This is a genomic window from Burkholderia sp. MSMB0856 (assembly GCF_001524645.2).
GTDB lineage: Bacteria > Pseudomonadota > Gammaproteobacteria > Burkholderiales > Burkholderiaceae > Burkholderia > Burkholderia diffusa.
On sequence record NZ_CP013427.1, the window covers coordinates 3355233 to 3410704 of the forward strand.

Here is a 55472-nt window from a genome sequence, read left to right on the forward strand (position 1 = left end):
CAGCAGGCGCCGGCCGATATACGTATACAGCGCGTCGAGGCGCCCGGCGATCTGGCCGCCCGCGTCGCGGTTCAGCGACGCCTGCAGGCCGCTCTCGACGATCCCGATCGCCTTGCCGATCGCTTCGCCGCGTGCGGGCACGTTGCCCTGCTGCAGGTGCATGCGCGCGAGCGCGATGGCCTGGCGCGCGCCCTGGTACAGCATCGCGATCAGCCGGTGCGGGGAGGCGCCCATCACCCCCGTCTCGACGCCGACACGCGCGTACGCATTGGCTCCAGCGTGTCCTGGGGAAAACATGCGCTTCTCCTTGTGATGCGTTGGCTATGCGGTAGCCGCCGCCGTGCAATGCATGACGCGGCCTTGTTCCAGAGTTATCGGAAGGGAATTGAAAAGCTTTAGGCGCACGGCCCGTCGCCGGTCGGCCGCCCGCGGATGCCCGTCGGCGGCTGGCCGTCCCCGGTTGCCGGTCGCGTCACACGGACATCTGCATGATGTCGTTGTACGCGCTCACGAGCTTGTTGCGGACCTGAAGCCCGAACTGGAAACCGATGTTGGCCTTCTGCATGTCGACCATCACGTCGTTCAGCGACACGTTCGCCGCGCCGACCTCGAACGCCTGCGCCTCGCCGAGCGCGTGCTTCTGGTCGCCGCTGATCTTGTCGAGCGACGCCTTCATCGCGCTCGCGAACGTGCCGGCCGTCGCCGCGCCCGAACCGGCGAGCGCCGCCGTCGGGCTCGCGACGCCGCCGCTCGCCTGCGCGGCCATCGCCTGCATCTGTTGCAACACCGAACCGATTCCGCTGACGTTGGCAGCCATGCTGTCCCCAGACATATGAGAGAAGAGACCCGGAGCACCGGGCGGTCCGGCGGCGCCGCACGATGCGCACCATGCCGGATCGCGAAAAAGGATAGCAGCGCGGCGCGCGCCAAAGCCGCGAAAGTACGGGGGAAACCCCGCTCTTTTCGGTCGATCGGAGTCGGGCCCTGGTCCCGATAATCGCATCGTGTCATTGTCCGTCCGCTCGTCCGAGCGGCTCAGTCGTCCCGCTCCGGAGAAATTCCACGCATGGATTCGCAGGCCAACTCGCTGATCAACCCCGACGCCCGCACGGGCCTCGCCAGCCCGGTGCCAGGCGCCACCGCGGCCGCCGCGTTGCCGGGAGCAGGCGGCGCCGGCGCGGACTTCGGGTTCGGCGGCTTCGCGGAACGCATCCCCGGCATCACGCGGATGAAGGGCAACCCGAAACTGCCGTTCGTGATCGCCGTTGCGCTCGCCATCGCCGCGATCACCGCGCTCGTGCTGTGGAGCCGCACGCCCGACTATCGCGTGCTGTACAGCAACCTGTCGGACCGCGACGGCGGCGCGATCATTACCGCGCTCCAGCAGGCAAACGTTCCCTACAAGTTCGCCGACGCCGGCGGCGCGATCCTCGTGCCGTCGAACCAGGTGCACGAAACGCGCCTGAAGCTCGCCGCGATGGGCCTGCCCAAGGGCGGCTCGGTCGGCTTCGAGCTGATGGACAACCAGAAATTCGGCATCAGCCAGTTCGCCGAGCAGGTGAACTACCAGCGCGCGCTCGAAGGCGAGCTGCAACGCACGATCGAGTCGATCAACGCCGTGAAGACGGCGCGCGTGCATCTCGCGATCCCGAAGCCGTCGGTGTTCGTGCGCGACAAGGAAGCGCCGAGCGCGTCGGTATTCGTCGATCTCTACCCGGGCCGCGTGCTCGACGAGGGCCAGGTGCAGGCGATCACGCGGATGGTGTCGTCCGGCGTGCCCGACATGCCGGCCAAGAATGTCACGATCGTCGACCAGGACGGCAACCTGCTGACCCAGACCGCATCGGCCACTGGCCTCGACGCGAGCCAGCTCAAGTACGTGCAGCAGGTCGAGCACAACACGCAGAAGCGCATCGACGCGATCCTCGCGCCGATCTTCGGCACCGGCAACGCGCGCTCGCAAGTCAGCGCGGACATCGATTTCTCGAAGCTCGAGCAGACCTCGGAAAGCTACGGCCCGAACGGCTCGCCGCAGCAGACCGCGATCCGCAGCCAGCAGACCAGCAGCGCGACCGAACTCGCGCAGGGCGGCGCATCGGGCGTGCCGGGCGCGCTGTCGAACACGCCGCCGCAGCCGGCCTCCGCGCCGATCGTCGCCGGCAACGGCCAGAACGGGCCGCAGTCGACGCCCGTCAGCGACCGCAAGGACCAGACGACCAACTACGAGCTCGACAAGACGATCCGCCACGTCGAGCAGCCGATGGGCAACGTGAAGCGGCTGTCGGTGGCCGTCGTCGTCAACTACCAGCCGGTCGCCGACGCGAAGGGCCACGTGACGATGCAGCCGCTGCCGCCCGCGAAGCTCGCGCAGATCGAGCAGCTCGTGAAGGACGCGATGGGCTACGACGAGAAGCGCGGCGACTCGGTGAACGTCGTGAACAGCGCGTTCTCGACCGTCAACGATCCGTACGCCGACCTGCCGTGGTGGCGCCAGCCGGACATGATCGCGATGGCGAAGGAAGCCGCGAAGTGGCTCGGCATCGCGGCGGCCGCGGCGGCGCTCTATTTCATGTTCGTGCGCCCGGCGATGCGCCGCGCGTTCCCGCCGCCCGAGCCGGCCGCGCCGGCCCTCGCGGCGCCGGAGGATCCGGTCGCGCTCGACGGCCTGCCCGCGCTGGAACAGCCGGACGAGCCCGATCCGCTGCTGCTCGGCTTCGAGAACGAAAAGAACCGCTACGAACGCAACCTCGACTACGCGCGCACGATCGCCCGCCAGGATCCGAAGATCGTCGCCACCGTCGTGAAGAACTGGGTGTCCGATGAACGCTGAAGGCCTGACCAAGAGCGCGCTGCTGCTGATGTCGATCGGCGAGGAAGAGGCCGCTGAAGTATTCAAGTTCCTCGCGCCGCGCGAGGTGCAGAAGATCGGCGCCGCGATGGCCGCGCTGAAGAACGTCACGCGCGAGCAGGTCGAGGACGTGCTGCACGAATTCGCGAAGGAAGCCGAGCAGCACACCGCGCTGTCGCTCGATTCGAGCGAGTACATCCGCTCGGTGCTGACCAAGGCGCTCGGCGAGGACAAGGCCGGCGTGCTGATCGACCGGATCCTGCAGGGCAGCGACACGAGCGGCATCGAGGGCCTGAAGTGGATGGACTCGGCCGCCGTCGCGGAACTGATCAAGAACGAGCATCCGCAAATCATCGCGACGATCCTCGTGCACCTCGATCGCGACCAGGCGTCCGAGATCGCGTCGTGCTTCACCGAGCGCCTGCGCAACGACGTGCTGCTGCGGATCGCGACGCTCGACGGCATCCAGCCGGCCGCGCTGCGCGAGCTCGACGACGTGCTGACGGGCCTGCTGTCCGGCAGCGACAACCTGAAGCGCAGCCCGATGGGCGGCATCCGCACCGCGGCCGAGATCCTGAACTTCATGACGAGCAATCATGAGGAAGGCGTGCTCGAAAGCGTGCGCCAGTACGACGCCGACCTCGCGCAGAAGATCGTCGACCAGATGTTCGTGTTCGAGAACCTGCTCGACCTCGAGGATCGCGCGATCCAGATGGTGCTGAAGGAAGTCGAGTCGGAAACGCTGATCATCGCGCTGAAGGGCGCGCCGCCCGCGCTGCGCCAGAAATTCCTCGCGAACATGTCGCAACGCGCGGCCGAACTGCTCGCCGAGGATCTCGACGCGCGCGGCCCGGTGCGCGTGTCCGAAGTCGAGACGCAGCAGCGCCGCATCCTGCAGATCGTGCGCAACCTCGCCGAAAGCGGTCAGATCGTGATCGGCGGCAAGGCGGAAGACGCCTATGTCTGATTCCGCGCGCGACCGCGCCGGCACCCTCACCGCGTACCAGCGGTGGGAGATGGCGTCGTTCGATCCGCCGCCGCCCCCGCCGCCGCCCGACGACGCGGCTGCGGCCGCCGCCGCGCTCGCCGAGGAATTGCAGCGCGTGCGCGACGCCGCACATGCCGAAGGCCACGCGGCCGGTCACGTCGAAGGCCAGGCACTGGGTTATCAGGCCGGTTTCGAGCAGGGCCGCGAGCAGGGTTTCGAGGCCGGCCAGGCCGAAGCCCGCGAACAGGCCGCGCAGCTCGCGGCGCTCGCCGCGTCGTTCCGCGAAGCCGTGTCGAGCGCCGAGCACGACCTCGCGTCCGACCTCGCGCAACTCGCGCTCGACATCGCGCAGCAGGTCGTGCGCCAGCACGTGAAGCACGATCCCGCCGCGCTCGTCGCGGCCGTGCGCGACGTGCTCGCCGCCGAGCCGGCGTTGTCCGGCGCGCCGCATCTCGCGGTGAACCCGGCCGACCTGCCCGTCGTCGAGGCTTATCTGCAGGACGATCTCGATACGCTGGGCTGGAACGTGCGCACCGACGCGTCGATCGAGCGCGGCGGCTGCCGCGCGCACGCCGCGACGGGCGAAGTCGACGCGACGCTGCCCACCCGCTGGCAGCGCGTCGCCGCCGCGATCGGCAAGGTGAGCGCATGGTGACGCCCACGCCCGAATCGATCCTGTACGACGGAATGACGCCGCTCGAGCGCGAACTCGCGCTCGCGTCGTTCGGCCCCGAGCATACGCACGGCACCGCGCACGGCGCGCCGGCGCACGCAACGGACGCCGCGGCCGACACGCCGCGCGCGCCGCACAATCCGCATCTCGCGCACTGGCGCACGCACCTGAACGGCCTCGCGACCCGCAGCCACCGCGCGCTGCCGCTGCGGCCGTGCGGGCGCCTCACGCGCGCCGCGGGCCTCGTGCTCGAGGCAATCGGCCTGCGCCTGTCGGTCGGTGCCGAATGCACGATCGAATTGCCGCCCGGCAGCACGCTGCCGCATGCGGAAGCGGAAGTCGTCGGGTTCGCCGGCGATCGCCTGTTCCTGATGCCGACCACCGACGTCGCGGGCGTCTTGCCCGGCGCGCGCGTGTGGCCGCGGGAGGCCGCGCCCGTCGCCGATCCGCTCGCGGGCGCGAAACGGCTGCCGGTCGGCTGGGAAATGCTCGGGCGCGTCGTCGACGCGTCGGGCCGCCCGCTCGACGGCCTCGGCCCGCTCGCGTCGAAGGTCGACGCGCCGCTGTCGGCGCCGTCGATCAACCCGCTCGATCGCGAGCCGATCCACCACGTGCTCGATGTCGGCGTGCGCGCGATCAACGCGCTGCTCACCGTCGGCCGCGGGCAGCGGATGGGCCTGTTCGCGGGCTCGGGCGTCGGCAAGTCGGTGCTGCTCGGCACGATGGCGCGCTACACCAGCGCAGAAGTGATCGTGATCGGACTGATCGGCGAACGCGGCCGCGAAGTGAAGGAATTCATCGAACAGATCCTCGGCGAGGACGGCCTCGCGCGCTCCGTCGTCGTCGCGGCGCCGGCCGACGTGTCGCCGCTGCTGCGGATGCAGGGTGCCGCGTACGCAACGTCGCTCGCCGAGTATTTCCGCGATCAGGGCAAGCACGTGCTGCTGCTGATGGATTCGCTGACGCGCTACGCGATGGCGCAGCGCGAGATCGCGCTCGCGATCGGCGAGCCGCCCGCGACCAAGGGCTATCCGCCGTCGGTGTTCGCGAAGCTGCCCGCGCTCGTCGAGCGCACCGGCAACGGGCCCGAAGGCGGCGGCTCGATCACCGCGTTCTACACGGTGCTGACCGAAGGCGACGACCAGCAGGACCCGATCGCCGATTCGGCGCGCGCGATCCTCGACGGCCACATCGTGCTGTCGCGCGCGCTCGCCGAAGCCGGCCACTATCCGGCGATCGACATCGAGGCGTCGATCAGCCGCGCGATGACCGCGCTGATCGACGAAACGCATCTCGACCGCGTGCGGCAGTTCAAGCAGATGCTGTCGCGCTACCAGCGCAATCGCGACCTGATCGCGGTCGGCGCCTATGCGCCCGGCCGCGACGCGCAGCTCGACCGCGCGATTGCGCTCTACCCGCGCATCGAATCGTTCCTGCAGCAGGGCTTTCGCGAATGCGCGCCGTTCGCGTCGAGCCTCGGCGCGCTCGATGCGCTGTTCGACGTACACGGAGGCTGACCCCGATGGCACACGGCTTTCCCCTTCAACTGCTGCTCGACCGCGCGCAGGAAGATCTCGACACGGCCGCGAAGCAGCTCGGCACCGCGCAGCGCGACCGCACCGCGGCCGCCGACCAGCTCGATGCGTTGCTGCGCTATCGCGACGAGTATCACGCGCGCTTCGCGCAGTCCGCGCAACACGGGATGCCGGCCGGCAACTGGCGCAACTTCCAGGCGTTCATCGATACGCTCGACGCGGCAATCGTGCAGCAGCGCAACGTGCTGGCCGCGGCCGAAGTCCGCATCGACGAGGCGCGTCCCAACTGGCAACAGAAGAAACGCACCGTCGGTTCATACGAAATCCTGCAGGCGCGCGGCGTCGCGCAGGAAGCCCAGCGTACGGCGAAGCGCGAACAGCGCGACGCCGACGAACACGCCGCGAAGATCCTGCGCATGCGGGCCGATGCGGCCCGTTCGGCGTAACCGCTCACCGCTTTCGAACGAGAGAATCGTCATGCCTCCCCTGCCCCTGCTCGGCGTGCTGCTCGACACCGCCGGCACCGCACTCAAGGCGATCCGCGACGCGGGTTCGTCCGCCTCCGCCAAGTCCGCCGGCAACGATGCCGCAAGCGGGCCGGCCGCCATGCCGTTCGCGCAGACGCTGAAGCAAAGCGTCGTCACGCGGCACGACGCGGCAACCGCCGACAAGCCGGACGCCTCGACGAAACAGGCGTCGTCGACATCCGCCGCCGGCACGAAGTCCGCCGACCGCGACGACGACCCGTCGACCGAAGACGCCAGCGCGACACTCAATCCCGACGCTGCCGCGCTCGCCGCGGCAGCCGCCGTGCAGGCGCAACTGCAGGCGCGCGCGAACGACGCGGCGCCGGCCAATGCCGATACCGCTGCCACCGCCACCGCCGCCGCCACGACAGCGACGGCCGTGTCCGGCCAGCCCGACGCGACGGCCGCGCTGACGAATCACGCAAGCAAGGATGCGGCCGCCGAGCCTGCCGTGCCGGTGTCGGGTCGCGACACGCTGCAGGCGGCACTCCAGAAGCTGACCGGCGGCGCGGGCGCCATCGCGATGCCCGCGTCGGGCACGGCCGCGACAGCGACAGCGCCCGCGGCGACGACGTCCGCATCGGCCACCGCCGCACAGCCGACGCCGAAAGTCCCGACCTTCGACCGCACGCTCGCCGACGCGAAAGGCGCGCTCGCGACGCAGCAGGCGCCCACGCAGGCCACCGCGCCGGCGCTGCAGGCCGGCGCAACGGCCCAACCCGCTGCGCAGCATGCGTTCGCGGCCGCCGAAGAAACCGCCAGCCCGGCCGTCGACGCGACGGTCGCCGCCGCCGCGACGGCTGCGGCAGCCGTACAGGCGAACCTCCAGGCATCGCCCGCCGCAAGCTCGATCGCCGCGGCCAACGCACACGTGCTGGCGCCGCACGTCGGCACCGCCGACTGGACCGATGCGCTGAGCCAGAAGGTCGTGTTCCTGTCGAATGCGCACCAGCAGAGCGCCGAGCTGACGCTGAACCCGCCGGACCTCGGCCCGCTGCAGGTCGTGCTGCGCGTCGCGGACAACCACGCGCACGCGCTGTTCGTGTCGCAGCACGCGCAGGTGCGCGACGCGGTGGAAGCCGCGCTGCCGAAACTGCGTGAAGCGATGGAAGCGGGCGGGCTCGGCCTGGGCAGCGCGAGCGTCAGCGATGGCGGCTTCGCGTCGCAGCAGCAGAACCCGCAGCAAAGCTTCGCCGGCGGCCGGCCGTCGCCGCGCGCGCGCGCCGGATCGTCAGCCGTCGACGCACCGGTCGACGCCGCGCAATCCGCAGCGGCCGGCGCAACCGTGAGCCGCGCGGGCCTCGTCGATACGTTCGCCTGAGCATCGCGTCGGTCGTGTGCCGGTGCGCGCCGCTCAGCGGCCGTGCGCCGCCGCGGCCGCCTCGTTGCGCGGCACGCCGCCGCCCCGGCGCGTCGCGACGATGAAGTCCGCCGCGCGCTCGCCGATCATCACCGACGGCGCATTCGTGTTGCCGCCGATCAGCGTCGGCATCACCGACGCATCCACCACCCGCAGCCCCTCGACGCCCCGCACGCGCAGTTGCGGATCCACGACCGCGCGCGCATCCGAGCCCATCCGGCAGGTGCCGACCGGGTGATAGATCGTGTCGGCATGCGCGACGATCGTCGCGCGCAACTCGGCTTCGCTTTGATCCGCCCGCGTGTACAGCTCGCGCCCGCCCTGCGACGCGAGCGGCGCCTGCGACAGGATCCGGCGCATCGCCTGCGCGCCGCGCACGAGCAGGTCGAGATCGCGCGTATCGCTGAAGAAGCGCGGATCGATCAGCGGTGCGTCGCGCGCATCGCCGCTCGCCAGCGCGACCGTGCCGCGGCTGAACGGGCGCAGCGCGCACACGTGCAGCGAATAGCCGAAGCCCCAGTGCATCTTGCGGTTGTGATCGTCGACGAGCGCCGTGCAGAAATGCAGCTGCAGGTCCGGACGATCGAGCGACGGGTCGCTCTTGATGAAGCCACCGGCTTCCGCGACGTTGCTCGTCATCATCCCCGTGCGGCTCGAAAAGTAGCGCGCGAGCGCCGGCGTCATCTTCGAGATCCCGCGCAGGCAGACGCCGACCAGCTCCGACGAATTCACGCGCGTGTTGATGATGAAGTCGATATGGTCGATCAGGTTGGTGCCGACGTCCGGCGCGTCCTGCACGACCGCGATCCCGTGCCGGCGCAGCTGTTCCGCCGGACCGATCCCCGAGCACATCAGCAGTTGCGGCGAATTGAACGCGCCGGCCGACAGGATCACTTCCGCGCGTGCACCGAGCGTCTCGACGCGTCCGTCGCGCGACACCACGACCCCGACCGCGCGCTTGCCGTCGAAGCCCACGCGCAGCACCGTCGCATCGGTGATCACGTGCAGGTTCGGCCGGTCGCGGTCGTAGATGTACGCACGCGCGACGCTGCAGCGCGAGCCGTCGCGATGCGTGACCTGATAAAAGCCGACGCCTTCCTGCGTCGCACCGTTGAAGTCGTTGTTGAGCGGATAGCCGGCCGCGTGCGCGGCCTGGATGAATCGTTCGGAGAACGGATTGCGAAAGCGCAGATCGGACACCGTCAGCGGGCCGTCCGCGCCGTGCCATGCATCGGCGCCGCGCGCGTTGCCTTCCGCGCGGCGGAAATACGGCAGCACGTCCTGCCAGCCCCAGCCCGTCGCGCCGAGTTGCGCCCATTCGTCGTAATCGCCCGGGTGGCCGCGCGTGTAGATCATCGCGTTGATCGCGCTCGAGCCGCCCATTCCGCGCCCGCGCGGCTGATAGCCTCGGCGGCCGCCGAGGCCCGGCTGCGGCACCGTCTCGTAACCGTAATTCGTGCCGAGCTTGAACGGCACGAGCGCCGCGATTCCCACCGGCATGTTGACGAGCAGGTTGCGCTCCGTGTGCGAGCCGGCCTCGATCAACGCGATCGTCGCGTCGGGGCATGCATCGGCGAGGCGGCTGGCGAGGCTCGAGCCGCCCGACCCTCCGCCGACGATGATGTAGTCGTATTGCATGTCACGTCTCCTTCGTGTCATGAACGGCGCCCGGCGCGGCCGGCTCCCGCTTGTAATGTTCGGGCATTGTAGGAATGGCCGTCGCGCGCGCGGCACGCCGATTCAAGAGCGATTCCTCTAAACGCCCGCGTGAACTAAATTTAAGATGTATCGATTGATGCGACGCGATGCATCGGCCGCCAGAAGCCGCGCCGTCGCGAAACTGGGGAGACGACGATGCAGCGCGACGTTCTGCAGGCCGCGTGCCGACCGGGTTGTCCGGACGCACCGCGCGCGGCCCGCATTTCATTTCAAACGGATGCCCGGACGGTGACGTGCAACACCGTGCGCGCGGCCGGTCGAAATCGAACGACGCCACGTATCGCCGACCGTTTGGACGGCTCGTCGCATGCGCCGCACGACCTGCCGATGCGTGCTTCGCCGCGTGCATCGCACTGCCCTGCTTCGGTGCGCCGGCAAGTGCCCGCCACGCGCCATCGCACACTGGCCGGACATCGCATCCGGCCATCCGCGCGGACCGTGGAATCCCGTTTTCGGACACGACCACCGTCGCGCGGATGCGACGCTTGCCGCACGCTGCACCCTGTTTTCGCCCGTGCCTCGCATCCGGCCCCGTGCCGCGCGACGCGCGCCATCCCGACCCGCCCCGCCACGCTCGCCGAGCGGGCACGTGCGGCCTGACTGCTGGCCGACGTGCCACGCCCAACTGGAGGAGACGACATGAAGAACGATTTGCCCGAACTGGCCCCGCAAGCGCTGCCGTCGGTCGATGCCTTGACGTCGCTGCTGCGCGACCAGCGCGCGGCCTACCTGCGCGCGCCGTACCCGGAGTGGGACACCCGCGCGCAGCACCTGCGCGCGCTGCGCACGATGCTGATCGATCACGCCGATGCGCTCGCCGACGCGATCAGTGCCGACTTCGGGCATCGCGCGAAGCAGGAAGTGCTGCTGTCGGAAATCTGGATGGCGAAGGAAGAGATCGACGACGCGCTCAGGCACGGCAAGCGCTGGATGAAGCCGATCCGCAAGCCGATGAACAAGTGGCTGCGGCCGGCGCGCGCGAAGGTGCTGCCGCAGCCGCTCGGCGTGGTCGGCATCGTCGTGCCATGGAACTATCCGATCCTGCTCGCGGCCGGCCCGCTGATCTGCGCGCTCGCGGCCGGTAACCGCGCGATCGTCAAGATGTCCGAACTGACGCCGCGCACGTCGGCGCTGTTCGAACAGCTGATCGCGAAGACCTTCTCGCGCGACCACGTCGCCGTCGTGAACGGCGATGCGGAGGTCGGCGCCGCGTTCAGCGCGCTGCCGTTCGATCACCTGCTGTTCACCGGCTCGACGCACGTCGGCCGCCACGTGATGCGCGCCGCGGCCGACAATCTCACCCCGGTCACGCTCGAGCTCGGCGGCAAGTCGCCGGCCATCGTCGGCCCGAATGCACGCTTCGACGCGGCCGTCGACGCGATCGTCGGCGGCAAGACGCTGAACGCGGGCCAGACCTGCATCGCGCCCGACTACGTGCTGCTGCCGCGCGGGATGGAAGCCGCGTTCATCGAGCGCGCACGCGCGCGCTTCGCGAAGCTGTATCCGGACCTGTCGACCAACGGCGACTACACGACGATCGTGTCGCCGCGCCATTACGCCCGGCTGCAACAGCTCGCGACCGACGCGCAGGCCGCCGGCGCGCAACTGCATCCGCTGTCGGACGTGCCGTCCGATCCCGCGTCGCGCCGCTTCGTGCCGTGCGCGGTCACGCACGTGCCGGCCGCGTCGCAGCTGATGCAGGAGGAGATCTTCGGGCCGCTGCTGCCGCTCGTGCCGTACGAGCGGCTCGACGAAGCGATCGCGTACGTGAACGCGCGCCCGCGACCGCTCGCGCTGTATCTGTTCGATGAGGATGGCGGCACGGTCGACCGCGTGATGCGCGAAACGATCTCCGGCGGCGTGACGGTCAACGATGCGTTGCTGCACATCGCGTGCGGCAGTTTGCCGTTCGGCGGCGTCGGCGCGAGCGGGATGGGCGCGTATCACGGCTACGACGGCTTCGTGACGTTCTCGAAGATGAAGCCCGTGCTCACGCAGGCGCGCCTGAATACCCGCGGGCTGATCGCGCCGCCTTACGGCAAGCGCTTCGCCGCGGTGATCCGGATGATGTTGAAGTTCTGAGCGGCGCGGGCCGCGCGTTGCGCGTCGGCCCGCCCGAACCTGCCGCGCGGCGACGTTGCCGCGCGCGCCGTCACACGGGCCAGAGCGGCCCTTCCTGCATCGCGCCGATCTGCTCGCGCAGCTCGAGCACGCGTGCTTCCCAGTAGCGATGCGTGTTGAACCACGGGAACGCGGCCGGAAACGCCGGATCGTCCCAGCGGCGTGCGAGCCATGCCGCGTAGTGGATCAAGCGCAGCGTGCGCAGCGCTTCGACCAGATGCAGTTCGCGCGGCTCGAATTCGCAGAAGTCCTCATAACCGGCGAGCAGGTCCGCAAGCGCGCGCGACGCGCCTTCGCGATCGCCGGGCAGCAGCAGCCACAGATCCTGGACCGCGGGCGCCATCCGGCTGTCGTCGAAGTCGACGAAATGCGGGCCCGCATCGGCCCACAGCACGTTGCTCGGATGACAGTCGCCATGCGTGCGCAGCAGACGGATCTCGCCCGCCCGCTCGAACGCAGCCTCGACGCCTTCGAGCGCGAGCGTCACCGCCGTCTCGTAGGCGGGCCGTACATCGTCAGGAATGAAATCGTGCGCGAGCAGATAGTCGCGCGGCTCGTAGCCGAACGTGCGGATGTCGAGCACGGGACGCGCGACATACGGCTGCGTCGCGCCGACCGCGTGAATCCGGCCGATGAAGCGGCCGAGCCATTCGAGCGTGTCGCTGCGGTCGAGGTCGGGCGCGCGACCGCCGCGCCGCTCGAAGATCGAGAAGCGGAAGCCGTCGAACGCGTGCAGCGTGAGGCCGTCGATAACGCGCGCGGGCACCGCCGGAATCTCGCGCGCGGCGAGTTCGGCGACGAACGCGTGCTCTTCCAGGATCGCTTCGTCCGACCAGCGCGCGGGCCGGTAGAACTTCGCGACGACGGGCGGGCCGTCCTCGATGCCGACCTGGTAGACGCGGTTTTCGTAGCTGTTGAGGGCGAGCAGGCGCCCGTCGGTGCGCAGCCCGGTCGGCATCAGCACGCTGTCGAGCGCGTCGAGCACGCACTCGGGCGTGAGGCCGGCGAACGGCGGGCCGGCGGGAACTTCGGGGGCGGAAGTGACGTCTTTCATGCCCCGCATTGTGCCGTCAGCCGCGCCGAAACACGAGCGTCCGGTGCGGCACGCGCGCTCAGTGGATCGCGGCGCCGGCCGGCAGCACGGATTCGCCGGTGTCGATCAGGTCCTCGAGAAAGAACGGCTCGGTGTTGAGTTCCTTCGACTCGCCCGGCACGCCCGCGTACCAGGTCACCATGGCCATGTCGCCCAGAACACGCTGAACGATGCCGCGCGCGCCCTTGGGCACCGCGATATGGGTAGTGCAGACAATCGACCCGACATGCATGATGGTTCCCCACTCTTGAAACTTGAAACCCGGCTCGCTGGCGAGCCGGCAAATGCACGATCCGCGCCGCCCTCGTCGGGGTGTTGCGCGTGATCCCATTGTTCACGGTTTATCGAAGCGCGAAAAGAAGAAGAAGCAGGCGAAGTGCCGCGAATTCGTCGAATGTCTCCAATCAACCACTGCGCCGCGCGTGCGCTTGCACGGGCGGATACCCCCATCATACCCTGTCGAATGTGACCGTCCGCCGAATCCGGCCACACGCACGGCACCGGCCTCCCGCCGACCGTGGTTGCATCAGGCGGCCGCCCTGCGTTACCTTTGACGTTCATTCGCGTTCAAGCGCATTTCGACACGATGCAACCGCTCACGTCCGCTCTCGCAAATTCCCGGCCGCAGTTCGACTCGCGGCCGCAGGCGTGCGCGCATCCGTCGGTCCTCCCTCCTCCTGTCGCACCGCCGCTCGTCGGCGCCCCGCCGCCCCCGCCGGCGGCACGCGTCGGCTGACCAGCCGGCTTTCGGTTTCCGTTTTCCCTTCGCCCGTTTGCGGCCGTTCGTGCGCCATGACGCACGGCGCGTTCCCGCGCGCGCGACGTGGAACGTTTCGATCCGTTCGACAGGTGGATTCACATGGTTTCGTTCAAACGCGCGCTCGCCGCGCATGGCGTAACGTCGCTCTTCGTCTTGCTGTGGAGCAGCGGCGCGATCTTCGCTGAACTCGGTCTGCGTCACGCATCCGCGTTCGTCTTTCTCACCGCACGCTTCGCGCTCGCGTCACTCGTGCTGGTCGTGCCGGCCGTCATGCGCGGACGCTGGCTGCCGCCGCGCGGCGAGCGGCGCATGGCCGCGCTGACCGGCCTGCTGATGATGGGCGGCTATTCGATCTTCTATCTGCTCGCGCTCGAGCGCGGGATCGCGCCGGGCGTGCTGGCAACGATCCTCGGCGTGCAGCCGATCCTCACGCTCGCGATCGTCGAGCGGCGCTGGCAACCGATGCGCGTCGCGGGGCTCGGGCTGTCGCTGGCCGGTCTCGCGCTCGTCGTGTGCCGCGGCGTGGGCGGTGCGGGCCTGCCGATCATGGGCGTCGCCTGCGCGCTCACGGCGCTCGTCGCGCTGACCGCCGGCTCGCTGCTGCAAAAGCGCGTGCGCGCGGCGCCCGCCGACGTGTTGCCGCTGCAGAACGCGATCGGCCTCGCGCTGTGCGTGGCGATCCTGCCGTTCCGGCCGATCTCGGTCGAGGTCGGCTGGGCGTTCATCGTCCCGCTGCTGTGGCTCGGCATCGTGATCTCGGTGATCGCGCAGTTGCTGTTCTACCGGTTGATGCAACGCGGCGATCTCGTCAACGTGACGAGCCTGTTCTATCTCGTGCCCGTCGTCACCACGCTGATGGACGCGGTCTGGCTCGGCAACCGGCCTGAACCGCTCGCGCTCGCCGGCATGGGCGCGATCGTCGCGGGGCTCGCGCTCGTGTTCCGCACGCCGGCCGTTCGCGCGCGACCCGATCGCGCGTAGACAGACGGGCCGCCGCACCTGCGGGTGCGACGGCCCGTATCGAACATGTCCGACGTTTCAGCGCGAACCGAAAGGAGCGGGAAAGAATGGTGCAAGGCATTCGTCCGACTTACCGGAAAAGTGCGGAATCCCCGGGGTTTTCCGCATACTTTTAATGGTTCGGATAGCGAAAAACGCAGCGACGTTGCCTATACTCGAACTGCCGGCCCCCTTCGCAATGGGGTCGGCCCAATACGAGAAATGCCCGGCTAGGGGCTGGAAGACGCGTGTGCGCCTGTTCCAGCCGGCTATGGAGACACGCATGACGACCTACTTCACGATCGGCGACTTCATCCTGTTGATTCCGATGGCGCTGGCCGGCGCGCTATTTCTCGGCGCGGTGCCGTGCGCAACCGAATTCCGTCACAACCTGCTGCGCGTGCTCGGCGTCATCCTCGGCGTCGGCGTGGCGGTATTGCTCGTCGAAGGCCTGCCCGCGCTGCTCTAGCGACGCGTTGGCGTGCGCCGGTCACGCTGCCGCATCGCGGCGACGTAACCGCTTGTGTGCGTGCACAGCGATACGGCATGCAATGATTCGCATCCCGTATCGACTTTCCTTGATGCCGATCAGATTGCCTGATCGGTGGACGGTTTTTCCCACAGATTGATGCCGCCCTCGGTCGCGTAGCGATCGATCTCCGCGAGTTCGTCGGCCGAGAATTCGAGATTCTTCAGCGCGCCGACGTTTTCACGCACCTGCTCCGCACGGCTCGCGCCGATCAGCGCGGACGTCACGCGGCCATTGCGCAACACCCATGCGAGCGCCATCTGCGCGAGGCTCTGCCCGCGCCGCTCCGCGATGCCGTTGAGCTTGCGCACGTGCTCGAGGTTGTCCGCGCTCAGGTGATCCTGCTTCAGCGAGCCGCCGCCCGGCTTGTTCACGCGCGCATCGGCCGGCACGCCGTTCAGATATTTCGACGTCAGCAGCCCCTGCGCGAGCGGCGTGAACGCGATGCTGCCCGTGCCGATGTCGTCGAGCGTGCCAAGCAGATCCTGCTCGACCCAGCGGTTCAGCATGTTGTATGACGGCTGGTGGATCAGCAGCGGCACCTTGTATTGCGCGAGCAGTTCGGCCATCTCGCGCGTCTTCGCGGCCGAGTACGACGAAATGCCGATGTACAGCGCCTTGCCCTGCTGCACGGCCGATGCGAGTGCGCCGGCGGTTTCCTCGAGCGGCGTGTGCGCGTCGAAGCGGTGCGAATAGAAGATGTCGACGTAGTCGAGCCCCATCCGCTGCAGGCTCTGGTCGAGGCTCGCGAGCACGTACTTGCGCGACCCGCCGCCGCTGCCGTACGGCCCCGGCCACATGTCCCAGCCGGCCTTCGTCGAGATCAGCAGCTCGTCACGGTATGGCCGGAAATCTTCCTTCAGCAGCCGGCCGAAGTTGGTTTCGGCGCTGCCGTACGGCGGCCCGTAGTTGTTCGCGAGGTCGAAGTGATTGATGCCGAGGTCGAACGCGGTGCGCAGGATGTCGCGCTGCGTCGCGATCGGCGTCGAGTCGCCAAAGTTGTGCCACAGGCCGAGCGACAGGGCGGGCAGTTTGAGCCCGGATTTGCCGCAGGTGCGGTATTGCATGTCGGCATAACGTTCGGAAGCTGCTTCGTAGGCCATGAGTCGGTTCCGTGAAGACGTCGGGGATGGGACGCGCGCCGCGCGCGAACATCGCGCGCCGGCGGCGAGGGAAACGTACGACGGTTATGGTATCGAACGTGGCCGAAGCGCGCACGACCATGGACGCGACCGCGTGCGTCGCCTACACTGCGGCGTCTCGAATCACCGTTACAGCGAGGTTGGTATGTCCCGGGTCATCTCGGTTGCGCTGCTCGTCGGCGGCGTCGTGCTGCTGTATTTCGGCGGCCAGTCGTTCCATTCGATCAACGACAACGTGTCGCGCTTCTTCACCGGCTCACCCGCCACGAAGACGATCCTGCTGATCGCCGGCGGCGCCGTCGCATCGCTGATCGGCCTGATCGGCCTCGCGATGCCGGGCAACAAGCGCTGATCGCGCGGCCGCGCGACGCACGCCGGCGGCCCGCATCGCACGAGCGGGCTGCACGAAACGCAACGGGCGGCCCAGGCCGCCCGTTTGTTCATCCGCCCGCGCGGCCGCAGCGCCGCATCGGACAACCGGCGCGGCTGCGCCGCCGCCCGAACCGCCGTTAGAACTGCACTTCCGGCTTCGCCGCCGAACGCGTGCCCGGCATCGGCCGGTTGCTCACGCCGTGGTACGTATAGACGAGCGAGAACTTCACCTGGTCGGAGCGGTTCTGCCCCGCCGAATGCAGCGTGTTGCAGTGGAAGAACACGACGTCGCCCGTCTGGAGCGGCGGGCAGGTTGCCGCGTCGATCATCTTGCGGTTTTCCGGCAGGTCGCTGCGGAAGAATTTCGCGTCGTCGAACGCTTCCGGCCCGAATTCGGCAGTATGCGAACCCGGCACCAGCCAGAGCGCACCGTTTTCATTCGTTTCCGGACCGAGCGCGAGCCACACCGACACCATGTCCGCGCGTTCGAACGACCAATAGCGGAAGTCGCGATGCCAGCCCGTCAGGCTGCCGTACGCGGGGTGCTTCGTCATCATGCAGTTGTGATGTGCGCGCGACAGCACCGGCTGCTCGCCGAAGTACTCGCGCATCCACGCGCCGATTTCGGGCGCGATCGCGCGCGCGGCGAACGCCGGATCGCGCGTGTAGGCATCCAGCAGCCGCCGCACCGTATGCCCGCCCGGCGCATGCTTCGATTCGGGCGCGCCCGGGTAGCGCAAATCCGCCTCGAACTCGATCGGCTCCGCCGCTTCCTGCAACTGGCGCACCGCGATTTGCTTGAGCGCCGCACACTGCGCCTCGTCGACGAGGCCGCGCGCGACGACGAAGCCGCGTTCGCGCAATTCCGCGACTTGCGCGCGGATCGATTCCGACTGCAATGAAGACGACATGGGATGCCAGACGTTTATCGTGTGAATGTGACGATTGTAAATCGGCGCCGGATGCCGCGAACAGCGCCATTGTCGTACGCAGGGGCATGCCAATCGCCGATTTGATCTGGCGCAAGGGAACTGTGCGGCGCAGCGCGAGCCTCAGCGACAGGCGGTATGCAGCCACACGCTTGCGGCACAAGGGTTTATCGCGACTTTTGCACGTCATGAATCCCTTGTAGCCTGTCGCGGCCTGTCAATTCTGGCGGGCGCGGCGCGCAACGACTTTCGTTAAGATCCGTTGCGCCTTCCGAGGCCGTTCATACCAGTGCGCTTTTCAAGGGCGCCATTCATACAAGCGAAGCATCGTTCACATGCCATTCCGTCTGACTTCCCGTCTCAACCGCACTGCGAAACGCGTCGCGCCGTCCGCTCCCGCCCGCCCGCTGCGCCATCATCGCGCACGCACGCAGGCGCTCGCCGAGCACACGCACGCGCACAGCCGGCTGGACGGCATCCGTGCCTGGTTCCACGCGTTCTTCTCGATGATGAGCGCGCAGGCGTTCGCACGCCGCGCCGGCCTGCGCTCGCTGCTGCAGAAACCGTCGTCGCTGCGCGCGCTCGCGCTGCGCCGCACATTGGGCCCGCAGCGCCGCATCAACCGCCCGCGCCGCCTCGCGGCCAGCAACGGCTGGTTCGGCTTCAGCGCACGCTGAAGCCGCGCCGGCGGGCAGCGCTCGCCACGATCGCCGCGACGCCGTCATTCCGACGGCGATCGACAGGCATAAAAAAAACCCCGGCATGCCGGGGTTTTTCGTTTCGGGCGGACGACGCTTACGCGACGCGTGCCGTCGGCTCCACGCCGGCCGCTTCGGCCAGTGCGAGCGCCTTGTCGGTCGCTTCCCACGAGAATTCCGGCTCTTCGCGGCCGAAGTGGCCGTAAGCTGCCGTCTTCTCGTAGATCGGGCGCAGCAGGTCGAGCATCTTGATGATGCCCTTCGGACGCAGGTCGAAATGCTCGCGCACGAGCTTCGTGATCACCGCATCCGACACGCGGCCCGTGCCGAACGTGTTGACCATCACCGAGGTCGGCTCGGCGACGCCGATCGCGTACGACACCTGGATCAGCGCGCGCGATGCGAGGCCTGCCGCGACGATGTTCTTCGCGACGTAACGGCCGGCATACGCTGCCGAACGGTCGACCTTCGACGGATCCTTGCCCGAGAACGCGCCGCCGCCGTGCGGTGCGGCACCGCCGTAGGTATCGACGATGATCTTGCGGCCCGTCAGACCGCAGTCGCCCTGCGGGCCGCCGATCACGAACCGGCCGGTCGGGTTCACCAGGAACTTGATGTCGCCCTTGATCAGGTCGGCCGGCAGCGTCGGCTTGATGATTTCCTCGATCACGGCTTCGCGCAGCGCCGGCAGTTCGATGTCCGGTGCGTGCTGCGTCGACAGCACGACGGTGTCGATCGAATCGGGCTTGCCGTCGACGTAGCGGATCGTCACCTGCGACTTCGCGTCCGGGCGCAGCCACTGCAGGCGGCCGTCGCGGCGCAGGCTCGCCTGACGCTCGACGAGACGGTGCGACAGGTGGATCGGCAGCGGCATCAGTTCCGGCGTTTCGTCGCATGCGTAACCGAACATCAGGCCCTGGTCGCCCGCGCCTTGATCGAGGTTGTCGTCATGCGCGCGGTCGACGCCTTGCGCGATGTCCGGCGACTGCTTGTCGTACGCGACGAGCACCGCGCAACCCTTGTAGTCGATGCCGTAGTCGGTGTTGTCGTAGCCGATGCGCTTGATGGTGTCGCGCGCGATCTGGATGTAGTCGATGTTGGCCGTCGTGGTGATTTCACCGGCCAGAACGACGAGACCCGTGTTGCACAGCGTTTCGGCTGCAACGCGCGAATATTTGTCCTGCTCGAGGATGGCGTCGAGAATCGCGTCCGAGATTTGGTCCGCGACCTTGTCCGGATGGCCTTCGGAGACGGATTCGGACGTGAAGAGATAATCGTTTGCCACTTTTTCAGGCTCCTGTGTGGTTACGGTTGGTTTCACGTAGCCAGCTTCGTTGGGCCTGAAGCGGCGACGCTTTAGCGGATTACCAGGACCGGGCAGCGCGCTTCGCGCCAGCCGGCTTCGCCCCGCAAGTTGTCAGTTAACTCGGCGAAGCCCGTATTATAGCGGCTTTCGTGAATTGTCACAGAGCGCCACCCGTGCTGCATCGTCCGCTGTCCTACCCCCCTGTTCGCAACGTGCCGGCCAGCCGGCCCCACGGAGATTCCGCATGCTAGGCCGCCTCGGCACGCACCTCGCCATCGGCTTGCTGAAGCTGTTCGCCCTGCTGCCGTACGGCTTGACCGCACGGTTCGGCGACGGCCTCGGCTGGCTGCTGTACCAGATTCCCAGCCGGCGAAAGCGCATCGTACATACCAATCTGAAACTCTGCTTCCCCGACTGGAGCGACGAACGGCGCGAGGAAGTGGCGGGCCAGCACTTTCGCCACGCGATCCGCAGCTACGTCGAGCGCAGCGTCCAGTGGTTCGGCTCCGAGCGCAAGCTCGCGAAGCTGATCCAGGTCGACAGCGCGGTCGATCTCACCGATCCGGATCTGCCCCCGACGCTGTTCCTGGGCCTGCATTTCGTCGGCATCGAGGCCGGCTCGATCTGGCTGAACCGGTCGCTGCAGCGCCGCTGCGGGTCGCTGTACCAGCCGTTCTCGAATGCCGTGCTCGAGGAAGAGGCGAAGCAGGCCCGCGGGCGTTTCGACGCCGAGATGGTCGGCCGCGCGGACAGCGCGCGCGTCGTGCTGCGCTGGCTCCGCGACCGCAAGCCGGTGATGCTCGGCGCCGACATGGACTACGGTCTGCGCAATTCGACGTTCGTACCCTTCTTCGGCGTGCCGGCGTGCACGTTGACGGCCGTGGGTCGGCTCGCGAAGACGGGCCGCGCGCAGGTCGTGCCGTTCATCGGCGAGGTGCTGCCGAACTACAAGGGATACCGGCTGAAGGTGTTCAAGCCGTGGGACAACTACCCGACCGGCGACGACGATCTCGACGCGCGGCGGATGAACGAATTCCTCGAGGAGCAGATTCCGCTGATGCCGGAGCAGTATTACTGGGTGCACAAGCGCTTCAAGACGCGCCCGCCCGGCGAGCCGAGCCTCTACTGAGCCGAACCCGCGGGCGCCCCGTCAGATGCGCGCCCGCACCCGTTCCGCCTTCGGCGCGCCTTTCGCGCGCGCCTGCCAGAAAATCGTGGGCCGACTGCTGCGCGAGCCACGGATCCGCCCTCCCGCCGTTTTCCTCGCCCGGCCATCCGAATGACGCCCCGCCCGCGCAGGACGCCCCTGTCGGCTGCATGTATCATTTGCGGTTGAGATCAGCACGACGAACGACGCCGCCCGGCCTGGCGGCACGCCGCGTCCGCCGTGCCGACCGCCCTGTTCGCCATGGAATTCCGGACCCAGTGAAACTCTCGTTCACCAAGATGCACGGCGCGGGTAACGACTTCGTCGTGCTCGACAGCTATTCGCGCGCGCTGCCGCCGCTCACCGAGGCGCAGGTGCGCGCGCTCGCCAACCGACACTTCGGCATCGGCGCCGACCAGTTGCTGCTCGTCGAGAAACCGACCGTCGACGGCGCGGACTTCAAATACCGGATCTTCAATTGCGACGGTGGCGAAGTCGAACATTGCGGCAACGGCGCGCGGTGCTTCGTGAAGTTCGTCAGCGACCGCGGCCTGACCGACAAGCGCAGCGTGCGCGTGCAGGTGATGAAGGGCCTGATCACGCTGACGATGCAGGACGACGGCGAAGTCGTCGTCGACATGGGCGCGCCCGTGTTCGCGCCGGCGCAGGTGCCGTTCGACGCCTCGGGGCTCGATGGCCGGACCGAAGGCAACGACACGCTGTGGCCGCTCGACGTCGGCGGCCACACGCGCTGGATCTCGACGGTGTCGATGGGCAACCCGCACGCGGTGCAGGTCGTCGACGACGCCGAAGCGTATCCGGTGCTCGACGAAGGCCCGTTGATCGAGCTTCACGCCCGCTTCCCGCAGCGCGTGAATGCCGGTTTCATGCAGATCGTGTCGCGCAACGAAGTGAAGCTGCGCGTGTACGAGCGCGGCGCGGGCGAGACGCTCGCGTGCGGCACCGGCGCGTGCGCGGCGGTGGCGGCCGGCATCCGGCGCGGCCTGCTCGATTCGCCGGTGACCGTGCACACGCACGGCGGCACGCTGACGATCAGCTGGGACGGCGCGCGCGACGAAACCGCCGCGCTGATGATGGCCGGGCCCGCCGCGACCGTGTTCGAAGGCGAGATCGACCTGAACGTCTGACCCTTCAACGTCCTGATAACTGAACGCTCCAGCCACATGAACGATCGCGAAGTCGCCGACTACCTGCTCGCCAATCCCGAATTCTTCGCGCAACACGCGGAACTGCTCGCGACGATCCGTCTCGCAAACCCGCACGGCAAGGCCGCGATCTCGCTGCAGGAGCGGCAGATGGAGATGCTGCGCGACAAGAACAAGCATCTCGAGCGCCGGCTCGCCGAGCTCGTGCGCTACGGCCACGAAAACGACAGCCTGTCCGCGAAGTTCAGCCGCTGGACCGCGCGCGTGATCGCGGAACGCGACCCGTACGCGCTGCCGCGCACGATCGCCGAAGGCATCGCCGACGTGTTCGACGTGCCGCAGACCGCGCTGCGCGTGTGGGACGTCGCCGACACTTACGCGCAGGCCGATTTCGCGCGCCAGGTCGGCGAGGAAGTGCGCCTGTTCACGAACGGGCTGTCGACGCCGTACTGCGGCGCGAACACCGGATTCGAAGCCGCCCAGTGGCTCGCGCCCGCGCTCGCGGCGCCGGCCGTGAATGCGGCGGAAGGCGCTGAAGCCGCGCCGGCCGGCGACGGCGCGGCCACCTCGGTCGCGCTGCTCGCGCTGCGCGCGCCGCTCGGCGGCACCGACGCCCCCGCATTCGGCCTGCTGGTGCTCGGCTCGCCCGATCCGCGCCGCTTCCACGACGGGATGGCGACCGACTTCCTCGCGCAGATCGCGACGCTCGCGAGCGCCGCGCTCACGCGCCTGCTGCCGCACTGATCCCGCTCCCATGACCGACGATCCGATCGCCGCCTACCTGTCGAACCTGAAGCACGTCAGGCAGCTGTCGGAACACACGCTGCGCGCATACACGCACGAACTCGACGAACTGAAGAAGCTCGCCGCCGGCCGCCCGCTCGACGCGCTGACGGCCGCCGACATGCGCGGCGCGGTCGCCCGCGCGCATGCGGGCGGGCTGTCCGCGCGCTCGATCGCGCACCGGCTGTCGGCATGGCGTGCGTTCTACCGCTGGCTCGCGCAGCGCATCGAGATGCCCGCGAACCCCGTCGCCGCGGTGCGTGCGCCGAAGCGACCGAAGACCCTGCCGAAGGCGCTGTCGGTCGACGACGCATCGGCATTGATGGACGCGCCGCTCGCCGGCACGACCGAAGGCATCCGCGATCACGCGATCCTCGAGCTGTTCTATTCGTCCGGGCTGCGCCTCGCCGAACTGGTCGGCCTCGACGTCATGTACACGCAGGCGGACGGCTACCGCTCGGCCGGCTGGCTCGATCTCGCCGAAGCCGAAGTCACCGTGCGCGGCAAGGGCAACAAGGAACGCAAGGTGCCGGTCGGCCGCAAGGCGATCGAGGCGCTGAACGCGTGGCTCGCGGTGCGCGGCGAATTCGTGAAGCACGATCCGCATCCGCTGTTCGTGTCCGTGCGCGGCAACCGGATGGCGCCGGGCGTCGTGCGCGACCGCGTGAAGCGCGCGGCGCTGGCAGCGGGCATCCCCGCCAACGTCCACCCGCACGTGCTGCGCCATTCGTTCGCGACGCACGTGCTGCAGTCAAGCGGCGACCTGCGCGCGGTGCAGGAACTGCTGGGCCACGCGAGCGTCGCCGCGACGCAGGTCTACACGTCGCTCGACTTCCAGCATCTCGCGAAAATTTACGACAGCGCACATCCGCGCGCGAAGAAGCGCGACTGACGCGCGCCCCCGCCCTCCCCGCCGCGCATGGCGGCCGGCCACGGCCGGCGCCGTCCGCGGCCCCTTTCGATCCGATCATGCAAACCGTCACACTCAGACCGTCCAAGGAAAAATCGCTGCTGCGCCGGCATCCGTGGATCTATGCCAATGCGATCGACCGCGTCGACGGCACGCCCGCGCCCGGCGCGACCGTGATCGTGCGCGCGCACGACGGCCGCTTCCTCGCGCGCGGCGCGTACAGCCCGCAGTCGCAGATCCGCGTGCGCGTGTGGAGCTTCGACGAGAACGAGCCGATCGATCACGCGTTCTTCAAGCGCCGCGTGCAGCGCGCGGTCGCGCACCGCACGACGATGGTGTCGGGCACGGGCGCGGTGCGGCTCGTGTTCGGCGAAGCCGACGGGCTGCCGGGGCTGATCGTCGACTACTATGTCGCGGACACGGCCGAGCCGGGCGCCGCGCCGCGCGGCCAGCTCGTGTGTCAGTTCATGGCCGCGGGCGTCGAGGCGTGGAAGGACGCGATCGTCGCGGCGCTCAGCGGCGCGACCGGCTGCCCGAACGTGTACGAACGCTCGGACGTGTCGATCCGCGACAAGGAAGGGCTCGCGCAGACGACCGGCGTGCTCGCCGGCGACGCGCCGCCCGCGACACTGATCGCGAACGAAAACGGCGTGCGTTATCACGTCGACGTGCCGAACGGCCACAAGACAGGCTTCTACGTCGACCAGCGCGACAACCGCGCGCTCGTCGCGCAATACGCGGCCGGCCGCGACGTGCTCAACTGCTTCTGCTACACGGGCGGCTTCTCGCTCGCGGCGCTCAAGGGCGGCGCGAACCGTGTCGTGTCGATCGACTCGTCGGGAGACGCGCTCGCGCTCGCGCAGCAGAACGTCGTCGCGAACGGCTTCGATGCCGGGCGCGCGACCTGGCTCGACGCGGACGCGTTCAAGACGCTGCGCCGCCTCGTCGACGAAGGCGAGCGCTTCGACCTGATCGTGCTCGATCCGCCGAAGTTCGCGCCGACCCGCGACAGCGTCGACCGTGCATCACGCGCCTACAAGGACATCAACCTGAGCGGCTTCAGGCTGCTGCGCCCGGGCGGCCTGCTGTTCACGTATTCGTGCTCGGGCGCGATCGACATGGACCTGTTCCAGAAGATCGTCGCGGGCGCGGCCGCCGACGCGAAGGTCGACGCGCGGATCCTGAAGCGGCTCGGCGCGGGCGTCGATCACCCGCTGCTCGCCGCGTTCCCGGAAGGCGAATATCTGAAGGGCCTGCTGTTGCAAATCGTCTGACCGCCCCGATCTACGCGCACACCCGCGTCCGCCGGCCCGCCCCGCTGGCGGCTCCGCGCTCGAGCCTGTCGTCCGGACGACGGGCGAGGGCTTGACAGGTATGTTTCAATGGATGGTTGTGCGCCCCGGCTCGCGAGTCGACGGCGCGACGCACACATCCTGGTTTTGACCCCGATTCACGAACCACAGGCGACCGACATGGCCACTCCCGTCACCATCCTCACCGGCTTCCTCGGCAGCGGCAAGACGACGCTGCTCAAGCGCATCCTGAACGAACAGCACGGCATGAAGATCGCCGTGATCGAGAACGAGTTCGGCGAAGAGAATATCGACAACGAGATCCTCGTGCAGGACACGAACGAGCAGATCATCCAGATGAGCAACGGCTGCATCTGCTGCACGATCCGCGGCGACCTCGCGCGCGCGCTCGGCGATCTGGCCGCGAAGAAGCGCGAAGGCAAGCTCGACTTCGACCGCATCGTGATCGAGACGACCGGCCTCGCGAACCCGGGCCCAGTCGCGCAAACCTTCTTCATCGACAGCGAGATCGCCGACGATTTCCTGCTCGACGCGGTCATCACGCTGGTCGACGCGAAGCATGCGGACGCGCAGCTCGACGAACACGAAGTGGTGCAGCGCCAAGTCGGCTTCGCCGATCGCCTGTTCGTCACGAAGTCGGACCTGGTCGACGACCAGACCGTCGCGGCGCTCAAGCACCGCCTGATGCACATGAACCCGAAGGCGACGATCAAGATCGTGAACTTCGGCGATGCCGACATCAAGGAAATCTTCGACCTGCGCGGCTTCAACCTGAACGCGAAGCTCGAGATCGACCCGGACTTCCTCGCCGAGGACGACCACGCGCACCATCACCACGATCACGACCATGATCACGATCACGCGCATTGCGACCACGATCACGGTCAATGCGCGCACGATCACGACCACGGCCACCACCACGCGCATCACGACGACAAGATCAAGTCGTTCGTGTATCGCAACGACCGCCCGTTCGACCCGAACAAGCTGGAAGACTTCCTCGGCGGCATCCTGCAGATCTACGGCGAACGGATGCTGCGCTACAAGGGCGTGCTGTACATGAAGGGCGTCGACCGCAAGGTCGTGTTCCAGGGCGTGCACCAGATGATGGGCAGCGACCTCGCCGCGAAGTGGCTGCCGGTCGAGAAGAAGACCAACAAGATGGTGTTCATCGGCGTCGACTTGCCGCAGGACCTGATCACCGACGGCCTCGACGCCTGCCTCGCCTGAGCCTTCGGGCCGGCGTTGCGCGCCTTCCATGCGGCCGCCTTCCGGGGCGGCCGCGGCGCTTGCGCGGTGCCTTTTCCGGGCAGGGTTTCGCCGTCATCGCTTTTTCGCGATTTGCGCGTTATATTTTCTAGATATTGGCGCAGCCGACGGGGATCGACCCGATACGGCGCCCGCTTGCGATTCAGTTACAATACGTGCCCGCTGGAGTACGGCAACAAACAGGCCCGGTTCTTGCTGAACCAGTTTTCCGGGCATCGCAACCGCGCCGGATCGCCAATCCGCCTCTCGGCCGCGGCCGATGCAATGTGCCGCGCAGCACACCGGTTCGCAGCGCGCGCAACTCCGCGCCAGGCCTATCCTGGTATTTGAGAACCGGTTTTCCAGAGGCTTTCGGCCCCGCGGCGGCAAATCGCAAATGATTGCAAGCGCAGTTGCGGGTAATCCCAAAGTGCAGGCACTATCTCCTGATTTGCCGCACATTGAAGAAGCAAGCAGATGACGAAGAAACTCTTGACCGAAGCCGAAATCCTGAAGATGAGCGACAAGGATTACATGAATGAGGATCAGCTCGCCTTCTTCAAAAATCGGCTCGAACAGTTGCAGGCGGACATCCTCAAGAACGCAGGCCAGACGACCGAGAACCTGCGCGAGACGGTGATCGTCCCCGATCCCGCCGACCGCGCGACGATCGAGGAAGAGCACGCGCTCGAGCTGCGCACGCGCGATCGCGAACGCAAGCTCCTCAAGAAGGTTCAGCAGTCGCTCGCCCGCATCGATTCCGGCGATTACGGCTGGTGCGAGGAAACCGGCGAGCCGATCGGCATCCCGCGCCTGCTCGCGCGCCCGACGGCCACGCTGTCGCTCGAGGCGCAAGAGCGCCGCGAGCTGCGCCAGAAGCTGTTCGGCGACTGATCGAGCGGCGTTCCGCTCCGACACGCTGCTTCCCGGAAGCGCGCGGCCTGCCGCGCGCTTTTTGTTTTTCCGGCACCGGTTCCCGGCCCGCCGGCCGATTTGCCTCCCCCTCTTGATATCCCGGCGCCCGCCCTAAAATGAAACGGACGCGCGCCGGGCCGCTCCCCGGCGCACTGCGATTCAAGCGGCGGCGCCCCCGCGCCGCCCGACTCTTCCCCGTTTTTCTCAAGGAACGCAGATGGAGCAATTTCACGGCACGACCATCGTTTCGGTCCGGCGCGGCGACAAGGTCGCGCTCGGCGGCGACGGCCAGGTAACCCTCGGCAACATCGTCATGAAGGGTGGCGCGCGGAAAGTGCGGCGGATCTACAACAACCAGGTACTGGTCGGATTCGCGGGCGGCACCGCCGATGCGTTCTCGCTGCTCGATCGCTTCGAGGCGAAACTCGAGAAGCACCAGGGTAACCTGACCCGCGCGGCCGTCGAGCTCGCGAAGGACTGGCGCACCGACCGGATGCTGCGCCGCCTCGAGGCGATGCTGATCACGGCCGATGCGACCACCACGCTCGTGATCACCGGCAACGGCGACGTGCTCGACCCGGAAGGCGGCATCTGCGCGATCGGCTCGGGCGGCGCCTATGCGCAGGCCGCGGCCCGCGCGCTCGCGGAGAACACCGAGCTGTCCCCGCGCGAGATCGTCGAGAAATCGCTCGAAATCGCCGGCGACATGTGCATCTACACGAACCACAACCGCATCATCGAAACGATCGAGTAAGGACCGCACCATGAGCACCATGACCCCTGCCGAGATCGTCTCGGAACTCGACAAGCACATCATCGGCCAGGACAAGGCGAAGAAGGCGGTGGCCGTCGCGCTGCGCAACCGCTGGCGCCGCCAGCAGGTCGCCGACCCGCTGCGCCAGGAAATCACGCCGAAGAACATTTTGATGATCGGGCCGACGGGCGTCGGCAAGACCGAAATCGCGCGCCGCCTCGCGAAGCTCGCCGACGCGCCGTTCATCAAGATCGAGGCGACCAAGTTCACCGAAGTCGGTTACGTCGGCCGCGACGTCGACAGCATCGTGCGCGACCTGATCGAGATCTCGGTCAAGCAGACGCGTGAATCCGAGATGCGCAAGGTGCGCAGCAAGGCGACCGACCAGGCGGAAGACCGCATCCTCGACATCCTGCTGCCGCAACCGCGCGCCGTAGGCTTCGGCGGCAACGCGGATAACGCGAACGACGACAACAACGCGACGCGCCAGACCTTCCGCAAGCGCCTGCGCGAAGGCCAGCTCGACGACAAGGAAGTCGAGCTCGACCTCGAGCAGCCGTCGGCCGGCATGGACATCATGGCGCCGCCGGGGATGGAAGAGATGACCGAGCAGATCCGCTCGATGTTCTCGAACCTCGGCAGCGGCAAGAAGCAGCGCCGCAAGGTGAAGATCAAGGAAGCGCTGAAGCTGCTGACCGACGAGGAAGCGGCGAAGATGCTCAACGACGAGGAAGTGAAGACGAAGGCCGTGCAGAACGTCGAGCAGAACGGCATCGTGTTCCTCGACGAGATCGACAAGATCACGTCGCGCAACAACGAAGGCAGCGGCGGCGAAGTGTCGCGCCAGGGCGTGCAGCGCGACCTGCTGCCGCTCGTCGAGGGCACGACGGTCAACACGAAGTACGGGATGGTGAAGACCGATCACATCCTGTTCATCGCGAGCGGCGCGTTCCATCTCGCGAAGCCGAGCGACCTGATTCCCGAACTGCAGGGCCGCTTTCCGATCCGCGTGGAGCTCGACTCGCTGTCGGTGAAGGATTTCGAGGCGATCCTCGTCGCGACCGACGCGAGCCTCGTCAAGCAGTACCAGGCGCTGCTCGCCACCGAAGACGTGCAGCTCGAGTTCGCCGAAGACGGCATCCGCCGCCTCGCCGAGATCGCGTACGCGGTCAACGAGAAGACCGAGAACATCGGTGCGCGCCGGCTGTACACGGTGATCGAGAAGCTGCTCGAGGAAGTGTCGTTCTCGGCCGGCAACCACGCCGGCGAGCGCGTGACGATCGACGCAAAGTACGTCGATCGCGCGCTCGGCGAAGTGTCGCAGGACGAAGACCTGTCGCGCTACGTGCTGTAACGCGCGCGGCGTCGAATGCAAAACGGGCGGCCCGGCGGGCCGCCCGTTTTCGTTGGTGCGTCCGGCCGATGCCGCCGCGCCCCTTTACTGCCGCACCGGCTTCTTCGCGAGCTTGCGCTGCAGCGTGCGGCGGTGCATGTTCAGCGCGCGCGCGGTCGCCGAGATGTTGTTGTTGTTCTCCGCCAGCACGCGCTGGATGTGCTCCCATTCGAGCCGGTCGACCGACAGCACGACCGGATTCTCGAGCGCCTCGTCGGCCTGCACTTCGCTCGCGTTGGTCTGCAGCGCGGCCAGGATCGACTCGATGTTCGCCGGCTTCGCCAGATAGTTGTCGGCGCCTTCCTTCACCGCCTGCACGGCGGTCGCGATGCTCGCGTAGCCGGTCAGCACGAGAATCCGCGCGTCGGGCTGCAGGTCGCACAGCGGCGCGATCAGGCTCAGGCCCGAATCGTCGCCGAGATGCAGGTCGACGGTGATGAACTGGAACTTGCCGCCGGCCGCCAGCCGCAGCGCCGCCTCCTTGTCGTGCGCCTGCTGGACCGCGTAGCCGCGGCGCTCGAGGCCGCGCGCGAGCGTGCCCGCGAACACCTCGTTGTCGTCGATCACCAGGAAATTGTTCTCGCTCATGTGGTTTCTCCGTCTACGTGTTGGTTGAGGCGGCCGGCACCGCGATTCGCGCCACCGGCAGGCGCAGCACCGCGCGCGTGCCGCGGCCGGGGGTGCCGGCCGGGCGGCCGTCCGGCGGGGTCGCCGCTCGTTCGGTCGCGCGCTGGCCCGACGCAGCTGCCGCGTGCCCGTTCGCGCCGCCACCGGCGCGCCCGTTGCCGCCCGTCGCGCGCGGCGTGACATCGGACAGTTCGATCTCGCCGCCGAGACGCACGGCCGCGCTGAATGCAAGGTACAGGCCGACCCCGTGCCCGCCCTGCGTGCTGTCGACCGGCATCGAGCCGAGCGATTCGCGCAACGCGGCCGGAATGCCGGGGCCGTCGTCGCATACCTCGAATTCGATCTGGTCCGCAGCCCGCTCGTGGTGCGCGAGCTTCGCGGCCAGCGTCACGCGGTGCGGGCTCGCCCGCGCGGCGTTGTCGAGCAGGATCGTCAGGATCTGGCCGGCCGCGACGGTGTCGTCGAGCCCGACGCCCGACGGGCGCGCGCCGAGCAGTTCGAACTGCACGTGCGGATGCCGCAGGCGCCAGTGCTCGACGAACGTGTCGAGCCAGTCGTCCACCGGTTGGCGGCTCGCCGGCGCGCTCGCCCGGCTGCGCAGGCGCGCGAGCGCCGACGTGCAGAGCGTCATCTGTTCTTCCAGCACCTTCAGGTCGGCCTCGTAGCGCGCGAGCCCCGGATCGGCGCGGGCCGCGTCGCGCAGTTCCTCCGCGAGCATCGCGATCGTCGACAGCGGCGTACCCATCTCGTGCGCGACGGTGGCGGCCTGCACGCCGAGCGCGACCGCCCGCTCGTCGCGCAGCAGGTGCGCCTGCGCTTCGCCGAGTGCCGCATCGCGCTGGCGCAACGCGTTCGACATGCGCGCGACGAACCATGCGATCAGGCCGACGCTGACCATGAAGTTCGCCCACATCCCCGTGCGGTAGTAGTCGAACAGGTTCGCCGGATTGTCCATGTTGAGCGGCACCGAATCGAAGCCGAGCGCCGCGTAGCACGCGACCGCGAACGCCGCGAGCCAGATCATCAGGTGCCACGGCAGCACGGCCGCCGCGATCGCAAGCGACGGCAGGTACAGCGACACGAACGGGTTGGTCGTGCCGCCCGACAGGAACAGCAGCGCCGACAACGCGCCGAGGTCGACCCACAGCTGGCCGAGCAGTTCGAAATTGGTCTCGGGCCGCGCGCGCAGCACGCGCACCCAGGTCAGCGCGTTGAAAACGATTTCGAGCGCGATGACCATCAGCATCGCCGGCAACGGCAGATGCACGCCGAAATAGGTCTGCACGACGCCGATCGTCACGAGCTGGCCGATGATCGCGAGATTGCGCAGCCAGAACAGGTGACTGAGGTTGACGCGCCCGGTGGTGGTAATTCGTTGCATCCGAGCAGTTTACCCGTTTAGCGCCCGGCACCTCTACCGGGGCCGGATCAGTGAGGACGGACGGAGCACCGGGCGAGCCGGCGTCGAGCCGGATTGCACGGGCCTGCGCCGTCAGCCGGCCGCGCGTGCCATACGCTGGGCGATCTCGTCGGCGAGGCACTCCGGGCAGCGGCAGCGCGTACCGGGCGCCGGCGGCGCGCCGCCGGACAGGGTCGGCATCGACGCGCACCAGCAGTCGAACGGCTGCGTGCGGGCGCCGCAGTCGAAGCCGCGCCCGCAGTGCGGGCAGCGCGCACGGCGCGGAGTCGAACGGGCGTCGGCGGCGGTATCGGTCATGGCGGAAACGCGGAAGCGGGCATGAAGTCACCCTACGCGACAAGCATAGCGCGGCGGGCGGATTTTGCACGTCGGCCGATCGGCCGATGCGGGCCGCCAACGCGGGTCGAGTCGCGCTGTCCACGGCACCGCCGCGGGGCCCCGCGCGGGGTCCGGCACCATGGCCGGCGGGCCGCCGCGCGTGGCGACCGGCCCGCGAGATCGGCCGTCCGGCCAGCCCAAAAACCCGATGCTGCGCTGCGCCACTCCTGTACAATTCGCCCTGTTTCAACCGTTCCCAGCCAGAGCCGCCGCCATGTCCGAGCCCATCGACCTCTCGCAGATCGCCCCCACGCTGAAGGCAGAAATCCTCGCCGAGGCGCTGCCGTACATCCGCCGTTACCACGGCAAGACCGTGGTGATCAAATACGGCGGCAACGCGATGACGGAAGAGCGACTCAAGCAAGGCTTCGCGCGCGACGTGATCCTGCTGAAACTGGTCGGCATCAATCCGGTGATCGTCCACGGCGGCGGTCCGCAGATCGATCACGCGCTGAAGAAGATCGGCAAGGCCGGCACCTTCATCCAGGGCATGCGCGTGACCGACGAAGAGACGATGGAAGTCGTCGAATGGGTGCTGGGCGGCGAAGTCCAGCAGGACATCGTGATGCTGATCAATCACTTCGGCGGCCATGCGGTGGGCCTGACGGGCAAGGACGGCGGCCTGATCCACGCACGCAAGCTGCTGATGCCGGACCGCGACAACCCCGGCCAGTACATCGACATCGGCCAGGTCGGCGAAGTCGAGGCGATCAACCCGGCGGTCGTGAAGGCGCTGCAGGACGACGCGTTCATCCCGGTGATCTCGCCGATCGGTTTCGGCGAGGACGGCCTGTCGTACAACATCAACGCGGACCTCGTCGCGGGCAAGCTCGCGACGGTGCTGAACGCCGAGAAGCTGCTGATGATGACCAACATCCCCGGCGTGATGGACAAGGACGGCAACCTGCTGACCGACCTGTCGGCGCGCGAGATCGACGCGCTGTTCGCGGACGGCACGATCTCGGGCGGCATGCTGCCGAAGATCTCGTCGGCGCTCGACGCCGCGAAGAGCGGCGTGAAGTCGGTGCACATCGTCGACGGCCGCATCGAGCACTCGGTGCTGCTCGAAATCCTGACCGAGCAGCCGTTCGGCACGATGATCCGCTCGCATTGAGCGCGCGCCGCACAACCACCGGCCCCGACCTGCCGGCGTCGCTGCGACGCCGGCGCATCTCCCGCAGCCGGCCGCGCGCCGGCGCGCCCGTCTGGCTGTTCGATCTCGACAACACGCTCCATCACGCATCGCACGCGATCTTTCCGGAGATCAACCGCGCGATGACGCAGTACATCGTCGACACGCTCCACGTCGGGCGTGCCGAAGCCGACCGGCTGCGCACCGGCTACACGCAGCGCTACGGCGCCGCGCTCCTCGGCCTCGCGCGCCATCACCCGATCGATCCGCACGACTTCCTGCGCGTCGTCCACACGTTTTCCGACCTGCCCGCGATGCTGCGCGCCGAGCGCGGCCTCGCGCGCATCGTCGCCGCGCTGCCGGGCCGCAAGTTCGTGCTGACCAACGCGCCCGAGAACTACGCGCGCGCGGTGCTGCGCGAGTTGCGCATCGAGCGGCTGTTCGAGCGCGTGATCGCGATCGAGCACATGCGCGACCGTCGCACATGGCGCGCGAAGCCCGACCACACGATGCTGCGCCGGATTTTGCGCGCCGCGCATGCGCGGTTCGAAGACGCGATCCTCGTCGAAGATACCCGCAGCCACCTGAAGCGCTACAAGCGCCTCGGCATCGGCACGGTGTGGATCACCGGGCACCTGCCGGGCCATCTGCCGAACATCGGCCGCCCCCAATATGTCGACCAGCGCATTCGTTCGTTAAAATCGCTCCGACTGGGCACACGATCGGGGCGACAAAAATGCAGCCGACTTACCCGCAGGACCAAGCCGTAACGGAAGACCAGGCCACACCGTCCCGCGCGCGCCCGAAGCCGGGCGAGCGCCGCGTGATGATCCTGCAGACGCTCGCCGCGATGCTCGAGGCGCCGAAGCCCGAAAAGATCACGACGGCTGCGCTCGCGGCCCGCCTCGACGTGTCGGAAGCCGCGCTGTACCGGCATTTCACGAGCAAGGCGAAGATGTACGAAGGCCTGATCGAGTTCATCGAGCAGGCGCTGTTCGGGCTGGTCAACCAGATCGTCGCAAAGGAGCCGAACGGCGTGCAGCAGGCGCGCACGATCGCGCTGACGATGCTCAATTTCGCCGCGAAGAATCCGGGCATGACGCGCGTGCTGACGGGCGAGGCGCTGGTCGGCGAGGACGAGCGGCTCACCGAGCGCGTGAACCAGCTGCTCGACCGGATCGAGGCGACCGTCAAGCAGTGCCTGCGGGTCGCGCGTACCGAGGCGCAGGCGCCCGATGGCGCCGCGCCGTTCGTGCTGCCGGCCGATTACGATCCCGCCGCGCGCGCGAGCCTGCTCGTCAGCTACGTGATCGGCAAGTGGCACCGGTTCGCGAAAGGCGGGTTCCAGAGGCCGCCCGGCGAACAGGCCGATGCGCATTTGCGTCTGATCCTGCAGTAGCCGGGGCAGCCGGCCCGCGAAATCCGCGCTCCGCGGAATTCCGCTATACTCCTCCGACCTGCCGCCTCCTTGGCGGCAGGTCGGAAGCGCGCCGATTTGCTGACTCGATTGCGGGCGCGCGAACCGACCAGGGCCTTGATGCGTCTTCGTCCCGGCGGTTCACTATAAATGCGGCTAAAGAGGTCGTCAGCCGCGCACCTTCGCCTCCGCGCATCGCCGACACCGTTTAGCCGCCCAGTCATAAGGCGGAACGAATGGAATCGATCGGCATCGTCGCTCCACAGACCATGCACTTCGCCGAACCGCTGCGCTTGCAAAGCGGCAGCGTGATCGGCAACTATCAGCTCGTCGTCGAGACGTACGGCGAGCTCAACGCCGCGCGCTCGAACGCGGTGCTCGTCTGCCACGCGCTCAACGCGTCGCACCACGTCGCCGGCATCTACGCGGACGACCCGCGCAGCACCGGCTGGTGGGACAACATGGTCGGCCCGGGCAAGCCGCTCGACACCAACCGCTTCTTCGTGATCGGCGTGAACAACCTCGGCTCGTGCTTCGGCTCGACCGGCCCGATGAGCATCGATCCGTCGTCCGGCAAGCCGTATGGCGCGCGCTTTCCGGTCGTCACCGTCGAGGACTGGGTGCATGCGCAGGCGCGCGTCGCCGACGCGTTCGGCATCGAGCGCTTCGCCGCCGTGATGGGCGGCAGCCTCGGCGGGATGCAGGCGCTCGCATGGAGCCTGATGTATCCGGACCGCGTCGCCCACTGTATCGACATCGCATCGACGCCGAAGCTGTCCGCGCAGAACATCGCGTTCAACGAGGTCGCGCGCTCGGCGATCCTGTCCGATCCCGATTTCCACGGCGGCGACTACTACGCGCACGGCGTGAAGCCGAAGCGGGGCCTGCGCGTCGCGCGGATGATCGGCCACATCACGTATCTCTCCGACGACGACATGGCCGAGAAATTTGGCCGTGCGCTGCGCCGCGCGGACGGCGCGCTCGACGCGTACAACTTCAGCTTCGACGTCGAATTCGAGGTCGAGTCGTACCTGCGCTACCAGGGTGACAAGTTCGCCGACTACTTCGACGCGAACACCTACCTGCTGATCACGCGCGCGCTCGACTACTTCGACCCGGCGAAGGCGTTCGACGGCAACCTGACGGCCGCGCTCGCGCACACGCAGGCGAAGTACCTGATCGCGAGCTTCTCGACCGACTGGCGCTTCGCCCCCGCGCGTTCGCGCGAGATCGTGAAGGCGCTGCTCGACAACAAGCGCACGGTCAGCTACGCGGAGATCGACGCGCCGCACGGCCACGACGCGTTCCTGCTCGACGACGCGCGCTATCACAACCTGCTCCGCGCGTATTACGAACGAATCGCCAACGAGGTGGGTGCATGAACCAGCAAGCGCTGAACTCCCTGTCCGCACGCGCGGACTTCCGTGCGATCGCCCGCTGGGTCGAACCGCGCGCGACCGTGCTCGATCTCGGCTGCGGCGACGGCTCGCTGCTGTCGCTTTTGTCCGAGGAACTGGACGTGTCCGGCTACGGGATCGAACTGAACGACGCCGGCGTGCTCGCGAGCGCGAAGAACGGGATCAACGTGATCCAGCAGAACCTCGAGGACGGCCTGCGCCTGTTCGAGGATCACAGCTTCGATTTCGCGATCCTGTCGCAAACGCTGCAGACGATCCACCAGACGGCCGCGATCCTCCGCGAAACCGCGCGTGTCGGACGCGAATGCATCGTGTCGTTCCCGAACTTCGGTTACTGGGCGCACCGGCTGTCGGTGCTGCGCGGCCGGATGCCGGTGTCGAAGTCGCTGCCTTACCAGTGGCACAACACGCCGAACGTCCGGGTGCTGACGATCAAGGATTTCGAGGCGCTCGCGCCCGAAGTCGGCGTCACGATCCTCGACCGCATCGTGCTGCACGAAGGCCAGCCGATTCGATGGGGAGCGAACTGGCGTGGTAGTCTTGCTGTCTACCGCGTCAAGCGCAGCTGAGCCGGGGAGCCGTTGACGGATGATCCGGCCCGCACCCGCGTGCGGCCGCCCCTCCTGCGCCGCCCGCGCCGCCTGCGCTGCCGCCGCAATCAGTCAACGCTACCCAGTTTCCGTCCATGTCCAAAACGCCACACGAGGCGCCCGCACTCACCGCTCACGAGGATCATCCCGGCTGGCGCGCCTATCTGAACACGCACATGCTGATCTGCGTGTTCCTCGGCTTCACGTCGGGGCTGCCCCTGTTCACGCTCGTCTACCTCGTGCAGGCATGGCTGCGCTCCGAAGGCGTGAACCTGAAGGAAATCGGCCTGTTCGCGCTGATCCAGTTCCCGTATACGTGGAAGTTCCTGTGGGCGCCGCTGATGGACCGCTTCATCCCGCGCCTGCCCGGCTGGCGGCCCGGCCGCCGGCGCGGCTGGATGCTGCTCACGCAGGTGCTGGTCGCCGGCGCGATCGCCGCGCTCGGCTTCGTGTCGCCGCGCGACTCGATCTGGACGGTCGCCGCGCTTACGACGCTCGTCGCGTTCTTCGGCGCAAGCTCCGACATCGTGATCGACGCGTATCGCCGCGAACTGCTGCGCGACACCGAGCAGGGCCTCGGCAACGCCGTGCACGTGAACGCGTACAAGCTCGCCGCGCTGATCCCCGGCTCGCTGGCGCTGATCCTGTCCGACCACATGCCGTGGGACGTCGTGTTCGCGATCACCGGCGCATTCATGCTGCCGGGCATCCTGATGACGCTGCTCGTGCGCGAGCCCGAGGTGGTCGGCGCGCCGCCGCGCAACCTGCGCGACGCGATCGTGCTGCCGTTCCGCGAATTCATCCAGCGCGACGGCTGGAGCGGCGCGCTGCTCGTCATCGCGTTCATCTTCCTGTTCAAGATCGGCGACACGATGGCGACCACGCTGTCGACGTCGTTCTTCCTCGACATCGGCTTCTCGCGCACCGAAATCGGCATCGTCGCGAAAACCACCGCGCTCGTCGCGAGCGTCGCCGGCGGCATCATCGGCGGCATCTGGCTCGTGAAGATCGGCATCGGCCGCGGGCTGTGGATCTTCGGCGCGCTGCAGATGGTGTCGACGCTCGGCTTCGCGTGGCTCGCGCAGGTCGGCCCCGACTCGCCGGTGCTCGCGGTGATTTACGACTTCACGGTCGCGGCAAGTCACGCGCTCGCGTCGTTCCTGTCGATCTTCGGCTTCGAGGTCACGCCGCATCTGAGCCCGATGACGGTCGCGCTCGCGCTCGTCTACGCCGCCGAAACGTTCACCACCGGCCTGACGATGGCCGCGTTCGTCGCGTATATCGCGAGCACGACCGACCCGCGCTACACGGCCACGCAGTTCGCGCTGTTCACGAGCCTCGCGTCCGTGCCGCGCACGCTCGCATCGGCCGCGAGCGGCTTCATCGTCGCGAAGATCGGCTGGTTCGACTACTTCATCGTGTGCACCGCGCTCGCGATCCCCGGCATGCTGCTGCTGTTCAAGATCGCGCCGTGGAACGGCACCGCGCGCAACGGCGAGGCCAGCCGTGCGCAATGATCGACTGCATCGCGCGGCACGCGTCGCCGCCGCGCTGAGCATCGGCATCGCGGCGCTCGGCGCGGCGGCAAGCGTGCAGGCAGCCGACACGAGTGCGACCGCGCCCGCCACCGCGCCGGCTGCACCGTCCACGCCCGCCACGCCCGCCGCTCCCGGTGCGCAGTCCACCGCCGAAGCCGCGCAGCCGACCGGCGCCGCCGTGCCCGCGAAGGCCTATGCGCCGACGTCGCAGCAGGTGCGCTACGGTAACGCGATCGCGTTCCGCACGCTGATCCCGTCGCCGCTGCTCGAACAACTCACCGCGAGCGAATACGCGCAGATCGTGCAGGCTGCCGCCGACAGCGACCGCCTGCTGCCCGCGAACCAGCCGCGCGTGAAGCGGCTGCGCGCGATCGTCACGAAGCTCGCGCCGTATTCGGTGAAGTGGAACGATCGCGTGAAGACCTGGGCATGGGACGTCAACGCGATCCGCTCGCGCGACATCCGCGTCACATGCCTGCCGGGCGGCAAGGTGCTCGTGTACGGCGGGCTGCTCGATCGCGTCCGCCTGAACGACGACGAGTTCGGCGTGCTGCTCGCGCACGGCATCGCACATGCGCTACGCGAACACGCACGCAGCAATTTCAGCACGACGTCGCAAACGTCGCTGCGCGCGGCCTCGCTGCCGCCGCTGTTCGGCGTCGGCGATCCGCTGCCGCAGGCGCTGAATCTCGGCGCGCGTCTGCAGACGCTGCGCTACGACCCGACCGACGAAACCGAAGCCGACGTGATCGGCGGCGACATTGCCGCCCGCGCGGGCTTCGATCCGCGCGCGGCGATCACGCTGTGGGACAAGCTCGCGGCGGCGACGCGCGCGAACAGGACGTCGGGCTTCATCTACATGCATCCCTACAGCGCCACGCGGCGGCAGGATCTGCTGAACCGCCTGCCGGACCTGATGCCGCTGTATGCGAAGGCAGTCGGCAAACGGGTCGACACGCTGCCCGACTACGCCGGCATCAGCGCGCAGCGGCGCAAGATCGTGCGGCGCTGAGCGCGGCATCCGGCGGTTTCCTCGCCGCGCATCGCCGGCACATGAGGCCGGGCGCTACGCGCCGACTTCCGACTCGACGGGCCGACTGCCGCTTTCGCGCATCCAGCGCACGTCGTCTCCGGGGCTGCGGCCGAACAGCCGTTTGAACTCGCGGCTGAACTGCGACGCGCTCGCATAGCCGACCCGCGCCGCGGCGGCACCGGCCCCGAGGCCGTCCTGCACCATCATCAACCGCGCCTGGTGCAGGCGCGCGGCCTTCACGTACTGCATCGGCGATGTCGCCGTCACGTGCTTGAACTGCGCGTGGAACACCGCGAGGCTCATCCCGGCCTCGCGCGCGAGCGTCTCGACGTCGAGATCGGCCTTCAGGTCCGCATGAATGCGCCGCAGCGCCTTCGCGATGCGGCCGAAATGATGTTGCTGGACGAGCGCCGCGCGAATCGCGTCGCCCTGCGCGCCCGTCAGCACGCGGTACGCGATCTCGCGCATGATCGCCGGCCCGAGCACGCACGTGTCGTGCGGCGATGCGAGCGCTTCGAGCAGCCGCACCACCGCGTCGGCGAGCGGCGCATCGAGCGGCGTCGAATAGACGCCGTGCGGCTCGCTGACCGCCGCACCGAGCGTCTCGTCGAGCAGGATCGCGAGCTCGGCGATCACCGCGAGATCGACGCGGATCGAGATCGCGAGAAACGGCTCGTCCATGCTCGCGAAGGTCTCGCATTCGAACGGCAGCGGCACCGACAGCACGAGATACTGCTGCGCGTCGTAGACGAACGAGCGGTCGCCGAGATAGCCGAGCTTGCGACCCTGGCACACGACGATGATGCTCGGCTCGTACAGCACCGGCATGCGCGGCACGGGGCGGCTCACGCGGAAGAAGCGCACGCCGTCGAGCGCCGCCTGCGTATCGCCGTCGTTCGGCGCGAGGCGCGCATGCAGCTCGATCATGCGGCGCCGCACACGGTCGCCCGCGTCGTCGAAAAGGGGCTGGAAGCTCATCGGCGTTGTCCTGTCCGGCAAGAGAATCAGGCTTGCAATGTAGCACCGTGAAAGCATTTTGACGGCCGTTCGCGTGCAATTCGAGAGGAATAGGCAAATCTTCGAGACCTTCGTGTATTTCGCCGACGCGGCTCGCTCCTTACGATGGGCACCTGTCTCGCCGCGTCGCCACACGATGCGGCGGCAGTCTGATTCGCCGGACGTTTTCCCGGACAAGGAGCCCCTGCATGAGCACAACCTACGCTTACGCGGCGACCGACGCGCAGTCGCCGCTCGCCCCGTTCGAATTCCAGCGCCGCGCGCTGCGCGACCTCGACGTCCAGATCGAGGTGCTCTACTGCGGCGTCTGCCACTCGGACCTGCATCAGGCCCGCAACGAATGGCGCAACACGATCTACCCGGTCGTGCCGGGCCATGAAATCGTCGGCCGCGTGACCGCGACCGGCCCGCAGGTGTCGCGCTTCAAGGTCGGCGAGCTGGTCGGTGTCGGCTGTCTCGTCGATTCGTGCCGCACCTGCCCGAGCTGCGCGGAAGGCCTCGAGCAGTATTGCGAGAACGGCTTCGTCGGCACGTACAACGGCCAGGACCGCGTGACCGGCGACGTCACGTACGGCGGCTATTCGACGCAGCTCGTCGTCGACGAGGCATTCGTGCTGCGCGTGCCCGAGACGCTCGACCCGGCCGGCGCCGCGCCGCTGCTGTGCGCGGGGATCACGACCTATTCGCCGCTGCGACAGTGGAACGTCGGCCCCGGCAAGAAGGTCGGGATCGTCGGCCTCGGCGGGCTTGGCCACATGGGCGTGAAACTCGCGCGCGCGATGGGCGCGCACGTCGTGCTGTTCACGACGTCGCCGTCGAAGATCGAGGACGGCAAGCGCGTCGGCGCGCATGAAGTGGTGATCTCGAAGGACGACGCGCAGATGAACGCGCACCTGAACAGCTTCGACTTCATCCTGAACACGGTCGCCGCGCAGCACGACCTGAACCCGTTCCTGCACCTGCTGAAGCGCGACGGCACGATGACGCTCGTCGGCGCGCCGGAGCACGACCATCCGTCGCCGCAGGTGTTCAACCTGATCTTCAAGCGCCGCCGCCTCGCGGGTTCGCTGATCGGCGGGATCGCGGAGACGCAGGAAATGCTCGACTTCTGCGCGGAGCACGGCATCACGTCGGATATCGAAACGATTCCGATGCAGCAGATCAATGCCGCTTACGAGCGGATGCTGAAGAGCGACGTGAAGTACCGGTTCGTGATCGACATGGCGTCGATCAAGCAGTAAGCGTTGCCTTGCGCAGGCCCGCGAACGCGCCTCCGAATCGATATCGTGGGCACGACACTTCGGTAGTGTCCGCGATATCAACGGAAACGTCAGTCGCTGTCCTGCAGCGAGAATTGAAACGGATTCTCCGGCGTATTGAATCCGAGCCGAAGCGTATCGCTGGTTCGAGCAAAGCGTCGCCCGTCGAACGTGTAGTACTCGACCAGCAATCCAGTCCGCGCCGCATGCGCAGCATCTAACAGATAGCTATTCTTCGGAAATGCGAGCTTCCCGTCGCTCGTCACTGCAACAGCACGGCATGACGAAAGCAGACCGGGCAATTGCAGAAACGTTGGCTTACGCGCCAACGGATTCATCACCAGGAAGACTTGCCGGTATCGGCTGGCGGCCTCTCCCGACGCGCTGCCGCTACCGTCCACACAAATCAGCGGCGGGTGGGCACCGGCTCGCTCGACGACGTACACATCGGCCGAGCTCGGATGTATGTCGGTCGCACGCTCGCCCGGGAATGCCGTCGCACGCGCGAACCGATAGGCTCGGCCGTTGACGACGATGCGGTCCTGCCAGACTTCAAGATCGAGTGCTTGTCGTCCCAACTCGGCGTGCAGCGCCGCGAATTGGCCCGGCTTTCCAGGGAACGCATAGAGCACATGCGCACCAGGTGTGTTCAGATCAACCTCTCGCCCAACCGGGGAGTGAAATACCGAGCCTGGCCGTGCCTCGTAGAACGCGTCGTAACTGTCATACGATTCAGCCATGGCATCGTGCGACAAGACAACCACTGCTGCCACCAGTATCGATATGATTTTCATCTGTATGCCTTCGCTCCCGTCGCCCTCAGAAAATCGGGATTGTATTTCCAGAAAATTGTGCTTCCATGGGCCGCGGTTGACACCCATACCGAATCGTAGCGGCCTCGTTCAGTGCCATCGACTGTTTTTCCAGTCTTCTTGTTTACCACTCTCCATCGCGTGACGAACGTCCCAGGATTCTCCCGTACTCCGAAAATGTTGTGCGACGGCGCCCCCCACTTGAATGTATCTTTGACTTTCGGGTGTGATGCGTACGCGGTCATGAAGTCACGACCGTCCCACCAAAATGCACCATTCGATGGGTCCGGACCTTCATTTTCGAGCGCTTTTCGCGCCCACTCGACAGCCAGCCTCATCCCCGAGTCGGCATCAAGTTTGTCGTCTGGGGTAGACATCAGCTTGTTGAACCGTTGATTGGTGCCATTCCACGCATAGGCATAGTTCCGGTCCGTTGCACGCAGTTGGGATACGCTCTTCCCACCCCATGCCCGACAACGGTTTGCGACCGCAAAAGCGATTCCTCCGATTTCGTCCGAATCGTTTGCGACAGACGCTTCACCGTATGCGATCGCAGCAAGCAATCGCAGATCCTCGTTAATCGCATCACTCATCGGACATTCCCTGTACGCCACACTATGGCAGTGAGATCAGGGTATGTTTTCATCGGGAACGAGCGCGTTCTGCCGTGGGCAAGAGGCACGTCGTTAACGAGCGTGCATCCGTTGCTCAGCACTTTGTAGCTCATTCCTTCGACAGGTTTTCCAGAGATTGCATCGACAATCTCGAAAAAATGCTCGATATCGTCGTCAGGGGCATCCGACATCAGTGTCGAACTCGGATCCGCTGCGTGCGCAACGGTCAGTGTGCCGTCATCGATATATGAATTCAGGAATATTCCCGGATTGCCGCCGACGAGGACTCGATTCGCTTTGCACGGACAGAGTACGAGGTCGCCTTCGACAACTACATCCCGACCTTTTTCCGATATCCCTTTACCGGTTCCGAATATTTTGAATGTCCCGTTACAGTTGCCGCACGTCGCTTCGTCGCCGCTCAGCGCCACGTGCCTTCCATCGTCATAAATCGTCGACGAATAAGCGATCACGGTTCCAGACGTCGTTGTAGGGTCGCCATGCCGAATCGCCGCCTTACGCACCGCCGCCTCCCGTACGAACAACATCGGCCAAAATCGGCGAATACGCCGGTTCAAACAGCCGGGGAATCTCCTCGCCATCTCGAACCGTAATGTTGTCGCACGCGTCCCGCGCAGCGGTCACGATACGATCACCATTACTCAAATGGGATCCGGTGACAGTCATCACCGGCCTGCCGTGCCACATGACGGCAAAGCCGGCCCCATCTACGATCATGGCCTCTGTTCCTTCCTCGTATGCAACGATATCGCCGACTACGGCCAATCCCAGATTGTCGATCGTCGCATTGGTGGATACGCGTGTGACCCTCCCACCGCGCTCGGTTCCCGCGCCGATAGTGGTGAAAAGATACGTCGTTTCGTTGATTGCTTGTTCCGACACGCAAAGTTCTCCTCACTGAATGGACCATCGCGGCCTGAGGACGGCCGTGATGAATGATTCGCGCTTTCGGAAAACACGCGAGTATCCGTCGAGCAGTCTCCACAAAACGAGGGGGCCTTGAATATCGGATGAGTCTGAAAATGCGTGTGCTGCATGAACGAATCAGAGCCGCGTACAAGCGGCATTCGCTAAACATTGGGACGAATAGCCGTCGCCCGGCGGCATGATCGTCGCACCGAAACAAAAACGAAACGGGCCGCATGTTCGACATGCGGCCCGTTTTCGCATCCGGCGACCGGACGACTCGACGGCGACGCGCGCGGCGTCGCGTCGCGCCGACGCTCACTTCTTGTAGTCGTAATCCACCGTCAGCGGCGCGTGATCGCTGAACTTGATGTCCTTGAAGATCGCCGTGCGCTTCGCGGTGCCGGCCACGCCCGGCGTCGCGATCTGGTAATCGATCCGCCACCCGACGTTCTTCGCATACGCCTGGCCGCGGTTGCTCCACCACGTGTACTGCTCGGGGCGCGGGTCGAGCGTGCGGAACACGTCGACGTAGCCGACATCGTCGAACAGCTGCGTGAGCCACGCCCGCTCTTCCGGCAGGCAGCCCGAGTTCTTCTGGTTGCTCTTCCAGTTCTTGATGTCGATTTCCTTGTGCACGATGTTCACGTCGCCGCACAGGATCACCTCGCGCTTCTTCTTCAGCTCGGCGAGGTGCGGCATGAACTCGTCCATGAAGCGGTACTTCGCCTGCTGCCGCTCTTCGCCGCTCGAGCCGGACGGCACGTACACCGACACGACCGACAGCTTGCCGTAGCGCGCCTCGACGTAGCGCCCCTCGGCGTCGAATTCGCTGCTGCCGAAGCCGATGATCACGTCATCGGGCTCGTGGCGGCTGTACACGCCCGCGCCGCTGTAGCCCTTTTTCTCGGCGTGGTGGAAGTAGCTCCTGAAGCCGTGCGGCTCGACGAATTCGGCCGGCAGGTCGTCGGCCGATACCTTGATTTCCTGCACGCACACGCAATCGGCGTTCTGTTCGCCGAGCCATTCGAAGAAGCCCTTCTTCGCGGCGGAGCGGATGCCGTTCAGGTTGGCGGTAATCACTCGCATCATGTCGGGTTCCGTTGTTCAGTTCAGTTCGATGTTGTTACAGGATCGCAGCCTAGCGGATCTTCACGCCCTCGAGTTCCGGCTTCGGCGGCGGGAATTCGAGCTTCATGTCGGTCATCGTGCGCAGCAGCAGCTCGGCGATCATCACGTTGCGATGCGTCTTCGAGTTCGCCGGGATCACGTACCACGGCGCATGCTCGGCCGACGTCGCGGCGAGCGCGTCGCGGTATGCCGACTGGTACGCGTCCCAGTGCTTGCGCGCGTCGAGATCGGCGATGTCGAACTTCCAGTGCTTGGTCGGATCGTCGATGCGCGCCTGCAGCCGCTCGCGCTGCTCGTCCTTCGAGATGTGCAGGAAGCACTTGATGATCGTCGTGCCGTTCTCGAACAGCATCGTCTCGAAATCGCGGATCTGCCGGTAGCGGCGCTCGCATTCCTTGCTGTCGATCGCGTCGAGCACGCGCGGCACGAGCACGTCTTCGTAGTGGCTGCGGTTGAAGATCGCGAGTTCGCCCGCGGCCGGCGCCTGCAGATGCACGCGCCACAGGAAGTCGTGCACGGCCTCGATCGGCGTCGGCGCCTTGAACGACACGACGCGCAGGCCGAGCGGGTCGACCTCGCGGAACACCGCGCGCACGGTGCCGTCCTTGCCGCTGGTATCCATCCCCTGCAACACGAGCAGGACACGCTTCTTCTGCTGCGTGTGCAGGCGCTCCTGCTGTACGTCGAGCTCGGTCGACACGGCCGACAGCCGTTCGCGGTCGGCATCCTTCGACCCCGACGAGAACGGCTTCGCGGCCGGATCGAACGCATCGAGCGTGAATGCGGCGGCTTCCTTCTCGCGCGTGCTGTACGGCACGCGGAAATCGTCGAGCGACGGTTGTTTCGCCATTCGTTCCTCCGTTGGACGGTGCGACGCACACGCGCACACGATACCGCATGCACCAAAACGACGGGCCGCCCCGAACAGGTTCGGCGGCGGCCCGTCGTCAGGCGCGGTTCAGGCGCGCGGCCATGCTCAGCCGAGCTTCTTCTTCAGCAACTCGTTGACCTGCTGCGGATTGGCCTTGCCCTTGGTCGCCTTCATCGCCTGGCCGATCAGCGCGTTGAACGCCTTTTCCTTGCCGGCGCGGAACTCCTCGACCGACTTCGCGTTCGCCGCCAGCACCTCGTCGATGATCGCTTCCAGCGCGCCGGTGTCGGAGATCTGCTTCAGGCCCTTCGCGTCGATGATGCGGTCGGCCGCGCCTTCGTCGGTCGCCTTCTCGTCCCAGATCGTCGCGAAGATTTCCTTCGCGATCTTGTTCGAGATCGTGCCGTCGGCGATGCGCTGCAGCACCAGCGCGAGCTGCGCGGCCGAGACGGGAATCGCGTCGATCTCGATGCCGTCGCGATTCAACTGCGACGACACGTCGCCCATCAGCCAGTTCGCGGCGATCTTCGCGTTCGCCGCGCCGGCCTTCGCGACCACGGCCTCGAAGTACGCGGCCATCGCCTTGCTCGACGTCAGCACGCCCGCGTCGTACGCGGACACGCCGTACTGCTCGACGAAACGCTGCTGCATCGCGGCCGGCAGCTCGGGCATCCCGGCCTGCACGCGCTCGACCCAGTCGCGGCCGATCACGAGCGGCATCAGGTCGGGGTCGGGGAAGTAGCGGTAGTCGTGCGCGTCTTCCTTGCTGCGCATCGAACGCGTCTCGCGCTTGTCCGGATCGTAGAGGCGCGTTTCCTGCACGACCTCGCCGCCGTCGTCGATCAGCTCGATCTGGCGGCGCACTTCGTAGTTGATCGCTTCCTCGAGGAACCGGAACGAGTTCAGGTTCTTGATCTCGGCGCGCGTGCCGAACTTCTCCTGGCCGACCGGCCGCACCGACACGTTCGCGTCGCAGCGGAACGAGCCTTCCTGCATGTTGCCGTCGCAGATGCCGAGCCACACGACGAGCGCGTGCAGCGCCTTCGCATAGGCCACGGCCTCGGCCGCGCTGCGCATTTCCGGCTCGGTGACGATCTCGAGCAGCGGCGTGCCCGCGCGGTTCAGGTCGATCCCCGTCATCCCGGCGAAGTCTTCATGCAGCGACTTGCCCGCGTCTTCCTCGAGGTGCGCGCGGGTCAGGTTGACCGTCTTCTCGTACGCTTCCTTGCCGGCCTTTTCGTTGGCGGGCACCTGGATCGTGATCTGGCCGCCCTGCACGACCGGAATCTCGTACTGGCTGATCTGATAACCCTTCGGCAGATCGGGGTAGAAATAATTCTTGCGCGCGAAGATGCTGCGCGGCGCGATGGTCGAACCGATCGCGAGGCCGAAGCGGATCGCGCGTTCGACCGCGCCGCGGTTCAGCACCGGCAGCACGCCCGGCAGCGCCAGGTCGACCGGGCAGGCCTGCGTGTTCGGCTCGGCGCCGAACTGCGTCGACGCGCCGGAGAAAATCTTCGAGACGGTCGACAGTTGCGCGTGCGTCTCGAGACCGATGACGACTTCCCATTGAGTCATATGCTTACACCCCCGCCGGAACTTGCTTGTGCCAGTCGGTCGCGCGCTGGAACGCGTCGGCAACCTGCAGCATCCGGGCTTCGTTGAAATAGTTGCCGATGATCTGCAGACCGACCGGGCGCTTCGCGTTCGCGCCGGCGCCGAAGCCGCACGGCACGCTCATGCCGGGGAGGCCTGCGAGGCTCACCGACAGCGTGTAGATATCCGCGAGATACATCTGCACCGGATCGTCGCCCTTCGCGCCGAGATCCCATGCGACCGTCGGCGACGCCGGGCCCATGATCACGTCGCAGGACTTGAACGCCTCCTGGAAATCGTTCGCGATGATGCGGCGGATCTTCTGCGCCTGCAGGTAGTACGCGTCGTAGTAGCCGTGCGACAGCACGTAGGTGCCGACGAGAATACGGCGCTTCACCTCGGGGCCGAAGCCTTCGGCGCGCGACTTCTTGTACATGTCGAGCAGGTCGCCGTACTGCGCAGCGCGGTGGCCGAAGCGCACGCCGTCGAAACGCGACAGGTTCGACGACGCCTCGGCCGGCGCGATCACGTAATACACGGGGATCGACAGTTCCGTCTTCGGCAGTGATACCGGCACAAGCGTCGCGCCGAGCGCCTCGTATTGCTTGAGCGCGGCGTCGATCGACGCGCGCACGTCGTCCGCAAGGCCGTCGCCGAAATATTCGTTCGGCAGGCCGATGCGCAGGCCCGCGAGCGGCTTGCCCGCATCGTTGCCCGGCGCCCACGGCTGGCCGATGTGGCGCGTGAAGTCTTCGTCGTCGCGCTCGAGGCTCGTCGAGTCGCGCTCGTCGAAGCCGGCCATCGCGTTCAGCAGCAGCGCGCAGTCGGACGCGCTTTGCGCCATCGGGCCGCCCTGGTCGAGCGACGACGCGAACGCGATCATCCCGTAGCGCGACACGCGGCCGTAGGTCGGCTTGATGCCCGTCACGCCCGCGAACGACGCGGGCTGGCGGATCGAGCCGCCGGTGTCGGTGCCGGTCGCGGCCGGCGCGAGACGCGCGGCAACGGCCGCCGAGCTGCCACCCGAGCTGCCGCCCGGCACGGCGTTCGTGTCCCACGGGTTCTTCACGGCGCCGAACGCCGAATTCTCGTTGGACGAGCCCATCGCGAACTCGTCCATGTTGGTCTTGCCGAGCGTGACCATGCCGGCGGCCTGCAGGCGGGCGACGACGGTCGCGTCGAACGGGCTCTCGTAGTTCGCGAGCATCTTCGAGCCGGCGGTCGAGCGCCAGCCGCGCGTGACGAACACGTCCTTGTGCGCGATCGGCAGGCCGGTCAGCGCGCCGCCCGCGCCGCGCGCGAGTTCGGCGTCGGCGGCCTTCGCCTGCGCGAGGGTGAGGTCGGCGTCGACATGGACGAACGCGTTCAGGTCGCGTGCCGCGTCGATCCGTTTCAGGTAGAGCTGCGCGAGCTCGACGGCCGAGCATTCCTTGGCGGCGAGCGCGGCGCGCAGTTCGGTCAGGCTTTTTGCGTGCATTGAGTGGTTTTCCTGGGAATTCTGGGTGGCGCGCGGCGCGAAGGCGGCGCGCTTGTCATCGAATGCTTACTCGATCACCTTCGGCACGAGATAGAGGCCGTCCTGGACGGCCGGCGCCGGACGCTGGTTGTCGTCGCGATTGACGACTTCCGTCACGGCGTCGTCGCGCAGGCGCTGCGCGACTTCCTGGATCTGTTCGATCGGATGGGCGAGCGGCGCGATGCCGGCGGTGTCGACCGCCTGCATCTGCTCGACGAGCCCGAAGAATTCATTGAGCTGGCCGAGCGTATGCTCGGCGTCGGCGTCGGCCATTTCGAGTCGCGCCAGGTGCGCGATGCGTTTCACATCGGTCAGGGTCAGGGCCATGCGATCACCGGAAAAACAAGGCTGCGCAGCGCATCGAAAATCGCGCTGCGGCGGGGGGTTGGAGGGTGCGATCCCACCCTCAAAAATCGGGGCCGAAGCGGCAAAAATACCGTCCGTTTCGATTCAAATACCGTGAAATTATAAGGTATCATTACGCGTTCGACCCAAACCCGGCAGCCTTTTCCCGCACCGTTTCGCCCCGCTTCGGCAAGCCGTGCGTGCTTCGTGCGATCCCCGGTAGACATCACTCGCAGCTTCGTGCGCCGCGGCGGCCGCTTCCGCCACGCTTCCCGAGGCTGTTATTTTTTCCGCTGCCGCCCTCAGCGTTCGCTATGCAGGGCCGGCCCAGAGCGAAACAGGATTCTGAATGTTCGGTTTTTTGCGCAGCTACTTCTCCAACGATCTGGCGATCGACCTCGGCACCGCAAACACCCTGATCTACATGCGCGGCAAGGGCATCGTGCTCGATGAACCGTCCGTCGTGTCGATTCGTCAGGAAGGCGGCCCCAACGGCAAGAAGACGATCCAGGCGGTCGGCAAGGAAGCCAAGCAGATGCTCGGCAAGGTGCCGGGCAACATCGAGGCGATCCGCCCGATGAAGGACGGCGTGATCGCCGACTTCACCGTCACCGAGCAGATGATCAAGCAGTTCATCAAGACGGCACACGAGTCGCGCATGTTCTCGCCGTCGCCGCGCATCATCATCTGCGTGCCGTGCGGCTCGACCCAGGTCGAGCGTCGCGCGATCAAGGAAGCGGCGCACGGCGCCGGCGCGTCGCAGGTCTACCTGATCGAGGAGCCGATGGCGGCCGCGATCGGCGCGGGCCTGCCGGTGTCGGAAGCCACGGGCTCGATGGTCGTCGACATCGGCGGCGGCACGACGGAAGTCGGCGTGATCTCGCTCGGCGGCATCGTCTATAAAGGCTCGGTGCGCGTCGGCGGCGACAAGTTCGACGAGGCGATCGTCAACTACATCCGCCGCAACTACGGGATGCTGATCGGCGAACAGACCGCCGAGGCGATCAAGAAGGAAATCGGCTCCGCGTTCCCGGGCTCCGAAGTCAAGGAAATGGAAGTGAAGGGCCGCAACCTGTCGGAAGGCATTCCGCGCAGCTTCACGATCTCCAGCAACGAAATCCTCGAAGCGCTGACCGATCCGCTGAACCAGATCGTGTCGTCGGTGAAGATCGCCCTCGAGCAGACGCCGCCGGAACTCGGCGCCGACATCGCCGAGCGCGGGATGATGCTGACGGGCGGCGGCGCGCTGCTGCGCGACCTCGATCGCCTGCTCGCGGAAGAAACCGGCCTGCCGGTGCTCGTCGCCGAAGATCCGCTCACCTGCGTCGTACGCGGTTCGGGCATGGCGCTCGAGCGCATGGACAAGCTGGGCAGCATCTTCTCGTACGAGTGATCGCCTAAGCAGTCCCGTTTGATATGGCGCACCCGCGGCGTGGCCGGATCGCTCGTTCAGAACGAACCGCCGCGCCGTTTGCGCGTCTGAGCATTATTTAACCGATCACACGCGCCCGGCGCCGACCATGGAATACAGTCCGCCGCCCCTCTTCAAGCAAGGTCCGCCCGCGCTCGCGCGGCTCATCTTCTTCGTCGCCCTCGCCATTGCGCTCCTCGTGTCGGACGCGCGCTTCAGCACGCTCGAAATCGTCCGCGGCGTGCTCGGCACCGTGCTGTACCCGCTGCAGCGCGCGGCGCTCGTGCCGCGTGACCTGTTCATGGGCGCGGCCGACATCGCCGTTACGGGCGCATCGCTGCGCCACGAGAACGACGCGCTGCGCAAGCGCAACCTGCAATTGTCCACGCAGGCCAACCAGGCCGCGGTGCTCACGCAGGAAAACATGCACCTGCGCGCGGTGCTCGAGCTGCGGCAGCACATCGCGACGCAATCGACGCCCGTCGAAATCCAGTACGACACCAGCGACCCGTTCACGCAGAAGATCGTGATCGGGCAAGGTTCTCAGCAGGGCATCCAGAACGGCGCGCCGGTCGTCAGCGAGGACGGCGTGATCGGCCAGATCACGCGCGTGTTCCCGCTGCAGGCCGAAGTCACGCTGATCACCGACCGCGATCTCGCGATTCCCGTGCAGGTGCTGCGCACCGGCCTGCGCAGCGTGATCTACGGCACGCCGAAGGGCGACTCGCTCGACCTGCGCTTCGTGCCGACGAGCTCGGACCTCGTCGCCGGCGACGAACTCGTCACGAGCGGCCTCGACGGCGTGTATCCGCCGGGCCTGCCGGTCGCGAAGGTCGTGCGCGTCGACAAGCTCGCCGATACCGCGTTCGCGCGCGTGACCTGCGCGCCGGTCGCCGCCGTGCGCGGCGCGCGCCAGATGCTGGTGCTGCACTACCAGAACGACGTCCCGCCGCGCCCGGCCGAGCCCGATCCGGCCGCCGAGAAGAACGCGAAGGGCAAGAAGGGCGCCAAGGCCGCCGCGAAGGGCGACAAGGCCGAAAAGGCCGACGCGAACGCGAAGGCGGCCGACGCGAACGCGAAGGCGGCCGCCGCGGCCGCGCCCGGCGCGAAACCCGCGCCGTCGGCACCCGTCGCTCCGGCCAAGCCCGCCGTCGCGCCCGCGAAGCCCGCGGCCGGGCAACCAGGAGCCCAGCGATGAACCGCCCGCAATACATCCTGCAGCCGGTCAACCCGTACTTCATCGTCTTCAGCCTCGCCGCCGCATTCCTGCTGAACCTGATGCCGTGGGGCCGCCTGCCCGGCGTGCCCGATTTCGTCGCGCTCGTGCTGCTGTTCTGGAACATCCACCAGCCGCGCAAGGTCGGGATGGGCGTCGCGTTCGCGCTCGGCATCCTGATGGACGTGCATGACGCGGGGCTGCTCGGCGAGCACGCGCTTGCCTATACGCTGCTGTCGTACGGCGCGATCACGATCCACCGCCGCGTGCTGTGGATGCCGATCGGCGTACAGGTGCTGTACGTCACGCCGCTGCTCGTCGTCGCGCAGTTGGTGCCGTTCGTGATCCGCCTCGTGATGGGCGCCGCGTTTCCCGGCTGGCGCTATCTGGTGGACGGCTTCGTCGAGGCCGCGCTGTGGCCGATCGCGAGCCACCTGCTGCTGATGCCGCAACGCCGCCCGGTTGACCCGGACGATACGCGCCCCATCTGAGCCGGACCGACCTTGAATACCCGCCGCCCCCACGCCCGCGCGCCGCGCTCCGGGGCGGCGCCTCGCCCGCGCGCGCTCGCCGCGCACGGGCCAGACCGATCGTAACCGCATGACCGAATTCAACGACACCCAACAGCAGCTCTCGAAGTTCCGCCTGCGCGTCGCGGCGGCGGGCGTGTTCGTGTTCGTCTGCTTCGGGCTGCTCGCGAGCCGCTTCTTCTACCTGCAGTTGATGCAGCACGGCAAATACGCGCTGCAGGCCGAGGAAAACCGCATTTCGGTCGCGCCGATCGTGCCGAACCGCGGGATCATCACCGATCGCAACGGCGTGGTCCTCGCGAAGAACTATTCGGCGTACACGCTCGAGATCACGCCGTCGAAGCTCGACGACACGCTCGACAACACGATCGACAAGCTATCCGCGATCATCCCGATCGACGCGCGCGACCGCCGCCGCTTCAAGAAGCTGCAGGAAGACTCGAAGAACTTCGAGAGCCTGCCGATCCGCACGCGCCTCACCGACGCGGAAGTCGCGCGCTTCACCGCGCAGCGTTTCCGCTTCCCCGGCGTCGACGTGCGCGCGCGCCTGTTCCGCCAATACCCGCTCGGCACGACGGCCGCGCACGTGATCGGCTACATCGGCCGCATCTCGAAGCGCGACCAGGATCGCATCGACGCGATCAGCGACGACAACGACAGCGACCAGGAACACTACGATCCGCGTCGCGACGCGAACAACTACAAGGGCACCGACTACATCGGCAAGATCGGCGTCGAGCAGAGCTACGAAACCGAGCTGCATGGCCTCACGGGCTTCGAGGAAGTCGAGGTGACGGCCGGCGGCCGGCCCGTGCGCACGCTGTCGCGCACGCAGGCGACGCCCGGCAACAACCTCGTGCTGTCGCTCGACATCGGGCTGCAGCAGGTCGCCGAGCAGGCGTTTGCCGGCAAGCGCGGCGCGCTCGTCGCGATCGAGCCGAAGTCGGGCGACGTGCTCGCGTTCGTGTCGTCGCCGAGCTTCGACCCGAACTCGTTCGTCGACGGCATCGACCAGCAGACCTGGGACGAGCTGAACAACTCCACCGACAAGCCGCTCCTGAACCGCCCGCTGCACGGCACCTACCCGCCCGGCTCGACGTACAAGCCGTTCATGGCGCTGGCCGGCCTGACGCTCGGCAAGCGTTCGCCGGGCTGGGGCTTCCAGGATCCCGGCTACTTCACGTTCGGCGGCCACACGTTCCGCAACGACGTGCGCTCGGGCCAGGGCTGGGTCGACATGAACAAGGCGATCATGGTGTCGAACGACACCTACTTCTACATGCTCGCGCGCGACCTCGGCGTGAACGCGATCGCGAACTTCATGAAGCCGTTCGGTTTCGGCCAGATCACCGGCATCGACATCCAGGGCGAGGCGCGCGGGATCCTGCCGTCGACCGACTGGAAGAAGAAGGCGTTCAAGAAGGCCGCGCAGCAGAAGTGGTTCGACGGCGAGACGATCAGCCTCGGGATCGGCCAGGGCTACAACTCGTTCACGATCCTGCAGCTCGCGCACGCCACCGCGACGCTCGCGAACAACGGCGTCGTGATGAAGCCCCACCTCGTGAAGGAAGTCGAGGATCCGATCACGCGCGGGCGCCATCTGACCGTGCCGAAGGAAAGCGAAACGATTCCGCTCAAGCAGGCCGACATCGACGTCGTGAAGCGCGGGATGGAGAACGTGATCGAGAACCCGTCCGGCACTGCGTACAAGGTGTTCCGCGGCGCGCCGTACCTCGCGGCCGGCAAGACCGGCACCGCGCAGGTGTTCTCGCTGCAGGGCTCGAACTACAAGGGCCACCTGCTCGCCGAGCACTTGCGCGACCACGCGCTGTTCATCGCGTACGCGCCGGTCGACCATCCGCAGATCGCCATCGCGCTGGTCGTCGAGAACGGCGGTTGGGGCGCGCAGGCCGCGGGCCCGATCGCGCGCCGCGTGCTCGACTTCTACCTCGTCGATCGCCAGAAACCGGAGAACGAGGCGGCCGCCGTCGCCGCCGCTGCGTCGGCGACCGAGCCGATCAACGCACCGGTGATCGGCGATGCCTCGAAGACCGTGTCCGTCGCGGCCGGCTTCAAGGCGCTTGCGCAGCCCGTCGTGCCGACCGCGGCCAGCGCGGCGGATGCGGCATCGGCCGCGTCGGCGCCCGATGCATCGGGTGCGGCCGGGGCAAGCGCGGCGCAGCCGGCCGTCGCGAGCGCCGCGGCGCCGATGCCCGCGAGCCTGCCGCCGATCCGGCGCCCGCACCGGCCGCGCCGGCCCGCCAGCGACGCGCAGCCGCTCGCCACCGCGCCGCGCGACGACAACTCCCGTGCCCTGGCCGCCGCGAAAGCGGCGAACGCCGGCACCGCTCATTAACGGAGAAAGGCATGCAATTCGACAAGCGCGCCTGGCTCGACAAGATCAAGCAGATGTTCGCGGGCTTCGACCGCCCGCTCGCCCTCATCGTGTTCCTGCTGCTGTGCGTCGGCATCGTCACGCTGTACAGCGCGTCGATCGACATGCCGGGCCGCGTCGAGGACCAATTGCGCAACATCCTGCTGACGTTCGTGCTGATGTGGGTGATCGCCAACATTCCGCCGACGACGCTGATGCGCTTCGCGGTCCCGCTGTATTCGTTCGGGGTCGCGCTGCTGATCGCGGTCGCGCTGTTCGGGATGACCAAGAAGGGCGCGAAGCGCTGGCTGAACGTCGGCGTCGTGATCCAGCCGTCGGAAATCCTCAAGATCGCGACACCGCTGATGCTCGCGTGGTATTACCAGCGCCGCGAAGGCGGCCTGCGCTGGTACGACTTCGTCGCCGCGTTCGGGATCCTGATGGTGCCGGTCGGGTTGATCGCCAAGCAGCCCGACCTCGGCACGGGCCTGCTCGTGTTCGCGGCCGGCTTCTTCGTGATCTACCTCGCCGGCCTGTCGTTCAAGCTGATCGTGCCGGTGCTCGTCGCGGGCGTGATCGCGGTCGGCTCGATCGCCGTGTTCGAAGAGCGCATCTGCCAGCCCGAAGTGCAGTGGCCGCTGATGCACGACTACCAGAAGCACCGCGTGTGCACGCTGCTCGACCCGACTTCCGACCCGCTCGGCAAGGGCTTCCACACGATCCAGGCCGTGATCGCGATCGGCTCGGGCGGCGTGCTCGGCAAGGGCTATCTGAAGGGCACGCAGGCCCACCTCGAGTTCATTCCGGAGAAACACACCGACTTCATCTTCGCGGTGTTCTCGGAGGAATGGGGGCTCGCAGGCGGCCTCGTGCTGCTGACGCTCTACATGGCGCTGATCGCGCGCGGGCTCTACATCGCCGCGCAGGGCGCGACGCTGTTCGGCCGGCTGCTCGCGGGCTCGCTCACGCTCGCGTTCTTCGTCTATGCGTTCGTCAACATCGGGATGGTGAGCGGCGTGCTGCCCGTCGTCGGCGTGCCTTTGCCGTTCATGAGCTACGGCGGCACCGCGCT

54 protein-coding genes and 1 pseudogene (2 of these 55 cut by a window edge) are annotated in these 55472 nt (G+C 67.3%); 33 read left to right on the top strand and 22 right to left on the bottom strand.

Annotation, left to right across the window (positions count from 1 at the left end; genetic code table 11):
* Together fliS and fliE are read right to left on the bottom strand one after the other, a co-directional pair.
* Positions 1-297, bottom strand: the 5' portion of a protein-coding gene (fliS, locus tag WS87_RS16930) for a flagellar export chaperone FliS (protein ID WP_059819931.1). Its footprint begins 138 nt before the window's first position; the window shows 297 of its 435 coding nt (coding positions 1-297); it begins with the start codon at positions 295-297; the stop codon falls past the left edge of the window.
* A gap of 175 nt (positions 298-472) precedes the next feature.
* The gene (gene fliE / locus WS87_RS16935) at positions 473-817 is read right to left on the bottom strand and encodes a flagellar hook-basal body complex protein FliE (RefSeq protein WP_059448462.1); all 345 of its coding nucleotides are present in this window, start codon (positions 815-817) and stop codon (positions 473-475) included.
* Between the two features lie 249 nt (positions 818-1066).
* Between fliE and fliF the strand changes: the two genes are divergently transcribed.
* The 6 genes from fliF to WS87_RS16965 are packed head-to-tail and all read left to right on the top strand — an operon-like array spanning position 1067 to position 7892.
* Positions 1067-2830: a flagellar basal-body MS-ring/collar protein FliF gene (gene fliF, locus WS87_RS16940; RefSeq protein WP_059819932.1), complete on the top strand. Its 1764-nt coding sequence runs from the start codon at positions 1067-1069 to the stop codon at positions 2828-2830.
* Positions 2820-3815, top strand: coding sequence for a flagellar motor switch protein FliG (gene fliG / locus WS87_RS16945; protein WP_059535009.1), 996 nt, complete (start codon positions 2820-2822; stop codon positions 3813-3815). Before fliF ends, fliG begins: the two co-directional genes overlap by 11 nt.
* A complete protein-coding gene (gene fliH / locus WS87_RS16950; protein WP_059819933.1) occupies positions 3808-4491 on the top strand; it encodes a flagellar assembly protein FliH in 684 nt (227 codons plus the stop codon). The genes fliG and fliH overlap by 8 nt, the downstream gene beginning before the upstream one ends.
* On the top strand, positions 4485-6026 hold the full coding sequence (gene fliI, locus WS87_RS16955; RefSeq protein ID WP_059819934.1) for a flagellar protein export ATPase FliI: 1542 nt from the start codon (positions 4485-4487) through the stop codon (positions 6024-6026). Before fliH ends, fliI begins: the two co-directional genes overlap by 7 nt.
* A gap of 5 nt (positions 6027-6031) precedes the next feature.
* Positions 6032-6490 (top strand): flagellar export protein FliJ, encoded by a 459-nt coding sequence (gene fliJ / locus WS87_RS16960; RefSeq protein ID WP_059607431.1) that lies wholly within the window; start codon positions 6032-6034, stop codon positions 6488-6490.
* A 31-nt stretch (positions 6491-6521) separates the two neighbouring features.
* A complete protein-coding gene (locus WS87_RS16965; RefSeq protein ID WP_059819935.1) occupies positions 6522-7892 on the top strand; it encodes a flagellar hook-length control protein FliK in 1371 nt (456 codons plus the stop codon).
* Between the two features lie 33 nt (positions 7893-7925).
* Here the strand turns inward: WS87_RS16965 and WS87_RS16970 are convergent, their stop codons facing one another.
* The gene (locus WS87_RS16970) at positions 7926-9569 is read right to left on the bottom strand and encodes a GMC family oxidoreductase (RefSeq protein WP_059819936.1); all 1644 of its coding nucleotides are present in this window, start codon (positions 9567-9569) and stop codon (positions 7926-7928) included.
* Positions 9570-10289: 720 nt separating this feature from the next.
* On the opposite strand from WS87_RS16970, the gene WS87_RS16980 reads away from it, so the two are divergent.
* Complete coding sequence (locus WS87_RS16980; RefSeq protein ID WP_059819937.1) at positions 10290-11732, top strand: coniferyl aldehyde dehydrogenase; 1443 nt, start codon at positions 10290-10292, stop codon at positions 11730-11732.
* A 70-nt stretch (positions 11733-11802) separates the two neighbouring features.
* Here the strand turns inward: WS87_RS16980 and WS87_RS16985 are convergent, their stop codons facing one another.
* Both WS87_RS16985 and WS87_RS16990 read right to left on the bottom strand, forming a co-directional pair.
* Positions 11803-12825: a serine/threonine protein kinase gene (locus tag WS87_RS16985; RefSeq protein ID WP_442861402.1), complete on the bottom strand. Its 1023-nt coding sequence runs from the start codon at positions 12823-12825 to the stop codon at positions 11803-11805.
* Between the two features lie 58 nt (positions 12826-12883).
* Entirely contained in the window at positions 12884-13096 is a 213-nt protein-coding gene (locus WS87_RS16990; RefSeq protein ID WP_011886311.1) for a hypothetical protein, read from the bottom strand.
* A gap of 627 nt (positions 13097-13723) precedes the next feature.
* On the opposite strand from WS87_RS16990, the gene WS87_RS17000 reads away from it, so the two are divergent.
* Both WS87_RS17000 and WS87_RS17005 read left to right on the top strand, forming a co-directional pair.
* Complete coding sequence (locus WS87_RS17000) at positions 13724-14605, top strand: DMT family transporter (protein WP_059819939.1); 882 nt, start codon at positions 13724-13726, stop codon at positions 14603-14605.
* A gap of 301 nt (positions 14606-14906) precedes the next feature.
* Positions 14907-15092, top strand: a complete 186-nt coding sequence (locus WS87_RS17005; RefSeq protein ID WP_014895742.1) for a hypothetical protein — start codon at positions 14907-14909, stop codon at positions 15090-15092.
* 119 nt (positions 15093-15211) lie between these two features.
* Here WS87_RS17005 and mgrA read toward each other — a convergent pair whose 3' ends face one another.
* Positions 15212-16255 carry an L-glyceraldehyde 3-phosphate reductase gene (mgrA, locus tag WS87_RS17010; protein WP_059819940.1) on the bottom strand — a complete coding sequence of 348 codons (1044 nt, stop codon included), beginning with the start codon at positions 16253-16255 and terminating at the stop codon, positions 15212-15214.
* Positions 16256-16439: 184 nt separating this feature from the next.
* On the opposite strand from mgrA, the gene WS87_RS17015 reads away from it, so the two are divergent.
* Positions 16440-16646, top strand: coding sequence for a DUF3185 family protein (locus WS87_RS17015; protein WP_059534988.1), 207 nt, complete (start codon positions 16440-16442; stop codon positions 16644-16646).
* A gap of 157 nt (positions 16647-16803) precedes the next feature.
* On the opposite strand, the gene WS87_RS17020 is transcribed toward WS87_RS17015, so the two are convergent.
* A complete protein-coding gene (locus tag WS87_RS17020) occupies positions 16804-17577 on the bottom strand; it encodes a phytanoyl-CoA dioxygenase family protein (protein WP_059819941.1) in 774 nt (257 codons plus the stop codon).
* A gap of 353 nt (positions 17578-17930) precedes the next feature.
* On the opposite strand from WS87_RS17020, the gene WS87_RS17025 reads away from it, so the two are divergent.
* Positions 17931-18272, top strand: a complete 342-nt coding sequence (locus WS87_RS17025) for a hypothetical protein (RefSeq protein WP_059819942.1) — start codon at positions 17931-17933, stop codon at positions 18270-18272.
* A 118-nt stretch (positions 18273-18390) separates the two neighbouring features.
* Here WS87_RS17025 and metK read toward each other — a convergent pair whose 3' ends face one another.
* The gene (gene metK, locus WS87_RS17030; RefSeq protein WP_043184698.1) at positions 18391-19578 is read right to left on the bottom strand and encodes a methionine adenosyltransferase; all 1188 of its coding nucleotides are present in this window, start codon (positions 19576-19578) and stop codon (positions 18391-18393) included.
* 265 nt (positions 19579-19843) lie between these two features.
* On the opposite strand from metK, the gene lpxL reads away from it, so the two are divergent.
* Positions 19844-20728, top strand: a complete 885-nt coding sequence (gene lpxL, locus WS87_RS17035; RefSeq protein ID WP_059819943.1) for a lauroyl acyltransferase LpxL — start codon at positions 19844-19846, stop codon at positions 20726-20728.
* Positions 20729-20749: 21 nt separating this feature from the next.
* Here lpxL and WS87_RS34260 read toward each other — a convergent pair.
* Positions 20750-20873, bottom strand: a pseudogene (locus tag WS87_RS34260) (HigA family addiction module antitoxin); the annotation flags it as partial.
* 151 nt (positions 20874-21024) lie between these two features.
* Between WS87_RS34260 and dapF the strand changes: the two are divergent.
* The 8 genes from dapF to hslU all read left to right on the top strand — a co-directional run bounded on the left by dapF (position 21025) and on the right by hslU (position 29189).
* Entirely contained in the window at positions 21025-21894 is an 870-nt protein-coding gene (gene dapF, locus WS87_RS17045) for a diaminopimelate epimerase (RefSeq protein ID WP_059691933.1), read from the top strand.
* 36 nt (positions 21895-21930) lie between these two features.
* Positions 21931-22656 carry a DUF484 family protein gene (locus tag WS87_RS17050; protein ID WP_059534978.1) on the top strand — a complete coding sequence of 242 codons (726 nt, stop codon included), beginning with the start codon at positions 21931-21933 and terminating at the stop codon, positions 22654-22656.
* A 10-nt stretch (positions 22657-22666) separates the two neighbouring features.
* Complete coding sequence (gene xerC, locus WS87_RS17055; RefSeq protein WP_059534976.1) at positions 22667-23587, top strand: tyrosine recombinase XerC; 921 nt, start codon at positions 22667-22669, stop codon at positions 23585-23587.
* Positions 23588-23664: 77 nt separating this feature from the next.
* Positions 23665-24879 carry a class I SAM-dependent rRNA methyltransferase gene (locus WS87_RS17060; protein WP_059819944.1) on the top strand — a complete coding sequence of 405 codons (1215 nt, stop codon included), beginning with the start codon at positions 23665-23667 and terminating at the stop codon, positions 24877-24879.
* 198 nt (positions 24880-25077) lie between these two features.
* Complete coding sequence (locus tag WS87_RS17065) at positions 25078-26148, top strand: CobW family GTP-binding protein (RefSeq protein ID WP_059819945.1); 1071 nt, start codon at positions 25078-25080, stop codon at positions 26146-26148.
* Positions 26149-26643: 495 nt separating this feature from the next.
* Positions 26644-27060: an RNA polymerase-binding protein DksA gene (dksA, locus tag WS87_RS17075; protein ID WP_006477498.1), complete on the top strand. Its 417-nt coding sequence runs from the start codon at positions 26644-26646 to the stop codon at positions 27058-27060.
* 238 nt (positions 27061-27298) lie between these two features.
* Complete coding sequence (gene hslV / locus WS87_RS17080; protein WP_006760749.1) at positions 27299-27835, top strand: ATP-dependent protease subunit HslV; 537 nt, start codon at positions 27299-27301, stop codon at positions 27833-27835.
* 10 nt (positions 27836-27845) lie between these two features.
* A complete protein-coding gene (hslU, locus tag WS87_RS17085; protein WP_059703136.1) occupies positions 27846-29189 on the top strand; it encodes an ATP-dependent protease ATPase subunit HslU in 1344 nt (447 codons plus the stop codon).
* An 84-nt stretch (positions 29190-29273) separates the two neighbouring features.
* On the opposite strand, the gene WS87_RS17090 is transcribed toward hslU, so the two are convergent.
* The 3 genes from WS87_RS17090 to WS87_RS17100 form a co-directional block, all read right to left on the bottom strand.
* Entirely contained in the window at positions 29274-29816 is a 543-nt protein-coding gene (locus tag WS87_RS17090; RefSeq protein ID WP_044847841.1) for a response regulator transcription factor, read from the bottom strand.
* 13 nt (positions 29817-29829) lie between these two features.
* The gene (locus WS87_RS17095; protein WP_059703134.1) at positions 29830-31236 is read right to left on the bottom strand and encodes an ATP-binding protein; all 1407 of its coding nucleotides are present in this window, start codon (positions 31234-31236) and stop codon (positions 29830-29832) included.
* A gap of 111 nt (positions 31237-31347) precedes the next feature.
* The gene (locus WS87_RS17100) at positions 31348-31572 is read right to left on the bottom strand and encodes a cysteine-rich CWC family protein (RefSeq protein ID WP_059691929.1); all 225 of its coding nucleotides are present in this window, start codon (positions 31570-31572) and stop codon (positions 31348-31350) included.
* 295 nt (positions 31573-31867) lie between these two features.
* Between WS87_RS17100 and argB the strand changes: the two genes are divergently transcribed.
* From argB to WS87_RS17145, 7 genes are all read left to right on the top strand, one after another.
* Positions 31868-32767: an acetylglutamate kinase gene (gene argB / locus WS87_RS17110; RefSeq protein WP_059534964.1), complete on the top strand. Its 900-nt coding sequence runs from the start codon at positions 31868-31870 to the stop codon at positions 32765-32767.
* A complete protein-coding gene (locus WS87_RS17115) occupies positions 32764-33555 on the top strand; it encodes a pyrimidine 5'-nucleotidase (protein ID WP_059534963.1) in 792 nt (263 codons plus the stop codon). Before argB ends, WS87_RS17115 begins: the two co-directional genes overlap by 4 nt.
* Positions 33522-34184: a nucleoid occlusion factor SlmA gene (gene slmA / locus WS87_RS17120; RefSeq protein ID WP_059819946.1), complete on the top strand. Its 663-nt coding sequence runs from the start codon at positions 33522-33524 to the stop codon at positions 34182-34184. Before WS87_RS17115 ends, slmA begins: the two co-directional genes overlap by 34 nt.
* A gap of 254 nt (positions 34185-34438) precedes the next feature.
* Positions 34439-35584, top strand: a complete 1146-nt coding sequence (gene metX, locus WS87_RS17130) for a homoserine O-succinyltransferase MetX (RefSeq protein WP_059534960.1) — start codon at positions 34439-34441, stop codon at positions 35582-35584.
* On the top strand, positions 35581-36189 hold the full coding sequence (gene metW, locus WS87_RS17135) for a methionine biosynthesis protein MetW (protein WP_044847830.1): 609 nt from the start codon (positions 35581-35583) through the stop codon (positions 36187-36189). The genes metX and metW overlap by 4 nt, the downstream gene beginning before the upstream one ends.
* Before the next feature lie 116 nt (positions 36190-36305).
* Positions 36306-37727 (top strand): AmpG family muropeptide MFS transporter, encoded by a 1422-nt coding sequence (locus WS87_RS17140; RefSeq protein WP_059819947.1) that lies wholly within the window; start codon positions 36306-36308, stop codon positions 37725-37727.
* Entirely contained in the window at positions 37717-38760 is a 1044-nt protein-coding gene (locus WS87_RS17145; RefSeq protein ID WP_059819948.1) for a M48 family metallopeptidase, read from the top strand. The genes WS87_RS17140 and WS87_RS17145 overlap by 11 nt, the downstream gene beginning before the upstream one ends.
* A 54-nt stretch (positions 38761-38814) precedes the next feature.
* Here WS87_RS17145 and WS87_RS17150 read toward each other — a convergent pair whose 3' ends face one another.
* A complete protein-coding gene (locus tag WS87_RS17150; RefSeq protein WP_059819949.1) occupies positions 38815-39759 on the bottom strand; it encodes an AraC family transcriptional regulator in 945 nt (314 codons plus the stop codon).
* 227 nt (positions 39760-39986) lie between these two features.
* Between WS87_RS17150 and WS87_RS17155 the strand changes: the two genes are divergently transcribed.
* Positions 39987-41039 (top strand): NAD(P)-dependent alcohol dehydrogenase, encoded by a 1053-nt coding sequence (locus WS87_RS17155; RefSeq protein ID WP_059819950.1) that lies wholly within the window; start codon positions 39987-39989, stop codon positions 41037-41039.
* Between the two features lie 89 nt (positions 41040-41128).
* Here the strand turns inward: WS87_RS17155 and WS87_RS17160 are convergent, their stop codons facing one another.
* From WS87_RS17160 to gatC, 9 genes are all read right to left on the bottom strand, one after another.
* Positions 41129-41851 carry a hypothetical protein gene (locus WS87_RS17160; RefSeq protein ID WP_059819951.1) on the bottom strand — a complete coding sequence of 241 codons (723 nt, stop codon included), beginning with the start codon at positions 41849-41851 and terminating at the stop codon, positions 41129-41131.
* On the bottom strand, positions 41848-42462 hold the full coding sequence (locus WS87_RS17165) for a hypothetical protein (protein WP_082750698.1): 615 nt from the start codon (positions 42460-42462) through the stop codon (positions 41848-41850). Before WS87_RS17165 ends, WS87_RS17160 begins: the two co-directional genes overlap by 4 nt.
* The gene (locus tag WS87_RS17170) at positions 42459-43031 is read right to left on the bottom strand and encodes a PAAR domain-containing protein (RefSeq protein ID WP_236873197.1); all 573 of its coding nucleotides are present in this window, start codon (positions 43029-43031) and stop codon (positions 42459-42461) included. The genes WS87_RS17165 and WS87_RS17170 overlap by 4 nt, the downstream gene beginning before the upstream one ends.
* On the bottom strand, positions 43000-43386 hold the full coding sequence (locus WS87_RS17175; RefSeq protein ID WP_059819952.1) for a PAAR domain-containing protein: 387 nt from the start codon (positions 43384-43386) through the stop codon (positions 43000-43002). The genes WS87_RS17170 and WS87_RS17175 overlap by 32 nt, the downstream gene beginning before the upstream one ends.
* Before the next feature lie 342 nt (positions 43387-43728).
* Positions 43729-44502 carry an exodeoxyribonuclease III gene (locus WS87_RS17180; protein ID WP_059819953.1) on the bottom strand — a complete coding sequence of 258 codons (774 nt, stop codon included), beginning with the start codon at positions 44500-44502 and terminating at the stop codon, positions 43729-43731.
* A 49-nt stretch (positions 44503-44551) separates the two neighbouring features.
* Positions 44552-45391 (bottom strand): polyphosphate kinase 2 family protein, encoded by an 840-nt coding sequence (locus WS87_RS17185; protein WP_059534943.1) that lies wholly within the window; start codon positions 45389-45391, stop codon positions 44552-44554.
* 126 nt (positions 45392-45517) lie between these two features.
* On the bottom strand, positions 45518-46990 hold the full coding sequence (gatB, locus tag WS87_RS17190) for an Asp-tRNA(Asn)/Glu-tRNA(Gln) amidotransferase subunit GatB (protein WP_059819954.1): 1473 nt from the start codon (positions 46988-46990) through the stop codon (positions 45518-45520).
* A gap of 4 nt (positions 46991-46994) precedes the next feature.
* On the bottom strand, positions 46995-48485 hold the full coding sequence (gene gatA, locus WS87_RS17195) for an Asp-tRNA(Asn)/Glu-tRNA(Gln) amidotransferase subunit GatA (RefSeq protein WP_059691924.1): 1491 nt from the start codon (positions 48483-48485) through the stop codon (positions 46995-46997).
* 66 nt (positions 48486-48551) lie between these two features.
* Positions 48552-48851, bottom strand: a complete 300-nt coding sequence (gatC, locus tag WS87_RS17200) for an Asp-tRNA(Asn)/Glu-tRNA(Gln) amidotransferase subunit GatC (protein ID WP_006407213.1) — start codon at positions 48849-48851, stop codon at positions 48552-48554.
* A gap of 367 nt (positions 48852-49218) precedes the next feature.
* On the opposite strand from gatC, the gene WS87_RS17205 reads away from it, so the two are divergent.
* From WS87_RS17205 to rodA, 5 genes are all read left to right on the top strand, one after another.
* Entirely contained in the window at positions 49219-50262 is a 1044-nt protein-coding gene (locus WS87_RS17205) for a rod shape-determining protein (RefSeq protein WP_004189550.1), read from the top strand.
* Between the two features lie 127 nt (positions 50263-50389).
* Positions 50390-51478, top strand: coding sequence for a rod shape-determining protein MreC (gene mreC / locus WS87_RS17210; RefSeq protein ID WP_059819955.1), 1089 nt, complete (start codon positions 50390-50392; stop codon positions 51476-51478).
* Positions 51475-51987 carry a rod shape-determining protein MreD gene (mreD, locus tag WS87_RS17215; protein ID WP_009687274.1) on the top strand — a complete coding sequence of 171 codons (513 nt, stop codon included), beginning with the start codon at positions 51475-51477 and terminating at the stop codon, positions 51985-51987. The genes mreC and mreD overlap by 4 nt, the downstream gene beginning before the upstream one ends.
* Positions 51988-52096: 109 nt before the next feature.
* A complete protein-coding gene (mrdA, locus tag WS87_RS17220; RefSeq protein WP_059819956.1) occupies positions 52097-54382 on the top strand; it encodes a penicillin-binding protein 2 in 2286 nt (761 codons plus the stop codon).
* An 11-nt stretch (positions 54383-54393) separates the two neighbouring features.
* Positions 54394-55472 carry the 5' portion of a rod shape-determining protein RodA gene (rodA, locus tag WS87_RS17225; RefSeq protein ID WP_059819957.1) on the top strand. Its footprint extends 70 nt past the window's final position, so the window shows 1079 of its 1149 coding nt (coding positions 1-1079); its start codon is at positions 54394-54396; its stop codon lies beyond the right edge, outside the window.

What these genes read in the sequence shown, in the direction of transcription:
- fliE (WP_059448462.1), bottom strand. Translation starts at nt 817, where the DNA reads ATGGCTGCCAACGTCAGCGGAATCGGTTCGGTGTTGCAACAGATGCAG.
- fliF (WP_059819932.1), top strand. Translation starts at nt 1,067, where the DNA reads ATGGATTCGCAGGCCAACTCGCTGATCAACCCCGACGCCCGCACGGGC.
- fliG (WP_059535009.1), top strand. Translation starts at nt 2,820, where the DNA reads ATGAACGCTGAAGGCCTGACCAAGAGCGCGCTGCTGCTGATGTCGATC.
- fliH (WP_059819933.1), top strand. Translation starts at nt 3,808, where the DNA reads ATGTCTGATTCCGCGCGCGACCGCGCCGGCACCCTCACCGCGTACCAG.
- fliI (WP_059819934.1), top strand. Translation starts at nt 4,485, where the DNA reads ATGGTGACGCCCACGCCCGAATCGATCCTGTACGACGGAATGACGCCG.
- fliJ (WP_059607431.1), top strand. Translation starts at nt 6,032, where the DNA reads ATGGCACACGGCTTTCCCCTTCAACTGCTGCTCGACCGCGCGCAGGAA.
- WS87_RS16965 (WP_059819935.1), top strand. Translation starts at nt 6,522, where the DNA reads ATGCCTCCCCTGCCCCTGCTCGGCGTGCTGCTCGACACCGCCGGCACC.
- WS87_RS16970 (WP_059819936.1), bottom strand. Translation starts at nt 9,569, where the DNA reads ATGCAATACGACTACATCATCGTCGGCGGAGGGTCGGGCGGCTCGAGC.
- WS87_RS16980 (WP_059819937.1), top strand. Translation starts at nt 10,290, where the DNA reads ATGAAGAACGATTTGCCCGAACTGGCCCCGCAAGCGCTGCCGTCGGTC.
- WS87_RS16985 (WP_442861402.1), bottom strand. Translation starts at nt 12,825, where the DNA reads ATGAAAGACGTCACTTCCGCCCCCGAAGTTCCCGCCGGCCCGCCGTTC.
- WS87_RS16990 (WP_011886311.1), bottom strand. Translation starts at nt 13,096, where the DNA reads ATGCATGTCGGGTCGATTGTCTGCACTACCCATATCGCGGTGCCCAAG.
- WS87_RS17000 (WP_059819939.1), top strand. Translation starts at nt 13,724, where the DNA reads ATGGTTTCGTTCAAACGCGCGCTCGCCGCGCATGGCGTAACGTCGCTC.
- WS87_RS17005 (WP_014895742.1), top strand. Translation starts at nt 14,907, where the DNA reads ATGACGACCTACTTCACGATCGGCGACTTCATCCTGTTGATTCCGATG.
- mgrA (WP_059819940.1), bottom strand. Translation starts at nt 16,255, where the DNA reads ATGGCCTACGAAGCAGCTTCCGAACGTTATGCCGACATGCAATACCGC.
- WS87_RS17015 (WP_059534988.1), top strand. Translation starts at nt 16,440, where the DNA reads ATGTCCCGGGTCATCTCGGTTGCGCTGCTCGTCGGCGGCGTCGTGCTG.
- WS87_RS17020 (WP_059819941.1), bottom strand. Translation starts at nt 17,577, where the DNA reads ATGTCGTCTTCATTGCAGTCGGAATCGATCCGCGCGCAAGTCGCGGAA.
- WS87_RS17025 (WP_059819942.1), top strand. Translation starts at nt 17,931, where the DNA reads ATGCCATTCCGTCTGACTTCCCGTCTCAACCGCACTGCGAAACGCGTC.
- lpxL (WP_059819943.1), top strand. Translation starts at nt 19,844, where the DNA reads ATGCTAGGCCGCCTCGGCACGCACCTCGCCATCGGCTTGCTGAAGCTG.
- WS87_RS17050 (WP_059534978.1), top strand. Translation starts at nt 21,931, where the DNA reads ATGAACGATCGCGAAGTCGCCGACTACCTGCTCGCCAATCCCGAATTC.
- xerC (WP_059534976.1), top strand. Translation starts at nt 22,667, where the DNA reads ATGACCGACGATCCGATCGCCGCCTACCTGTCGAACCTGAAGCACGTC.
- WS87_RS17060 (WP_059819944.1), top strand. Translation starts at nt 23,665, where the DNA reads ATGCAAACCGTCACACTCAGACCGTCCAAGGAAAAATCGCTGCTGCGC.
- WS87_RS17065 (WP_059819945.1), top strand. Translation starts at nt 25,078, where the DNA reads ATGGCCACTCCCGTCACCATCCTCACCGGCTTCCTCGGCAGCGGCAAG.
- dksA (WP_006477498.1), top strand. Translation starts at nt 26,644, where the DNA reads ATGACGAAGAAACTCTTGACCGAAGCCGAAATCCTGAAGATGAGCGAC.
- hslV (WP_006760749.1), top strand. Translation starts at nt 27,299, where the DNA reads ATGGAGCAATTTCACGGCACGACCATCGTTTCGGTCCGGCGCGGCGAC.
- hslU (WP_059703136.1), top strand. Translation starts at nt 27,846, where the DNA reads ATGAGCACCATGACCCCTGCCGAGATCGTCTCGGAACTCGACAAGCAC.
- WS87_RS17090 (WP_044847841.1), bottom strand. Translation starts at nt 29,816, where the DNA reads ATGAGCGAGAACAATTTCCTGGTGATCGACGACAACGAGGTGTTCGCG.
- WS87_RS17095 (WP_059703134.1), bottom strand. Translation starts at nt 31,236, where the DNA reads ATGCAACGAATTACCACCACCGGGCGCGTCAACCTCAGTCACCTGTTC.
- WS87_RS17100 (WP_059691929.1), bottom strand. Translation starts at nt 31,572, where the DNA reads ATGACCGATACCGCCGCCGACGCCCGTTCGACTCCGCGCCGTGCGCGC.
- argB (WP_059534964.1), top strand. Translation starts at nt 31,868, where the DNA reads ATGTCCGAGCCCATCGACCTCTCGCAGATCGCCCCCACGCTGAAGGCA.
- slmA (WP_059819946.1), top strand. Translation starts at nt 33,522, where the DNA reads ATGCAGCCGACTTACCCGCAGGACCAAGCCGTAACGGAAGACCAGGCC.
- metX (WP_059534960.1), top strand. Translation starts at nt 34,439, where the DNA reads ATGGAATCGATCGGCATCGTCGCTCCACAGACCATGCACTTCGCCGAA.
- metW (WP_044847830.1), top strand. Translation starts at nt 35,581, where the DNA reads ATGAACCAGCAAGCGCTGAACTCCCTGTCCGCACGCGCGGACTTCCGT.
- WS87_RS17140 (WP_059819947.1), top strand. Translation starts at nt 36,306, where the DNA reads ATGTCCAAAACGCCACACGAGGCGCCCGCACTCACCGCTCACGAGGAT.
- WS87_RS17150 (WP_059819949.1), bottom strand. Translation starts at nt 39,759, where the DNA reads ATGAGCTTCCAGCCCCTTTTCGACGACGCGGGCGACCGTGTGCGGCGC.
- WS87_RS17155 (WP_059819950.1), top strand. Translation starts at nt 39,987, where the DNA reads ATGAGCACAACCTACGCTTACGCGGCGACCGACGCGCAGTCGCCGCTC.
- WS87_RS17160 (WP_059819951.1), bottom strand. Translation starts at nt 41,851, where the DNA reads ATGAAAATCATATCGATACTGGTGGCAGCAGTGGTTGTCTTGTCGCAC.
- WS87_RS17165 (WP_082750698.1), bottom strand. Translation starts at nt 42,462, where the DNA reads ATGAGTGATGCGATTAACGAGGATCTGCGATTGCTTGCTGCGATCGCA.
- WS87_RS17170 (WP_236873197.1), bottom strand. Translation starts at nt 43,031, where the DNA reads ATGTTGTTCGTACGGGAGGCGGCGGTGCGTAAGGCGGCGATTCGGCAT.
- WS87_RS17180 (WP_059819953.1), bottom strand. Translation starts at nt 44,502, where the DNA reads ATGATGCGAGTGATTACCGCCAACCTGAACGGCATCCGCTCCGCCGCG.
- WS87_RS17185 (WP_059534943.1), bottom strand. Translation starts at nt 45,391, where the DNA reads ATGGCGAAACAACCGTCGCTCGACGATTTCCGCGTGCCGTACAGCACG.
- gatB (WP_059819954.1), bottom strand. Translation starts at nt 46,990, where the DNA reads ATGACTCAATGGGAAGTCGTCATCGGTCTCGAGACGCACGCGCAACTG.
- gatA (WP_059691924.1), bottom strand. Translation starts at nt 48,485, where the DNA reads ATGCACGCAAAAAGCCTGACCGAACTGCGCGCCGCGCTCGCCGCCAAG.
- gatC (WP_006407213.1), bottom strand. Translation starts at nt 48,851, where the DNA reads ATGGCCCTGACCCTGACCGATGTGAAACGCATCGCGCACCTGGCGCGA.
- WS87_RS17205 (WP_004189550.1), top strand. Translation starts at nt 49,219, where the DNA reads ATGTTCGGTTTTTTGCGCAGCTACTTCTCCAACGATCTGGCGATCGAC.
- mreC (WP_059819955.1), top strand. Translation starts at nt 50,390, where the DNA reads ATGGAATACAGTCCGCCGCCCCTCTTCAAGCAAGGTCCGCCCGCGCTC.
- mreD (WP_009687274.1), top strand. Translation starts at nt 51,475, where the DNA reads ATGAACCGCCCGCAATACATCCTGCAGCCGGTCAACCCGTACTTCATC.
- mrdA (WP_059819956.1), top strand. Translation starts at nt 52,097, where the DNA reads ATGACCGAATTCAACGACACCCAACAGCAGCTCTCGAAGTTCCGCCTG.